Raw genomic sequence first — 57,671 nt, 5'->3', positions numbered from 1 at the left:
TATTAAGTGAGGATGAGAAAAAGAAGGGTATTTTCAGGAAAATTACTGAAATAAGCCGGCGCGCTGAAAAATTATATGAGTGCCTTAATGCTATCAGTGAGAGGTTTGATACCCCCGATTTAATATTATCTAACTTACATAAAACGGATCGCATTGTATCAAAAGTCAAAGGTATAGAAAAACTTAATGTCTGGTACTGTATACATGGTGTATTTTCTAAGTCCTACTTAGCTGACAAAAATATAATCTCCTGTTTAATAAAAAAAATAAAAATAAGAAGGGTTTATGAAGGTAAGAAAATTATTACTGTATCAGATGCGGTATTTGATGACTTAATTGGAAATGTTAAAGTTAATATATCAGAGCACCGAACCATCTATAATCCTTTTAATCTCCGGGAAATAAAGGATCTTTCAATGAAAGAGAATCCTTTTGAAGGGATGGATTATATAGTCCACATTGGAAGGTTTCATGATGTCAAAAGACATGACAGGCTCCTGGAGGCATATTCTTCAGCCAGCATCACCTCTAAATTAGTTATTGTTGGTCAGGGTGATAAGGAAAAAGAGTCAGATATACGAAATAAAATAAAAGAACTAAAATTAGAAGGCAGAGTATTACTTGCCGGTTTCCATAAAAATCCGCTACCGATTATAAAAGGAGCAAAGCTAACCGTTCTGAGTTCAGATAGCGAAGGCTTGCCAGGGGTAATTATCGAGTCCCTTATTTGCGGAACGCCAGTGGTTACTACACGTTGTCCCGGAGGTGTCCGGGAAATAATGTCCGGGGAATTATCAAAATTCACCACAGAGTTAAATTCTGTCAGTTTAGCCGCTATGATAGCTTCGGTGTATAAAAAACCCTATAAAATAAAAAAAGAAATGTATGAAAAATTTGATACTCAATTAATTATCGAAGATTATGAAAGGCTAATAGATTAGAGATATGGGAAGATGGTCACCTTCCCATATTGTATGTAAATCAATCAGAGGCCTGCTAGTTTTTTCTGGAAGCGCCATGAGTCTTTGAGCATATCTTCAAGAGAATATCTCGCACTCCAGTTTAGTACTTCTTTCGATTTATTAATTTCTGCCCAGCATTCCGCTATATCACCACTTCTTCGTGGATAAAACCTGAAAGGAATTTTAACAGAATTAACTTTTTCGAAAGTATGAATAATATCCAGAACGGAATATCCAACACCAGTACCCAGATTAAAAATGGACAGTTTTCCTAAGTTTCCGATTTCCGTTAATGCAACAAGATGGCCTTTGGCTAAATCCATAACGTGGATATAGTCACGAATTCCGGTACCATCGTGAGTTGGGTAGTCATTACCATACACTTTCAAATGGTCTATTTCTCCAGCTGCAACCTGATTGATATAAGGTATCAGATTGTTAGGTATCCCTTTGGGGTTTTCGCCTATTAGCCCTGATGGGTGTGCACCTACGGGATTAAAATATCGAAGTATAATAATAGAAAGATGAGGTAAAGATATGGCTGTATCCTGTAATATTTTTTCAGCGATGAGTTTTGATGTTCCATAAGGATTGGTTGTATTACCAATCGAAGATTCTTCATTAACAGGCATTATGTTTTTTGCATCATAGACTGTTGCAGAGGAACTAAAAATGAATTTCTTTACATCAAATTCTTTGATGATATCCAGGATGGATAAAAGGGACCCTATATTATTATCGTAATATTCTATAGGTGAATTTATAGATTCAGAAACTGACTTTAGTGCCGCAAAATGAATGACACTATCGATTTTATTATCAAGGAATATATTACGTAGGCTGCTCTTATCTCTTACATCAGAGTTATAGAATTTTATCTTCTTACGGGTTATAAGTTCAATTTTTTCTAATACATCTAAGGATGAGTTACTTAAGTTGTCAACAGCTATTATATCATTGCCTTCCTCCAGCAATGTAATAATAGTGTGTGAACCTATATATCCGATACCGCCAGTTACGAGAATGCTCATAATATCTCCATATGAGAATCTTTATTCGATTCCTGTAGTAATATATGAATGGCAATTAAAATACTAATTATGGTTGCAAATCTGTAGTCTATAAATAATGTATCTGTGAGTCCAAGTGTAATCACCGGAAGCGTGACGAAGAACAAAAGGGATAATTGTTTATATTTAATGCTTATAAAAATTAGCAGTCCAAAAAATATAATCAGTGCTATGCTACCACTTATCCCTTGTAAGGATGTGGACTCAATTATATCATTATGTAGATGATATTTTAAGCTGGATATAGCCTCCGGATTACCATGTTCGTATTTATTAATGTATGCTGTGTTCATTTGGTATCTGTTATAGGCGCTTGTACCAAATGGGCTTTGTTCAATTGTATTAATTCCTGCTTTCCACATGCTTATTCTCGCACCTATTGAAGTATTATTATACCCCGAGTTATAGCTATGGACTTCACTAAAAATACCGATGATTCTGTTTGTAGAGCTATGAGATGATAGTGTAATTAATACAATAGGAATGATGGCTATTAGCAATTTTTTTAAATCTATTTTACTCCGATCCCTTGATTGAAAGTAATAGAGTATTAATACTACAGGGTAGAGCAGTAAAGTAGATCTTGTTTCCGTTAATGATAATACAGAAGTGCTCATTATTATTATCAATAGGAAAAACAATTTTTTAATTTTGTCTGATAGTTCTAAGCTACTAAGGCATGACAAAGTAACAAGTGTTTGAAGCAGGTATATATAGGCAGACATTGTCGCTACAGTATTTATGGATAGCCGACCTTCAGGTTCTTTAAAAAACAGGTAAAAAGAAATCATACTTGAATAGAAAAAACCAATAATTATTATTTTTGACATGATATTTATTGTTTTTCTATTGGAGTATCTTAATAGAAAAGGTATTGAGAATATTAATAATGATCCTATGAAAAGCCTGTGGGAGGTTTCTTTGTATTGGATAAAGCTACCTGTGATGTTTGTTTCCGGAAATCTTAATAACCAAACAGACTGGCTGGCAGATATTAATAACAGACCTATAGCGATAAACTGATACGGAGAGAGTGTTTTTTTTTTATACGTAATCAGATATGCTATCAGAAGCACTGTTGTTGCTAAAAATAAGCTGTTTCGGCTCAGAGTTGTGTTTACTAAACTAACGCTTTCTGATAATGAAATAAGCGTCAAAATAAATAATGAGATATTCCCTTTTGTTATTTCCAATGGTTAAACCCTCCTTCAAGACTTAAAATATACTCGTTGAACTTTCCTGATTTTGAGTGTTCCGTACAAAAATCTATAGTGTTTTTTACCAGAGAATTTATTCTATTATCTTCTATTAATTTAGTTATCTCTTCAGCACATTTTTTTTCGTCTATTACTTTTGCTGTGGTTAGTCTGTCATAAGTCGGGTCATATATCTTATGAGGGAAGTTTATATCAATTCCTGTCTTTTCCTCATACTCTCTTTGCGTGACAGTCGGTATAATACCGACACCGGTAACCCCATTTTCAATCACTTCAGGTTGACCGTTCGTTATCGGATATATCACAGGGACATGATGCAGTATAGCATCCAGACAGGACAAACCAAAAGATTCCGCAACTGATGTGCTGATATATAGATCAATGTTTTTGTAAAATTTAGAAAGGTCATCTATAAATCCCAAAAATTTCACTTTTGAACTAATTCCTAGCCTGTCGGCTAATAAACGTAGGCCTGACTCCTCCGGTCCTTTACCTGCTATATAGAGTTCTGCATTTATCCCCCGTTCAATAAGCTGTTTCAGGGTTAACATTGAAACCCCTATTGCTTTTAAGGAGACTAACCTGGAAGCTGTACCTAAAATTATTTTTTTTTCTGAGAAGTCCCGGAAGGTTTTTTCGGGGTAAACCACTTTACCTTCCAGGTCGTTTTTTATGACTTTTATAGGACAAGAGAGATTAAACCTCAGTTCCATTATTCTCTTAGAGGCATAGCTTACTGCAATACACCCATCGACTTTTTCAAAGAACAGGTGAGTTTTTTTATTGTCAGGGAAACACCATGAGCACCCATGATCATAAAATATTATTTTTTTCGCCTTTGGTCTCTTCGGGAAATTGGCTACATAATCCCAGATTATTAATCTATCCGGAGATATTTTGTTTATTTTTCGCAGGAGAAGATTTTCCCTCATAAACTTGGGTGCTCTAATCTTTCCTTCATCGAATAGCGATGCAGAAGAGAGTACTTTCAGTCCCGGAAAGCTTTTTACTATCTCCGGGTCTGTCTTTTTTCCGATATTGATTATAATGTCAGTGCCTGATTCCTTAAACTTCAGGAAGTTAAGTAATATTTTTTCGGCTCCGCCTATATTAGTTAAATTAACTAAATGAACTCGTTTCATAGTAAAGATTCTAGTAATGAGAAAACATATTCAGGAGATAATGAATGCATAACATTGTCTGGTGATTTTAAGGCTATCTGGTTTTTTCCATAACCGCCAATTAACCCGGGGTCTGTCGGGCCATATAAAGTAATGTTAGGGCGGTCCAGTGCCGCGGCCAGGTGGCTAAGGCCCGTATCCACAGAAATAATGACTTTTGCACCGGCCAGCTCACGGGCAACTTCTGCCAGTGACAGTTTTGGCAAAACAGTGACCTGTTCTGAGCCGGTCGCCAGCCGTGCCGCACGCTGATATTCGGCCTCTGTGCCCCACGGCAGCTTGACGGTATAACCCTGCTGAGTAACGCGATGAATAAGCGCTTGCCAGTGTTCTTCCGGCCAGTGTTTATTATCACGAGTCGTGGAATGCAGAAAGACCATATATTTTCCGGCATCGTCCGGCAAATCATGAATAAAATGCCTGGCAATTGCGTAATCACCCTGCGTTACCGGCTTTTCATACCCCAGACTTTTGGCAAATAATTGCCGGGTACGTTCAACGGCATGCTGTTGCAGAGGTATGGAATGTCGTTTGTCATACCACCAGCAGGCGAATGGCTCGCGCACGCTACTTTTGTCGGCCCCGTGTTTGGTTCCGTGGGCCAGTCGGGTCACCAGCGCGGCGCTTTTGATAAGCCCCTGAGCATCAATAATCGCATCATACTCACGCAGTCGCAGACGTTGCTTGAAGCGAAAGCGTTCTTCCCGCTGTTGCGTTCCAAACCAGTGCTTACGCCAGCGTCTGATAGCGACCGGCAGTACCTGATCGACCGCAGGATGCCACCCCGGGATCTGGCTGAAATTTTCTTCGACGACCCAGTCAAAGCGGATGCCGGGAATAGCCTGCATGGCATCAGTTAATGCCGGGAGGGTATGGATCACATCTCCCATGGAAGATGTTTTAACAATCAGGACCTGCATTTATTCTCCTGCGGGGCTAAGTAATAAAGTCAGCTCATCCATAACACGTGCAGGTGTAATATCAATCAGACTCTGATGATAACCAAGGTCAGTGTCGCCTTTTCGGATTTTATGATAGCCAGTGATCAGACGGATCACCCGTGCTTTATCTGATAACGGAGGCGTAAAATCGGGGCTGCTGGGGCCATATAACGCGACCAGTGGCCGGTCAAGCGCCGCGGCAATGTGCATAAGCCCGGAATCATTACTGACAACCGCCGCGCATCTTGCCAGCAGAACCACCGCCTGTTCCAGGCTGGTTTTTCCGGCCAGATTATGGCAGCAGGCATTGTCATCGTCATCCAGACTGTGGCGGATATCTTCCCCGACATCGTGATCTTTTTCTGAACCGAACAGTACAACCCGGTAACCCCGGGCGATGAGTTTCTGAGCCAGCACAGCATAGTGATAATGTGGCCAGCGTTTCGCCGGGCCGAACTCAGCGCCGGGGCAAAAACCGACGACAGGCCGGTCACCCGGCAGGGAGAATAATCCAGCGGTCTCTGTTTTTTCTGATTCACTGACGGAAAGCTTTGGCCATAACAGCGGCTGAGGCAGGTCGGCGGCGGAGGCTATTGTCCCCGCGTCATACGCCAGTGCGACGTAGCGCTCTACCATCAGCGGAAAGTCCGTTTTATTCAGCGTTCTGGCATCGTTAAGTACGCCATAGCGCATTTCTCCGCGCCAACCGGTGCGTGTTTTTATCCCCGCAAAGAAAGGAACCAATGCAGATTTAAACGAGTTAGGTAATACATAGGCCTGGTCATAATGACTGCTACGTAGTGATCGGCCAATCTGTCTCCTTTCCCCTAATGCCAGAGCGCCATGCCCGAGGGGCATCGCCAGAGCCTCATTCACTTCGGGCATTCTCGACAATAAAGGGCGACACCAGGCCGGAGCCATCACATCAATGATAGCCTCCGGATAGCGTGTCTTCAGTGTACGATAGAGACTTTGTGACATCATCATATCGCCAACCCATGAAGGGCCGATCACCAGTATTTTCATCGCGATAAGCTCTCTTAAGCTTTATGATTCAGCCAAGCCATATACTCTGTCACACCTTCAGCCACGGTTTTGAAAGGCTTATCATAGCCAGTCGACCGCAGGTTAGTGAGATCCGCCTGAGTATATTCCTGATAACGTCCTTTCAGCTTTTCCGGGAAAGGAATGTATTCCACTTCACCCTCACCGTGCCAGGCAAGCACAGCATCGGCAACGGCCTGGAAAGACTCTGCCCGGCCGGTACCGCAGTTATAAATACCTGAAACGTGGTTTTCCCAGCACCACAGGTTGACGGCCGCAACATCCTGAACATAGATAAAGTCACGCTGGAAGTTTTCGCTGCCGGCGAACAGTTTCGGGTTTTCACCCTGATTAATTTGAGTATTCAGGTGGAAGGCGACGCTGGCCATGCTGCCTTTATGCCCTTCGCGCGGACCATATACATTGAAATAACGGAAACCACAGACCGGTGATTCGGCTTCCGGCAGAATGCTGCGCACATAATGATCGAACAGCATTTTTGAGTAACCGTACACATTGAGTGGTGCTTCGTACTGACGCTCTTCTATAAAATTATCATTCCGGCCGCCGTAAGTTGCTGCAGAAGAGGCATACAGGAACGGGATCTGGCGTTCAAGACAGAAATGCAGCAGCTCTTTTGAGTACTGATAGTTATTATCCATCATGTACTTACCGTCCCACTCCGTCGTTGAGGAGCAGGCACCCTGATGGAAAATAGCGTCGATAGGGCCAAAATCGTCACCCGCCATCAAACTGACAAGGAATTCTTCCTTATCCATATAATCGCTGATATTCAGATCAGCCAGATTGACAAATTTTGTACCATCTTTCAGGTTATCTACGACCAGAATGTCGGTATATCCACGGTCATTTAGCGCTTTAACAATATTGCTGCCGATCATGCCGGCGCCACCAGTTACGATAATCATAAGCGTGCCTTTCAGTAAGGACGTAGAGTCCGGAGAAACAGGTTGATATGGCTGAATGATACCATTTCACGCGGAGTAAAGGCAGAGGCCGTCATACCGCGTAACGTATCCCGGCGCACGGTAAAACATTTTTCAGAATTGATGAGACAGAGAAAGGTAAGGTCGATATCCGGGAGGATGATCTTCAGCAGTCGGCAGGAATTACGGCACCCTTACCGGTGGTTGATAAGGGTGCCTGTTACTGCTTAAAAGAGCGCGCGAAGATCCCGGATAAACTGGCTGTTCTTCAGGCTGTTATAGATTATTGCAACCCCCTGAGACGGTTGTAACGGGGCTGATTTATGCGCAGTACGGCACTGTTGTGTCATCTCTGATACCGCCGGAGCCTGTTTTTTAGCTCCGATGTGTGTTGTTTGTTTCAGAGCGGCTTCGCCCTGTGACGGTAACGGGTTTTCATTCAGTAACTGGCTGGGCCGGACCAGGGTGATATCCGGCGGAAGCGTTGCCAGCATCTGTTGTAAAACCCTTACTGTGGCCGGATGAGGGTGCCCGATAGCAATGGCCGAGCCATCGCGCCTGGCGAGTGCGACGGCACGTAAAAACTGTTTTCGGATATCTGCGTCGTTCTGTGTATCATCAAGGAAGACTTTCCGCTTCAGTACCCGGACATGAGTCCCTTTTGAGGCAGGGATCGACTGACTGTTACCGATAGTCATGCTGTCGAGAAAATAAAAGTTGTAGTGGTTGAGTACCTGCATCACTTTTATCATGCCAGGCAGGCTGGACGTCATTTTACTGCCCATATGGTTGTTCAGCCCGACGGCATAAGGAACGTTCTGTACAGCCCGCTTAATAATTTCGGCAATTTGGTCACTGCTCATGTCCGGAGTCAGGGTGTTTTTTTCCAGTGGCTGCTTGCTCAGAGGAGCCATGGGTAAATGGATCAGGACTTCATGTCCTGTCTGATGTGCTCTGATGGCCATTTGCCTGGCATGAGTGGCATCCGGCAACACGGCAACTGAGATGGCTGCCGGCATTTGTAATACTTGATTTTCTTCTTTAGGGCGATAGCCGAAGTCATCGATGACAATTGCCAGCTTACCGGCCAGCGCAGACTGACAAATCAGCATACCACCCAGAAAAGCGGCTATTTTCAGAGTCTGTGACACATTATTTCCCTAACCAGCTGAGAGGATTGACCGCCTGTCCCTGTCGACGTATTTCAAAATACAACGCAGAAACACCTTGCCCGCCACTGGTACCGACCAGCGCGATGGGTTGCCCTGCGCTGACTTGTTGACCGACATTCACCAGAGCGCTTTGGTTATAGCCATACAGCGTCATATCACCTTTACCATGTTCTATCACAATAACCAGCCCGTACCCCTGCAGCCAGTCAGCCATAATGACACGCCCGTCAGCAATTGCTCTGACATCGGAACCTTCAGGTGCGCCTATGACTAATCCTTTCCAGCGTAGTTCACCTTGTAATGTTTCACCAAACCGGTGTAACAGTTTGCCCCGTACCGGCCACGGATACTGGCCGGCAGGTCGTCCCAGTCCTCCCGTGCGGGCCATTAGCTCACGTTCACCGGTGGTCGGCTGGTAACTGGACCCGGACGCTTTGGCCTGAGCCTGACGCTGGCGAACCTGTTCTGCTTCCCGTGCCTCCTGCTCGGCGCGGGCTTTCGCTATCTGTTCTGCTCTGGCAATTTTTGCCTGCAGGCGGCTTTCGTTCTGGCGCATTTCCACCAGATCCGCCTGATCTTTTTCCAGCGAGGATTCCAGAATCGTCAGTGTGCGCTGACGCGCGCTTCTGGCCTGCTCCAGCCTGACCTGCTGGGCCTGATGTTGTCGGAGTAATTGTTGCTGTTGCTGCTGTTTCTGTTCCAGCACGCTTTTTTTCTCTGCCAGATCGGCCCGGGTCTGTTTCAGGTCAGTGATATTTTGCTGACGGGCCTGATTGAGATACGTGAAATACGTCAGAATACGGTCATCACGTTGTCCGGCCTCACCACTGAGCAGTAGTTCGAGACCGCTGTGCTGCCCCTGCCGGAATGCAGCGTCCAGCTGCTGAGCCAGCAGATCTTCTTCGCGGCTTTGCTTATCTTGTAACGTGGCAATATTGCGGGCCAGGTCGCCGATATCACGGTTGATCCCGTCGAGCGTCAGTTGGGTCTGCCGTAATTGCCGGCTCGCCTGAGCGATGACTTTTTCCTGGCTTTGCAGTTGATCCAGTAAATTACTGCGCTGAATTTTCTGAGTCCGGACATGTTTTTCCTTATCAGCAATATCCTGTCGGATAGAGTTCAGCTGTGCCTTACTATCGTCGGCCGTCTGGCCTGGAAAAGGAAAGCAAACGATGCCCGCATAAAGCAGGCTCATGACCAGCGGCAGCAGTTTCCGGGGCAACGTTTGTTGGCAGGATCCTGTTTCTGGCGAAATGCGGATTTCAGGCTTTTTTTTCGTCATAAGGAGACGATTATTTCACGATGCCTGACGCCTTACCAGCGTCGCCGGAGGGATTTAGTGTTTGTATCCGCTCATTAATGGCATAATCAGACAACAGGTAAGGGTTGAGCGCTGAATTGCAGGATTTATCGGCCAGGTCTCACATAAATTGAACCTTCGATGGTGTTAGTGTCTGTACATGGCAGGCTGCACAGGTATACTCAGAACCCTTATATTATCTAAATTTTGTCCGGTCTGGAGTTGTTACCCCTCATGCAAGATATTATGGAATTTGCACACAATCACCTGGTGCTTTGCCTCGCCTGGGTTGTCTTATTAGTCCTGGTGATTGTTACTACCTTTAAGGGGCTGTTTTCAAAAGTTAAAACCATCAGTCGTGGTGAAGCGACGCATCTTATCAATAAGGCCAATGCAGTGGTGGTTGATGTGCGTTCACGTGATGACTTCCGCAGAGGTCACATTTCCGGTGCGGTGAACCTGGCCGCGGCTGAGGTGAAAAAAGGCAATCTGACTGAAATCGAAAAATTTAAAGATCAGCCAGTGATTGTTGCCTGTGCTACCGGACAGTCTGCCGGTGAGGCCGCAGCGCAGTTGAGTGCTGCCGGTTTTACTCAGGTTTCGGTATTGAAAGAAGGGATCAGTGGCTGGAATGGTGAAAACCTGCCGCTTGTTCGTGGAAAATAATGTCGCAGAGGTACTGACAATGGCAATAATCGATATTTACACTAAGCAGACCTGCCCGTTCTGCCACCGTGCAAAAGCACTGTTAGAGAAGAAAGGGGCTGCATTTAATGAGATCCCTATTGATGGTGATGCCGAAAAACGCGCCGGAATGATCGAGCGCAGCGGGCGAACCACAGTACCTCAGATTTTCATTAACGGAACACATATTGGCGGTTGTGATGACCTGTATGCCCTTGAGGCTGAACAGGGTCTGGACCCTTTATTACAAGCCTGATTTCCGGGCGGGACTACTTTCAACTTAACAGGACCAAGTACCATGTCAGAACAAAATAACAGTGAAATGACTTTCCAGATCCAGCGTGTCTACACTAAAGACATCTCTTTCGAAGCGCCAAATGCACCGCAGGTTTTCCAGAAAGAGTGGGAACCTGAAGTTAAACTGGACCTGGATACAGCATCCTCACAACTGGCTGACGGTATTTTTGAAGTCGTATTACGCGTCACCGTGACGGCGACAGTGGGTGAAGAAACTGCTTTCCTGTGTGAAGTACAGCAGGCGGGTATTTTCACTATCTCCGGCATTGAAGGAACTCAGATGGCACATTGCCTGGGTGCCTATTGCCCGAACATCCTGTTCCCTTATGCGCGCGAGTGCATTTCAGGTCTGGTGTCCCGTGGTACGTTCCCACAGCTGAACCTGGCACCGGTAAACTTTGATGCATTATTCATGAACTACCTGCAGGAACAGGAAGGTAGCGCTCCGCAGGAAGCCTGATGAATAGTCGTAGTGATTCTGTCAGTGTTATCGGTGCCGGTTCCTACGGCACCGCTCTGGCCATTACGCTGGCGCGTAATGGCCATCCGGTCGTTTTGTGGGGGCATAACCCGCACCATCTTGAACGTCTGCAGGCCGACCGTTGTAATACGGAATTTCTGCCGGATGTGACTTTCCCCGACAATCTGCTGATTGAGCCTTCTCTGGAAAAAGCGGTGGCGGCCAGCCAGGACATTCTGGTTGTGGTTCCCAGCCATGTCTTCGGTCAGGTGCTGAAGCAGATCCAGCCTTTGCTGGAAGCCGATTCCCGTCTGGTCTGGGCAACAAAAGGGCTGGAAAGTGAAACCGGAAGATTACTGCAGGATGTGGCGCGAGATATTCTCGGCCCGGCGATCCCGCTGGCTGTCATTTCCGGACCGACCTTTGCCCGGGAACTTGCCGCGGGGATGCCGACGGCTATAGCTCTGGCGTCTGCCAGTCCGGAATTTTCTGAAGCGTTACAACAGAAGCTGCATTGCGGAAAAAGCTTTCGTGTGTACAGCAACCATGACCTGGTCGGTGTACAACTGGGCGGTGCCGTGAAAAATGTGATTGCTATCGGGGCCGGAATCTCTGATGGTATAGGCTTCGGGGCGAATGCCCGAACGGCCTTAATCACTCGCGGACTGGCCGAGATGAGCCGCTTAGGTGTGGCGCTCGGGGCAGACCCGACCACATTTATGGGAATGGCCGGACTGGGCGATTTGGTACTGACCTGTACGGACAATCAGTCGCGTAACCGGCGTTTTGGTATGTTACTGGGCCAGGGGAACAGCGTCGATGTGGCAGAGAAAAGTATCGGCCAGGTTGTCGAAGGTTACCGAAATACTAAAGAAGTCAGAATACTGGCAGCCCGTACGGGGGTTGAAATGCCCATTACCGAGCAAATCTATCAGGTGCTGTATTGCGGGAAATCTGCCAGAGAGGCAGCCCTGTCTTTATTAGGCCGTGAAAGAAAAGATGAGAAAGAGGCGCTCTGAGCAACGCGCTGAATAGTATTCCATCACTAAGTCTTTAAGCGCCTGTCCGGGCGCTTTTTTATCGGGAGTTTAACGATGTCGTCTGAAGAGTTAGCGCAAATCTGGGAAAGCATTATTACGGAAGCCAGGAGTCTGGCGGAAGGTGAACCTATGCTTGCCAGTTTTTTTCATGCGACACTGCTTAAACACGAAAATCTGGGCAGTGCCCTGAGCTATTTGCTGGCCAATAAACTGGCTAATCCTATTATGCCGGCCATTGCTGTCAGAGAAATTGTCGAAGAAGCTTACCGTAAAGACCCGTCAATGATCTTCTCTGCCGCCCGGGATGTCACCGCGGTTCGTCAGCGTGACCCGGCCGTGGATAAATACTCTACTCCGTTATTGTATCTGAAGGGGTTCCATGCGCTCCAGGCTTACCGTATCGGTAACTGGCTATGGAAAGAGGGACGTCGATCGCTGGCTGTTTATCTGCAGAATGAAATTTCCGTCTCATTCGGGGTGGATATTCATCCCGCAGCGACTATCGGGTGCGGTATCATGCTGGATCATGCCACCGGTATTGTGGTCGGGGAAACGGCGATTATCGAAAATGATGTTTCCATTCTGCAATCTGTCACTCTTGGCGGAACCGGAAAAACCTGTGGTGATCGTCACCCTAAAATCCGCGAAGGGGTGATGATTGGTGCAGGGGCAAAAGTTCTGGGTAACATCGACGTCGGGCGGGGGGCGAAAATCGGTGCAGGTTCAGTCGTTCTGCAACCGGTACCGCCTCATACGACGGTGGCCGGGGTGCCGGCAAGAATCGTTGGCAGGCCCGCCAGTGAAAAACCAGCCATGGATATGGATCAGCATTTCAATGGCACTATCCCGGGGTTTGAATTCGGGGATGGTATCTGAATCCGGCGCATGCGGCGCCGGCTTTATTTACGCTTTAACCAGCGCCCCGGCATAGTCCAGCTGTCGCCAGGCCTCATAAACCACAACAGCCACTGAGTTTGATAAATTCATACTCCGGCTTTGCGGTACCATCGGGATACGTATTTTCTGCATCGCAGGTATACTTTCCAGTATTTCCGCAGGTAAACCACGGCTTTCCGGGCCAAACATCAGATAGTCACCTGCCTGCCATGCCACAGCACTATGGGCCGGAGTGCCTTTGGTGGTAAGCGCGAACAAGCGGGCAGGGTGTTCACTGTCGAGAAAGGCCTGATAATTTGCATGACGGCGGATAGCCGTAAATTCATGGTAGTCCAGGCCGGCACGACGCAGGCGTTTATCATCCCAGGTAAATCCGAGGGGTTCAATTAAGTGCAATGAGAAACCGGTATTCGCACACAGACGAATGATATTACCGGTATTCGGTGGAATTTCTGGCTCAAATAAGACGATATTAATCATAAAGGGCTCCCGCTCACGAGAGCCGCAGAATAACAAATTATTCGCGTACAGAGTATAACGGTAGCCAGATAGTCAGACGTAATCCGCCTAACGGACTGTCATCCGCTTTAACCCAGCCGTTATGCTGCTGCAATGCAGTATCGACAATTGCCAGTCCCAGACCTGTACCTCCGGATTCCCGATCTCTGGCTTCATCCGTACGATAAAACGGCCTGAATATTTGTTCTCTGTCCTCAGGACTTACGCCTGGCCCGTCGTCGTCCACATGGATAGTGATACCGGAACGGTCAACAGAGAACTCCACACTGATGTGTGAATGCGAATAACGCAACGCATTACGGATAATATTTTCCAGCGCACTCTCCAGGGCGTGAGGGTTGCCGTACAACGGCCATGGTCCTGGCGGATAGGGGATATCCATCTTTTTCCCCATTTGTTCCGCTTCAAACTGAGCGTCTTCCAGCACCCCGTTCCATAGCTGACTGGCTTTCATCGCTTCGCTGACCAGTGCATTGTTGTGCTGGGTACGGGAAAGCACTAATAAATCATTGATCATACCGTCCAGACGCTGGGCTTCTGTTTCAATCCGGGCAAGTTCCTTGCTCTCACCCGACCGACGGCGCAGGAGTGCGGTGGCCAGTTGCAGGCGTGTCAGCGGCGTTCTCAGCTCATGGCTGATGTCCGACAGTAATCGCTGCTGGGCCGTCATCATACGTTCAAGTGCACTGATCATCTGGTTAAAACTGGCGCCTGCGGCCAGGAACTCCTGAGGCCCTGATTCCAGTTCCGGGTGTTGCCTCAGGTTGCCCATGGCGACTTCGTCTGCGGCATACTTTAGTTTTCGGGCGGGTTTCGCCAGGCTCCATGCCAGCCATAACAGAAGCGGTGCACTGATCAGCATGGTAACAATCAGCAGCAACAGAGGCCGGTCAAACAGAAGGTTAATAAAGTCCAGCTGAGAACTGGTGGCCGGGCGAACCATATAGAGCTGGTAATTATCTTCACCATCCTGGACCGAAAAAGGCCCCACCATTTCTATACGGCCATAGGTTTTCTTTTGCGGATGATCAGCATTATCGGACTGGCCTATAAAATTACGGATAATCTGCATTTCATTGTGGCGGGCACCAATAACCCGACCTTCAGAGGTGACCAGCAGAAGGTGCTGGCCCGGCGGGGCCCATTTATCGATAGCCCGATAGAGCCTGCGCCACCACATAAGATCATTGGGTGGGTCCTGTGCCAATTCTGCTTCCACATGCTGCTCAATCATCACTCCCTGGCGCTGTTCGCTTTCAAGGAGGGATGTCATTTGCCGTGAGTCGAGTTTCGGCAGCATAAGAACCAGCATCAACACTAATGCCAGTGTTAACCAGAATATAGCGAAGATGCGGGTAGTTAAGCTGCTGATCATGAAGCGGATACCATCAGGTAGCCTCTTCCGCGCAGGGTTTTAAACCACGGATGACCGTCCAGACGTTCCGGAAGCTTACGCCGCAGGTTCGAGATATGCATATCAATGGCCCGGTCAAAAGGCGTCAGGCGTTTACCCAGCACTTCCTGGCTCAGATGCTCCCTGGAGACTACCTGGCCCAGGTGCTGCGCCAGTAAGTAAAGCAGTGTGAATTCAGTCCCTGTCAGTTCCAGCACCTCTTCACCAAAGCTCGCTTCCTGACGGCCAGGATTGAGTTTCAGCTGATCGACCTGTAATGCCGGAGAGGCGTTATCGGTATGTTGCTGCTCACTCCAGTTTGAACGGCGTAAAATAGCGCGGATCCTGGCCACCAGTTCACGGTCATTAAACGGTTTCGGTAAATAGTCATCTGCCCCCAGCTCCAGGCCCAGAACTCTGTCCAGCTCGCTGCCGCGGGCTGTCAGCATAATCACCGGGGTCTGGTGCTGCTGGCGGAGTTCTTTTAAGGTATCAATACCATTTTTCCGTGGCATCATGACATCCAGTAACAGCAGGTCAATGGAGTTATCCAGCAGAGACAGAGCCTTCTCGCCGTCATCCGCCACTATGATTTCAAAGCCTTCCATCTCGAGCAGCTCTTTTAATAAAGACGTCAGCTCACGATCATCATCAACCAGCAAAATTTTATTCATTATGGTTTCCTCCGCAGGAAAAATACCGTGTTCCATGGATGTCAGGTTGTCACTTTACGTAGTTTTACACCCCCTGACGGATGTTTGCAGCCACTCGATTACACTGGCTCTCGTTGGGTTGAGAAACGCCAGTTCATCTCCGGAGTCAAGGATGCGCCAACTTATTTTCGCCGCACTTTCGTCACTGGTTATTGCAGGTTACGCATCTGCACAAGACGAGCTGAAGGATCCGGCACCGTTCATGACGATGACTGCTGAGAGTATGACTGCTGATAGTATGGCGCAGAATCTTCAAAATCATATGTTTGATGGTATCGAATTAACAGAACAGCAGCGTCAGCAAATGCGGGACTTAATGTTTCAGGCCCGCCAGATGCAGCCGGAACCGTTTCTCAGCGAGATGATTCAGCAGTACCGCTTAGTGACTGCGCCCTATTTTGATGAAGCCGCAGTGCGTACGCAGGCCGAAAAAATGGCACAGAGATACGTGAGCGAGCAGGTAGAAATGGCCCGGGTTCGCCACCAGATGTTTACTTTGCTGACCCGCGGGCAGCAGGCTACCGTGCAAAAGAATTTTGAGTTACGCATTGATGATATGCGTGACGCCAGCCAGTTACCGTAACCAGCCGCGCTGATTACCGTAAAGCAGTACCAACAGTATGCCATACCCTTTTCCTTGCCATAGACACCATCCCTGTCTTCCCCCTCAGTCATGAGGGGTTTTTTTTGTCAGGTACTTAGAAAAAATCCCTTATAAATCAGACCTCCTTGCAACAGCCATAAGCAGTTACAAGAAGGATATAGCGTTACGGGTGTAGACAAGATGTAGACAACGTCGCGGGGTCTTCAACAGGTGTTGTTCAGTTCAGGTATGGTGCTTTTTGTTGAGTCGGTGACGCATGTAAAATCCCCCGATCAGTGCGCCGGTTATAACAGTCAGGGGAGCACCTATAACGAATAATGCCGTATTCTGATTCATTTCATCATTACTGAGTACGGGGCCGTTAATTAACAGAGCGAGTCTGGGAAAACAGGCTACAAACGCCAGCAGGAACAGCATCCCTCCGATGAATGCTGATATGCTTATTTTTAACGCCTTCATCGCACTTTCCAAAACCAGATTTCTCTGGAGTTAAAAAAATCGCTGGCGACTCCTTCCATATGAAAACCCCACTGGATACGGAACCAGGTGAATCTTGCTGTCAGTCGTTCGCCGTTCCACAGGTCGATGTGATCGCCGGTGCGGTTAGCAAATGTCTCATTTCCACGCCTCCAGAAATCTTTAAAGAATATGATCCCTCTCTCATTTCTCAAAACAGACTCAAAATTTTTAACTGTCACTTTTACCAAAGGGGCCATGCCATTGAACGGACTAATCCGCAGGGCGTTAGCCAGTTCTTCAGCCCGTAATATATGTCCCTCTTTTTTGGGGGAATGCCAGCAGAACGCAGCTTTTAGTTTGGTAACATCGCAGCCACAACGGGCCAGTGACGTACCCAGGCGGATAGCGTATTGATCTTCGAAAGCTTTGAGGCCGTTAGGCAGGCGGCAAGGGTTTGCATCACCTTTAATTTCAGGATGGGCATTCCATAAAGATTCAAACGATAAAGCCATAACGCAACTCCTGTAACGTTAAGTGTTTAGAGATCACGTATTAGCACAAAGTTTAAGCAAAAGAAAATCCCCGGCGAACCGGGGATTTTTTCGAAGTGTAGTCAATATGTAGACGATTTATGGAACAAATCCATTTGGTTACATACTGGGTTTCTTCACCATCCCTGTCTTCCCCCTCAGTCATGAGGGTTTTTTTTGTCCGTAATTTACTGACGGCTGAAGAGACTTGCCCGACGCATGGCGTGATGTACAGAATACCTGATAAGAAATCATGAGATGAAAAAAACCGTTTTTTCATCTGCAACCCTTGTTACACTGATAAAAAGTGAGCAGCAACAGGGAGGTATCTCTGCTTTCTGTCAGCGGATTACCCCGGCAGAAGCCGTTGCAGCCATTTACACAGTTCACTGTTTCTTGATGTCCAAACGTTCAGGAAGGTTTATGGTGAGTTCTTATGCCAGACTGGTGACGTCGGCAGCTATTGCTGCGACGGTGCTTGCGTGTGTGCTTCTGGTGGTTAAAACGATAGCCTGGTGGTATACCGGCTCGGTCAGTGTATTAGCGGCACTGGTCGATTCGCTGGTGGATGTTGCCGCGTCATTAACCAGTTTATTAGTTGTGCGTTACTCCTTACAGCCGGCGGATGATGACCATGCTTTTGGTCATGGTAAGGCCGAGTCTCTGGCGGCGCTTGCTCAAAGTATGTTTATCAGCGGGTCGGCGTTATTTTTATTTCTGACCAGTATTCAGCATCTCATCACACCCGGTCAGCTCAGAGCTCCGGTGATCGGGGTTGTCGTCGCGGTCTGCGCGCTGGCCTCCACCCTGATGCTGGTGCTGTTTCAGCGCTGGGTGGTCAGTAAAACCCAAAGTCAGGCTATCCGCGCCGATATGCTGCATTACCAGTCCGATGTCATGATGAACGGAGCGATTGCTCTGGCGCTGATCCTTAGCTGGCATGGTTTTTCCTATGCTGATGCTCTGTTTGCTTTCGGGATCGGTATCTATATCCTGATCGCTGCGATACGGATGGGATATGAAGCCGTTCAGTCTTTACTGGACAGGGCTCTGCCTGAAGACGATCGCCAGCAGATTATCAGGATAGTGTCCCAATGGCCGGGAGTCTGTGGCGCACATGATTTCCGAAGCCGGCAGTCAGGTGCCACGAAATTTATTCAGCTTCACCTTGAGATGGCCGATGATTTGCCGTTGAGAGTTGCCCATGATAGGGCCGATGCGCTCGAAAAAGCCCTGAAAAACCTTTTCCCGGGGGCTGATGTAATCATCCATCAGGATCCATCATCTTCAGTGATTGATGAAAAACGAGGCAGGTTTATTATTTAGCATAAATATCAAAATGTTAAATTTTGCAGCGGCCCGGAGAAACGTTATTATTGTGACGTCATCGCGTTGAGTGACCTGAATCAATCCGGTTATAAATGTTTGGTATATGATAGAACGGAATGAATTCTAATTTTCGGCGCTGACACAGATAATGGTCGCGTTGAGTGAAAAGATTAACCCTTAGTTTCAGACTATCCAGAGGTTGTCATGATCAAAAAAATCGGTGTATTGACCAGTGGCGGGGATTCCCCTGGCATGAATGCAGCTATCCGCGGTGTGGTCCGCGCCGGATTAGGAGAAGGGCTGGAAGTTTTTGGGATCTATGATGGCTACCTCGGATTGTATGAAGACAGGATGGTCAGCCTTGATCGCTATAGTGTCTCAGATTTGATTAACCATGGCGGGACGTTTCTGGGATCAGCGCGTTTTCCTGAATTCCGTGAAGAAGCGACACGTCTGATCGCCATGGAAAATATGAAGAAACGCGGGCTGGACGCGCTGGTGGTGATCGGTGGTGATGGTTCTTACATGGGGGCTAAACGGCTGACCGAGATGGGCTTCCCCTGCATTGGCTTACCGGGCACTATCGATAACGATGTGGCAGGCACAGATTATACCATCGGTTATCATACGGCTCTCGAAACCGTGGTTGAAGCTATAGACCGTTTACGGGATACCTCTTCGTCGCATCAGCGCATTTCTATTGTTGAGGTCATGGGTCGGCATTGTGGTGATTTAACTCTGGCGGCTGCGATTGCCGGAGGCTGTGAATTTTTTGTGATGCCGGAAATCCCTTATACCCGTGAAGAATTAGTGGCTGAAATTAATGCCGGTATTGCGAAAGGTAAGAAACATGCCATCGTTGCCATCACTGAACTTATCTGTGATGTCGGTGAGCTGGCACGCTATATCGAAAAAGAGACCGGCCGGGAAACCCGTGCGACGGTGCTGGGCCATATTCAGCGTGGCGGATCCCCCTGTGCTTACGACAGGATTCTGGCTTCGCGTATGGGGACTTATGCGATCGATCTGCTATTGCAGGGCTATGGCGGCCGTTGCGTCGGTGTGCAGAACGAGAAAATGGTTCATCACGATATTATCGATGCCATTGAGAACATGAAGCGTCCTTTCCGCAAGGATGTGCTCGAAACCGCCAAGAGATTGTATTAATTCAATAAGCTGCCGGCAGTTTTCTGCCGGCACGCATCTTTTATTCATTTGAGATATAAAAACGACTTTTTAGTTCTTTAAGTTATTTTTCCGGTTATGCCACCCTGTATCTATATAACCAGGGGGGCTAAAAATGAAGAAGTGGCATATTGGTCTGGCATTACTGATGGTTTCCGGAAGTACGCTGGCAAAAGATTATCAGTTGCTTAATGTCTCTTATGATCCTACCAGAGAATTTTATGAGCAATATAACAAAGCGTTCAGTGCTCACTATAAGCAGGAAACTGGCGATAATGTGATTATTCGTCAGTCACATGGTGGTTCCGGCAAACAGGCTGTATCGGTGATTAATGGTATCAGAGCCGATGTGGTGACTCTGGCACTGCAATCAGATGTGGACGCCATCGCCAATAGCGGCCGTATTAATAAAAACTGGATTACACGCCTTCCTGACAACTCAGCACCTTACACCTCAACAATTGTTTTCCTTGTCCGCAAGGGGAATCCGAAGCATATCCATGACTGGAATGATTTGATTAAGCCTGGTATTGCCGTTATTACTCCGAACCCGAAAACGTCCGGGGGGGCGCGCTGGAACTACCTGGCCGCCTGGGGCTATGCACTTGATCATAATCACGGGGATCAGCAGAAAGCCCAGGCGTTCGTTAAAGCGTTATATAAAAATGTTCAGGTTCAGGATTCCGGTGCCCGTGGTGCGACCAATACCTTCGCAGAACGCGGAATAGGGGATGTCCTGATCGCCTGGGAAAATGAAGCTTACCTGGCAAAGAATAAGCTGAAAGACCAGGATTTTGAAATTATCACCCCGAGCGAATCTATTCTTGCAGAGCCGACTGTCGCTGTTGTCGACAAAGTGGTTGATGAGCGTGGTACCCGTAAAGTTGCGGAAGCTTATCTGAAATATCTGTACTCCAAAGAAGGGCAGACGATTGCTGCCGAAAATTATTATCGTCCGCGTGATCCTCAGGTAGCGAAAGAGTTCGCATCACAGTTCAAGCCGATTAAGCTCTTTACGGTCGATGATAAATTTGGTGGCTGGCAGCAGGCTCAGAAGACACACTTCAGTGATGGCGGGACTTATGACCAGATAATGAAACAGTAACTATCACGGTAAGTGACTTTCCCCCTGATTGACGTAACATAGAGGCTCGATTAATCAGGGGGATAATGGAGATGAGTGTTTTTACTGGCAGAAAAAAACAATGGCTGAGCATCGCTATTGTAACTTTATTGGTTTTACTGACGGCTCTCTTTTTCCTGCACCGCAGAGTTCAGGATCACTCCGGGGTGCTATGGAAATTTGTCAGCCAGCAGTGTGTCCCGGATATGGAAAAAAATAATAATCCGGCACCTTGTAAAAAGGTGGATATGGCCGGAGGGTATGTGCTGTTTAAGGATCTTGTCGGTCCATTGCAATATCTGCTGATGCCGGTTAACAGGATCACCGGTATCGAAAGCCCGCTGTTACTGAAACCAGAGACACCTCACTTCTTCCTCGCCGCCTGGCGGGAACGCCATCTGCTGTCAGAAACCTATCATGCGCCTATCCCTGACGATGACCTGGCAATGACCATTAACTCTGCCTCCGGAAGATCGCAGAATCAGTTACATATTCATATGTCCTGCCTGCGTCCGGATATTGCCGCACAGTTAGCGAAATCATCATCCGGTTTCGGCCCTGAATGGCAGAAAATTACTCTGCTGTCACACCCGTATCAGGTCCGGACACTGAGCCAACAGGAGCTGGAGCAGGAAAGCGTCTTTATTCGTGTAGCGCATGAAATTCCCGGAGCATCGGGGCATATGGGTGATTACGGGCTTGCGCTGACGGCGTTACCTGATGGTCGGTTAGTGTTACTGGCAGTGAAAGCAGCATTACTGAAAGGGAATACCGGGTCTGCTGAAGAGCTGCAGGATCATCAATGTTCGATACTGAAAACGGTTAGCGGTGCCTGAGGCACCGCTGTACTTTTCCGTTGCCGGACTAGCAGGCTTTTTTGGCTGCCGCAGCGGCATTGACGATCACGGCGAAAGCATCTGCTTTCAGTGACGCACCACCGACCAGCGCACCATCAATATCCGGCTGAGTGAAGAGCTCGGCCGCATTTTTATCGTTTACTGAACCGCCGTACTGAATGATGACTTGTTCCGCAATGGCTGCATCTTTCTTAGCGATATGCTGACGGATAAACTGGTGAATAGCCTGAGCCTGTGCAGGGGTTGCAGATTTACCGGTACCGATAGCCCAGATAGGCTCATAAGCAATGACCGCATCTTTAAACGCGTCAGCGCCCAGTGCATTCAGTACCGCATCGATCTGACGTGCGCACACTTCTTCTGTTTTACCGGCTTCATTCTCAGATTCAGTTTCGCCAATGCATAGCACCGGGATCAGTCCTGCTTCTTTTAATACAGCGAATTTTTTGGTGATGAACTCATCACTTTCTTTATGATAAGTACGGCGTTCTGAGTGACCAATAATGATATATTTTGCACCAATATCTTTTAACATCTCCGCAGAGATATCGCCGGTGAACGCGCCGGAAAGGTTAATGTCGACATTCTGTGCGCCGAGAGAAATATGGCTTCCTGAAAGGGCATGCTTCGCCTGATCGAGGTAGATCACGGGAGGGGCAATGGCAACATCGCAGCCATCAACACCCGATAATGCTTTACGCAGACCGTCGATCAACCCGGCAGTCATTTGTTTGTTACCATTCAGCTTCCAGTTACCCATAACTAATGGATGTCGCATCATATCCTCCGCATTTACGCGATTCATTAAATACTACTGCCGTCAGGCAATGGCGTCTGTGAAACAGTATAAAGCTCAAATTTCTTCACTGCTTTGTTTTTCGTCATAAATCAGTGACAGATCAGGAACCCGGTAAAATAAGCCTCACAGGCTCGATTGCCAGCGTCAGTTCCCTGTCCCCCTGGTACGAAACGACATACCGTAAAGCACCCTCGGCATCGATATATCTGCCTTTTTCTTTACCGTTTTTTAATAATGAATCCAGCTTTTGCTGGCTTTCTTTAAGGGATAACTCGGGTGAAAAAAAGTGGATCAAAGCCATCATATAACCGGTCGCCTGGTCAAATGAGTGCTTATCTGTGCCCTTGTCAGGAGCAAGCCAGGTCATCTGAATCGTTTTAATTTTACCGCAGCCGGGTTCCAGGGCGGTGGAGGAGTAAAGAGTTTCATCTATCCGGCTGGCGGCCAGGATAACGGTATTTCCGTCATCTCCGGTATCGACGGTACGGTATTCGGGGAGCGGCATTTGCGGATTGACAGTATTAAAATTTTCCCTGAATTGCGCGATGGTATGGCTGAAAACCGGGGCGCCCGGGAGGACATACGGAGCTACCGGAGGAAGATCCTTCGCAAGGATACCCCCGGAAAACAGACAGAAAACCAGGCCATAATACGACCCGCGATAGACTCTTTTTTGTAGTTTTCTGAGGATGTTTTTCATCACTGAAGATTAATCCACCTGGTTTGTCGTGACAAAAGAAATATCTTTCCACTGCCGGATATCTTCCTGATACGCCGGCGTCAGGTTACCAGTACAACTCACTGGTGATATGGCCCGGTTTACGTCGCAGATGCGTTAACATTTTACGGGTGGACTTCAGTAAATCACGCGTGTCTCTGACCATCTGTGGATTACCGCATAACATAACATGGCTGGTCTCAGCGGAGAGTGACAGGCCGGTGGCATTTTCCAGCGCACCGCTCTCAATCAGTGCCGGTATCCGTCCATGCAGACTCCCTTCGCTTTCTTCACGGCTGACAACGGTTTGTATCTGTAATTTACCGTTGTATTTTGCCTCCAGCGCCTGCATTAACGGCAGATAACTTAAGTCTGCGGCATAGCGGGCCGCATGTACCAGCACAATGCGCCGGAAACGGTCCAGACCTTCCCCCTGCTGCAGGATTGACAGATAAGGGCCGATAGCCGTTCCTGTTGCCAGCATCCACAAGGTATCACAGTCCGGTATTTCATCGCAGACGAAGAAACCGGCGGCTTCCGTTGTCACCATCAGCGAGTCACCGGGCGCCAGGCGGTGCAATGACGGGCTCAGTTTACCGTCAGGGACATTCACCAGATAAAACTCAGCCTGCGGATCATCCGGGGCATTCACATACGAGTAGGCCCGCTGGACCCGTTCGCCATCAATTTCCAGAGCCAGCTTTGCAAACTGTCCGGCAACAAAAGGTTTGACCGGTGCCTGTACGACCAGACTAAATAATGCCTCTGTCCAGTGTGTGACAGAAATGACTTTACCTTCACACCATTCGGCCATAGGTTGCTCCTCTGAGTTCAAGACAATAAATGACAGACCCATCATCCCTTTGATTGTGCCGGTTTTCCACCCTTAGCGCAGGCGAAAGCTCATATCGACAAACGCTGACCGCTGTCAGGGGGAATGCCGCATTTATGCCGGGGTTGTTAATACTCGTCTGCAGGCCGGTCAGCACAGAGATATTCCCGCAAGGATTAGGATAACGGTGGCAGATGAGCCCCCCGGGGAAGGACGTGCTCATCTGCCCCCGGCAGGATGCTACCGTTGAGGCTGGCGGTCGAGCCGGTGGATCGACTGAATACGACGAACAGTCCCGCTTTTCCCCCGGATGAGCAGGGTTTCGCTGGTGGCCATATTTCCTTTCCGGGTGATCCCCTTCAGCAGGTCACCATCGGTGATACCTGTCGCTACAAAGATCACATCATCGTCATGGACCATCTGCGATAGCGTCAGCTTCCGGTTTGCTTCAATGCCCATGCTGGCACAGCGTGATAATTCCTTTTCACCGGCCAGGCGGTTTTCTTCATTGTCTTCTTTGACATGATGACGGGGCAGTAATCGGGCCTGCATATCTCCGCCAAGTGCACTGATCACCGCAGCAGAAATGACACCTTCCGGAGCGCCGCCAATGCCATACATCACATCCACCGCCTGGTCCGGCATGCAGGTCAGGATAGAGGCAGCCACATCTCCGTCAGGGAAGGCATAGACCCGCAGGCCTGCCTGATGGAGTTCCCCGATCAGTTCCTGATGCCGTGGCTTGGCTAAGACGGCCACGGTCAGTTCGGATAAGGGTTTCTGTAATGCGTGCGCGATCCGGGCCAGGTTCACGTCGAGTGGCAGGTCGAGGTCAATACAGCCTTTAGCACCGGGCCCGGTGACCAGCTTTTCCATATACATGTCAGGTGCATGCAGAAAAGCCCCTTTATTCCCGATTGCCATGACAGTCAGTGCATTGGACTGTCCCATCGCGGTCATTCGGGTACCTTCGATAGGGTCTACGGCAATATCGACTTCATCACCGTGTCCGCTACCGACCTGCTCGCCTATATAGAGCATTGGCGCTTCATCGATCTCGCCTTCACCAATAACAATCTGACCACGAATATCCAGGGAGTTAAGCGTACTGCGCATGGCATTAACGGCTGCACCATCCGCAAGGTTTTTATCGCCACGTCCAAGCCAGTGATGGCCCGCCAGGGCCGCGGCTTCTGTAACGCGGGCGAATTCGAGGGCTAATTCTCGTTTCATTGTCGGTTTTATCTGCAGAAAAAGGTCAGGTAGTGTACCACAGGCAGGAGGTCGGAAATTTACAACTGATGGCCCGCAGTCCAGCGGCGGGCCATCAGTTAACGGGCTTTAGTCATTAAACTTCTTTTTCATCTTCCCAGCTACGGGCTCGGGAGACGGCTTTTTTCCAGCCGGCATAACGATAATTACGCTCGGTCGTTTCAATAGAAGGGCGGAACTCACGCTCAATAACAGATTTTTCACGCACTTCATCCAGGTCTTTCCAGAAGCCAACGGCCAGACCGGCCAGGTACGCTGCACCTAATGCGGTAACTTCCCGTACTTCCGGACGCTCTACCCTGGCACCAAGAATATCGGCCTGGAATTGCATCAGGAAGTTATTCGCGACAGCCCCTCCGTCAACACGTAATGACTTTAACTGCGTCCCGGCATCATTTTGCATCGCTTCCAGGACATCACGGGTCTGGAAAGCAATAGACTCAAGCGTTGCACGGATAATATGGTTAGCATTCGCACCGCGAGTCAGCCCGAAAATTGCACCACGGGCATAGGGATCCCAGTAGGGCGCGCCCAGTCCGGTAAATGCCGGGACCATGTAGACGCCGTTAGAATCTTTAACCTTGGTCGCAAAGTATTCCGAGTCCAGAGCATCGTTAAAGAGATTCAGCTCATCCCGCAGCCACTGGATAGATGCACCGCCGATAAATACCGCCCCTTCCAGAGCATAGTTCACTTCTCCGCCAGGACCACAGGCGATAGTTGTCAGTAATCCGTGTGTTGAGGTGACCGCTTCTTTACCGGTGTTCATCAGCATAAAGCAGCCCGTACCATAGGTATTTTTGGCCATGCCCGGCTGAACACATAACTGGCCGTAAAGCGCGGCCTGCTGATCCCCGGCGATACCTGCGATTGGAATACGGGTACCCCCTTTGCCCCCGATGTTTGTCTGGCCGTAAACCTCTGAGGAGGCTTTGACTTCAGGCAGCATCGCGCGTGGGATGTCCAGGATATCCAGCATTCTGTCATCCCACTGCAGTTTATGGATATCAAACATCATAGTTCTGGAAGCATTGGTATAGTCAGTGATATGTACCCGACCCTGGGTCATTTTCCATACCAGCCAGGTATCCACGGTACCAAACAGGAGTTCGCCCTGTTGCGCCCGCTCACGTGCCCCTTCTACATTATCCAGAATCCACTTCACTTTGGTGCCTGAGAAGTAAGGGTTAATCACCAGTCCGGTTGTCTCCCTGATGTAATCCTCAAGGCCCTCTTTTTTGAGTTTTGAACAATAATCAGCAGTTCGCGGATCCTGCCATACAATGGCGTTATACACGGGTTTACCGGTTTTTTTGTCCCAGACAATGGTGGTTTCACGCTGGTTAGTGATACCGATAGCCGCAATCTGATCAGAACGGATATCGGCATGAGCTAATACTTCCACCAGGGTTGAACTTTGTGATGCCCAGATATCCATCGGGTCATGTTCTACCCAGCCGGTTTTCGGATAAATTTGCGTAAATTCACGCTGTGAGACTGCAATGATATTGGCATTGTGGTCAAGAACGACAGCACGTGAGCTGGTGGTTCCCTGATCCAGTGCGACAATGTATTTATTCCCGGCGTTAGTCATAATTTTTTTCCTGATGAAATCACTGAGGTTTACGCTTTACGCTGTTCAGAGCGTGGCTGAGCTTCTTCTGATGTTGTCGTTGCCGAAAGCGGAGTATTCACGGGTAAATAACGACCGATAAAATTACGGTAGATAAAAGCCCCTAAACTTGCGCCGACCAGAGGCCCGAAAACAGGAACCAGGAAATAAGGGATAGATTGTCCGCCAGTGAATGCGACTTTCCCCCAACCTGCCAGCGCGGCAAACACTTTAGGACCGAAGTCACGGGCCGGGTTCAGGGCGAAGCCAGTCAGTGGTCCCATCGCGGCACCGATAATCGCTACCAGTAAGCCAATTAATAACGGCGCCAGTGGTCCGCGCGGTAATCCGTTGCCATCGTCAGTCAGTGCCATAATGACAGCCATTAATACAGCGGTGATAACCAGCTCGACGAAAAAGGCCTGAGCAACATTGATATGCGGGCTGGGATAAGTGGAAAAAATGCCCGCCAGATCCAGACTGGCCACACTGCCCCGTACCATCTGGTGGGTTTGTTCAAAATCGATAAACAAGCTGCGGTACATCGCATACACCAGGGCAGCGGCACAGAACGCCCCCGCGACTTGTGCGATAATATAAGGGATAACTTTACGACCTTCAAAGTTGCCAAACAGGCAAAGGGCAACGGTGACGGCGGGATTAAGGTGCGCGCCAGAGATACCCGCACTCACATAGACGCCCATAGAGACGGCCAGACCCCAGACAATACAGATTTCCCATTGTCCGAAGCTGGCACCTGCCAGTTTCAATGCAGCCACACATCCGGCACCAAAAAACAGAATCAAACCGGTGCCGATGAATTCGGCTATGCATTGCCCTGTCAGTGTGTTTGTTGTTTGACTCATGATGAGTTCCTTCAGTGAGATTAAATTTATCGGTGTTATGTGTCCGCTCCCTGAACCCTCCGACTTTTCTTGTAGGGCTGATGTAAACTTATCGTTAACGAGCAAAAACGATAAATACCGAACTTAAAATTTGTGTTCTGTGTCAAAAAAAATGAGCGAATGCGAGTATTTTGTTAACGTGATGGTCGCCGGGAGGGAAAGAGGTCTGGCCTTGCTGATGTTTTCCCGGTATGTTTTCCCGGAAATACCAATTATTTTCACCGAAAATTGTTACAGACTGCTCCGGAAATCACCAGGTAACTGGACTTGCTTAATCAGGCTTCATACAATCAGATGATTGTTGCCTGCTACAGGAATTTTACAGGGTTTGTAGGGTTGTGGCTGGCACATCAACGCCTTGCGATCTATAGGAGAGGTTATAAAAATGTCATTTGAAATGTTCGAAAAACTGGAAGCAAAAGTACAGCAGGCGATTGATACTATCACCCTGTTGCAGATGGAAATTGAAGAACTGAAAGAACAGAATAATACTTTAAAGCAGGAATCGTTGCAGGTTGCCGGCAACCATGACTCTTTAACTCGTGAAAACCAGCAGCTAAAAGAAGAACAACAGCAGTGGCAGGAGCGTCTGCGAGCTTTGTTGGGAAAAATGGATGAGGTTTAATTCTGTAATGGAATGAACCGTGAATCGGGTGCCGGGGCACCCGTTTTGCCAGACAGGTCAGACTTCTTCCGTTGCCCCTAACGGGTTCTCCGAAAGAATGATGCCGGTGTTATCTGCGTAGAGATAATCGCCTGAGAAAAAGGTTACTCCGCCAAAATTGACGCGAATATCGCTTTCTCCGATGCCTTCACCTGCGGCTCCTGCCGGGATAGCAGCCATCGCCTGGATACCGATATCGAGTTCTTCCAGCTCGTCAACCTGACGTACCGAGCCATAAACAACAATACCTTCCCATTCATTCTGCGTCGCAAGCTGAGCAAGTTGCGCATCAATTAATGCACGCCTGACAGAGCCTCCGCCATCGATTAACAGCACACGCCCCAGTCCATTCTCTTCGAGCAGATCATAGATCAGGCCATTGTCTTCGAAGCATTTGACGGTCGTGATCTGACCACCAAAAGAAGTGCGCCCGCCAAAGTTTGAAAACAAGGGTTCTACAACATTCACTTCTTCATGGTAAATATCACACAGTTCAGAGGTATCGTATTTCATAGCCGTATCATCTGGTTGCCAGAGGTAAGGAAAGTATATCGTGTTCTGTCCACGGATAGCAAAAAGCATCCAACGTTATTGACGGTGACAGCATAAAAGCAGGGCAGACTCGTCAACAGGGGACTGTATACAGCATAAGGAATTGCTGAAAGCAGGGGGGCTGGATATCACTCAGGGGGTAAAGATAACCCCCTGAGTGATAAAGACCTCTGCCTCCTGAGAGGCTGAGGTCTGAAGGCAGAACATATAAACTACAGGATGAAGCGGCTCAAATCCTCATCAGCCACCAGTTTATCCAGGTGTTCGCTGACATAGCTCGCATCAATGGTCACGGTATCGCCCGGACGTTCGCTGGCATCAAAGGAAATATCTTCCATCAGGCGTTCCAGCACGGTGTAAAGACGACGGGCACCAATGTTTTCTGTTGTTTCGTTAACCTGCCATGCGGCTTCTGCGATACGACGAATACCATCATCGGTGAACTCTATAGTCACCCCTTCGGTAGCCATTAACGCTTTATACTGAACAGTGACTGAAGCACTTGGTTCGGTCAGGATACGTTCAAAATCATTCACTGTCAGCGCCTGAAGTTCAACGCGGATAGGTAAACGCCCCTGCAGTTCAGGGATCAGATCCGACGGGCTGGCAACCTGAAATGCGCCGGAGGCAATAAACAGAATATGATCAGTTTTCACCATGCCATGCTTAGTCGATACCGTACAACCTTCGACCAGTGGCAGTAAATCACGCTGTACCCCTTCACGTGAAACATCCGGCCCTGAGGATTGTCCGCGCTTACAGATTTTATCGATTTCGTCGATAAATACGATGCCATGCTGTTCAACGGCATCGATAGCTTCCTGCTTCAGTTCTTCCGGGTTGATCAGACGGGCAGCTTCTTCTTCAATCAGCAGTTTCAATGCTTCTTTAATTTTCAGCTTACGGGACTTCTGTTTTTGTCCCCCCAGGTTCTGAAACATGGATTGCAGCTGGCTGGTCATCTCTTCCATGCCAGGAGGGGCCATGATTTCAACGTCCATCGGTGATGCAGCAAGATCAATTTCGATCTCTTTATCATCCAGCTGGCCTTCACGCAGTTTTTTGCGGAAAGACTGACGTGCTGCTGAAGGTTCACCCGATTGTTCAGGCTGCCCCCAGTTATTTTTGGCCGGTGGGATCAGCACATCCAGAATGCGCTCTTCCGCCTGTTCTTCGGCCCTGACTTTATTGCGTTCGATAGCCTGACTACGGACCATCTTGATCGCTGAGTCCGTCAGATCGCGGATAATCGAATCCACTTCTTTACCGACATAACCGACTTCGGTGAATTTTGTCGCTTCTACTTTGATAAATGGTGCGTTGGCCAGCTTGGCCAGGCGACGGGCGATTTCGGTTTTACCGACACCGGTCGGACCGATCATCAGAATATTTTTAGGTGTCACTTCATGGCGCAGCTCTGCTTCCAGCTGCATACGACGCCAGCGGTTACGCAGGGCGATGGAGACAGCGCGCTTAGCACCATCCTGACCAATGATGAACTTATTCAGCTCACTGACTATTTCGCGGGGAGTCATTTCAGACATATAAAAAATCCTTACGTCCTGGACGTCAGTTCTTCGATAGTGACGTTATGGTTGGTATAGATACAAATATCACCCGCAATTTCCAGCGCTTTCCCGGTAATATCTTTGGCACTGAGCTCTGTATTTTCCAGCAGAGCGCGGGCAGCTGCCTGTGCGTAAGGGCCACCGGAACCAATAGCAATCAGATCATTTTCGGGCTGGATAACATCACCGTTACCACTAATGATGAGCGATGCATTTTCGTCAGCCACCGCGAGGAGGGCTTCCAGACGGCGAAGCATACGGTCGGTACGCCAGTCTTTTGCAAGTTCTACGGCAGCTTTGACCAGGTGGCCCTGATGCATTTCCAGTTTACGTTCAAACAGCTCAAATAATGTGAAGGCATCGGCAGTGCCTCCGGCAAAACCAGCAATGACCTTATCGTTATACAGACGACGTACTTTTTTGACGTTGCCTTTCATTACGGTGTTGCCAAGCGTGGCCTGGCCGTCACCACCAATAACTACCTGGCCATTGCGTCGAACACTTACAATCGTTGTCACGGGCCACCCCTTTTAACAGTGAAAAAAAGACTCCGCGCAGTGCGCGGAGTGACTTAATGGGATATATGGGGGGGATGGAAATGTTTTCAACCCCTGAAAGGGAGAGTTATACAGTTTGCGTGCCCTGACCCACGGAGCTGTCTGACGATACTTTCTACTTTCGTATAGTCTGAATAAGGGCCTATCACGACCCGGTTCCAGCCCCCACCGATGGTAATCCGGCTTTCAAACCCTTCGAAGGCGAGAGAGGCCCGGGCAGATTCAGCCTGTGCTGTCCCCTTAAAGGAGCCACACTGTATCAGCCAGCGTTTTCCGGAAGCAGCAGCCGTCTGTTTTTCCTGCTCCCGTGGGGTCGCGGCCGGGGGAACGCTTTGTGAAGGTGTTGCCGCCGTTATGGGAGCCGCCGCCTGAGGCTGGCGCTCGGGACGTTGCTGACGCTCTGCCTGCTGCTGGCGTTCGAGACGTTGCTGGCGTTCCGCTTGCTGCTGTCGGGCTAACTGTTGTTGGCGCTCCAGTCGTTGCTGTCGTTCTGCACGTTGTGTCTGCTGCAGTTGCTGTTGTTGCTGATAATTTTGTTGTTGCTGGTAACTCTGTTGCTGCTGATAGCTCTGTTGCTGGCGTAAGGTCTGTTGTTGTTGTGCCGGCGTTTGCTGATTCCAGGGCACTTCGTTCAGCTGTGTCGGTTGCTGACGCATGTCTTCAGCCATTTGATCCAGCAGCTGACGTTGTTCATCGGTGAGTTGAGTCTGCGATCGGATTTCCCCGCCAGCGGTGGGTTCTGTCGGCACGGCCACAGTCGTCTGCTGATCTTCCAGCTCTTTTATGTATTTCCAGCGCTCTTCAGGTTTAGGCGGTAAGCCCGTACCGGCATTTTTATGCGGAACAACTTCCTGTAACTCTTCTTTTTTATGGTGAGCGATAAACCACAGCCCCCCGATAAAACTCACCAGTACGGCCACAGCGAGTACGATAATCAGTGGGGGAAATCCTGAGCTGGATGGTTTCTTTTTGCTCCGGGAGGTGTTTTTTTTGCGTTGCGTCCCTGTTGAACGCCCGCGGCCTACATAGTCTCTTTGTGCCACATTCGTTCCGATAAGTTGAAAAATCAGCCTGCCGGGCGAATCGCCCGAAGTATTATTCATTGGCAATAATGCCCCCATTTTACTCAAGGGGATGAACTTTGACCAGTAAACTCTGCATCAGGCGTTGACTGAAAATAAGCAGATATCGCTGTGAACTCCCGGCTATCTGGCGGGTGTTAATGTCGAGTCACGGACAGTCAGACTGGCTTCCAGCAACCGCGACCCGCTGTTGACCCGTTTTCCCTGAATAATTTCTATCAGTAATGTGGCTGCCTCACACCCGATGCGAAAACGCGGCTGGGTCACGGTGGTCAGAGGCGGGTGGCTGTACTGCGCTGCATCTATATCATCAAAACCAATGACTGAAAGTTGTTCAGGTACACGGACTCCCATCACGGAGGCCTGGTGTAACACGCCCAGTGCCATGAGGTCATTGTGGCAAAAAATAGCCTCAGGGGGATCAGGTAATTGCATCAGATAGGTCAGCGCATCGCAGCCGGACGAAAATGAGAGATTTCCGCGTGCCAGATAACGGGGCTCCACCGGAATATTACGGCGGTTTAATGCCTGAATATATCCCTGCCGCCGGTAACGGCAGTGCGACAGGGTGTCCGGGCCAGTGATACAGGCAATTTTCTTTAACCCTGCGTCGAGTAACCAGCTTACGGCATTAAAGGCGGCGGTCAGGTTATCAATATGGACCGTCGGGAACGCGAGGTCGGCAGAAAATTCATTGGCCATCACCAGGGGAGGTAATTGCTCGCGGCACGAGAGTTCGGATAACACCGGTACCTGAGACCCCAGTAAGAGCAATCCGTCTGTCTGGCGGCTCAGAATTTTGTCCGGAAAGCTGACTTCCTGTAAATTCTGGTGAGCGCAGTCAGCGGTCAGTACCAGATAGCCTTCTGCTGCCGCAGTAACCTCAATACCGCGGATAATTTCATGAAAGAAAGGATCACAGATATCCGGTACCAGAATTAACAGGGTTCCGGAGTCATTGTTTTTCTGATAACGGGGATTAACGGGGGAGGAATAACCCAGCTCATTCATCGCTTGCATGACTTTGCTTCGGGCAGAAGAAGAGACTTTATCCGGAGAGGTTAAGGTCCGTGAAACCGTGGCGGTAGAGACACCGGCTTTTTTTGCGACATCTTTCATGGTGGTACGGTATGAAGGCAGGTTATCTTCCACAGCTCAGGCTCCCGATATAACATTCATTATCGTTGGGGCAGCCAGTCCTGCCCGGTTCTATTGTTAGCAGAATATGGGCGAAGACTGTTATCTGATTTGTAATAAAAACGGGGGTTTGTTGATTATTCGCGTACGTGACCGCAAAGATATCCGCTCTGCTCAGCTTTCGGTCGGATCAATATCCAGGGTCCATTTGACCTTCCGCATTAACGGCAAGGTCAGCACTAAAGGCATTGAGTGTTGCAGTATCCGTTGTAACTGCTTACGGGAGGGGTGTTGTAATAATAGCTGCCATCTCCAGCGACCGTTACGTTTAGCCTGAAGTGCCGGTACCGGCCCCATGATCCAGAAGTTTTCATCCTTCAGCGGAGTGCTTTCTAGTAAATTTCTTAATTGTAATAGCGCATTCTCCGCCTGCTGAGGATCAAAATCCTCCGCGCGAAACACGGCATGGCTGGAAAACGGTGGCAGACTCAGTTGCTTACGCTCCTGCAACGTCTGGCGGGCAAACGAGAAATAGCCCTGATATAGCAAGGTATGCAGCAGCGGATGTTCCGGATGGTGGGTCTGTAAGACGACTTCCCCTTGCTTCCCGGCCCTGCCAGCCCGGCCGGCAACCTGGGTATATAACTGCGCGAAGCGTTCTGTCGCACGAAAATCCGCAGAGAAAAGAGCACTGTCGACATCCAGTAAAGCGACCAGTGTGACATCCGGGAAATGGTGGCCTTTCGCCAGCATTTGTGTTCCGGCCAGAATACGTGCACCGCCCTGATGGATATCATCTAGATGCTGCTCCAGGCTCCCTTTTCTGCTGGTAGTATCACGGTCGATTCGGGTGACCGGGATTTCCGGGAACAGGGCTTTCAGCTGTTCTTCCAGTTGTTCTGTTCCCATACCGACCGGCATCAGGTGCGTCGAGCCACATCCCGGGCACTGATGGGGGATGGGGCGCTGACTATCACAATGGTGGCAACGCAGCGTGCGATTTTTCTGGTGAAAGGTGTAGTAACGTTCACACCGCTGGCACTCTGCCAGCCATCCGCAATCGTGGCAGAGCAGGGCGGGAGCATATCCGCGGCGGTTAAGGAACAATAAGACCTGGTTATTGGCGCTCAGGTGCTGACGAACTTTATGGATCAGGGCCGGAGATAACCCGGATTGCAGGCGAACCGACTTCAAATCAATCAGTTGCTGCTGCGCCTGACGTGCATTTCCGGCACGCTGTGTCAGCGTTAGCTGATGATATTTACCTGTCGTGACATTATGCAGCGTTTCCAGCGCAGGCGTAGCGGAACCCAGAATAATGGGAATATTTTCCTGATGGGCGCGGAACACAGCCAAATCCCTGGCGTGATATCGCCATCCTTCCTGCTGCTTATAGGAACTGTCGTGCTCTTCATCAATGATGATCACCCCGGGCCTGGCCAGCGGGGTAAAAAGTGCGGAACGGGTGCCGATGACAATGGCCGACTCTCCCCGGCGGGCACGTAACCAGACATTTAAGCGTTCAGTATCGTTGAGGGCGGAATGGAGCACATCCACCGGCGCATGGAAACGTTCGCGAAAGCGGGATATGGTCTGAGGTGTCAGTGCGATTTCCGGCACCAGCACCAGGGCCTGTTTTCCCTCAGCCAGAATATTTTCAATCACACTGAGGTACACTTCTGTTTTACCCGAACCGGTGATACCGGCCAGTAACCAGGCGGAATACCCGCTATCCTGGCTACGGATAGCGCCGACAGCCGTTGCCTGCTCAGTGTTCAGACGCAGTCGCTCACCGTTGAGCCGGTATGACTGCCGCCAGTCTGTCAGTTCTGCAGCCCGTTCAGTCAGTTCACAAAGCCCTTTTTTACGCAGTGCCTGTAATACCGGGTCACTCAGGTCATGCTGGCCGAGTTCATGACGTGCGATGGGACCATTCCGCAACAGGGCGAGTGCCTGCTGTTGCTTCACCGCACGTTTCAGGCTCTCCGGGACGGTGGCTTTACCCTGTTCGGTGATCCGCCATTGCCAGACTGCGGGCAATGCGGCCTCGCGACCCTGGCGCAGTAATACCGGTAATGCATGAAAGAAAACCTCGCCGATCGGATAATGGTAATAACCGGCTGCCCAGTTCAGTAAACACCACATCGTATCGGTAAAAAGCGAGCTCTCATCGATCACGGCATCAATGGATTTCAGTTGCTCTTCAGGCAGATCACTTTTATCCCTGATTGCATGCACAATCCCGGTCATTTTCCGGTGCCCGAACGTTACTTTCACCCTGCTGCCGACAACAGCAGTACGCTCAGCCAGGGGGCGGTAATCAAACAGCCGTGGCAGAGGAACAGGTAATGCAACCTTAAGGACGGGCATTCAGGCACTCCGGCAGATCAGTGGATAAAAAGGGTAGTGTACACGGTGGGGGCTTTCCCTGGTATGGGGTTTTATTTGCATAGTTCCGGCGAACTTCTGTATAATATAGCGCCTCTGTTGCCTGAAAGGTGGCAGGGAACTAAAAAAACATTCTTTTTTAACCGCGTGTGGTGCTGTGCAGGTTCGCCTGGCACGGAGAGCGACACGGCCTTCTACTGAGGTTCTCCCATGAAAAAAGGTATTCACCCGGAATATAATGCTGTAACCATTACCTGCTCTTGCGGTAACGTTATCAACACTCATTCTACTGTTAACCACGATGTAAACCTGGACGTTTGTGGTAAATGCCACCCGTTCTATACTGGTAAGCAGCGTGTTGTTGATACCGGTGGTCGTGTTGAGCGTTTCAACAAGCGTTTCAGCATTCCTGGTTCAAAATAAGTTTCTGACAGACGAGTCTGAAGATTCGGATGTTAAAAAACCCGGCATTGCCGGGTTTTTTTTAACCTTTTTTTCGTGGCGAAGCGCCTGCTGCGGGTGATTTCCCCGGATCAGTATTCCCATTTGTCCGGGTCGATGCCCATTTCACGCATAATGACTTTTGCCACTTCCGGGATCTCATCACTGCGTTCTTTCCGTAAATCATTGTCATCCGGTAACGGTTGGCCGGTAAATGCATGCAAAAAAGCCTCACACAACAGTTCACTGTTGGTGGCATGGCGCAGGTTATTTACCTGACGACGGGTCCGCTCATCAGTCAAAATCTTAAGCACTTTCAGAGGGATAGAGACGGTAATTTTTTTTACCTGCTCGCTTTTTTTGCCATGCTCAGCATAAGGGCTGATATATTCGGCATTCCATTCAGCCATGGGGTACCTTAATTAATAAAAAGTTAACTTGCCGGGATTCTGCTAATTATGCCAGATATCTCGTTTATTTTTGTCTTTGCGGGAAAATACTCACCCGGAATGTGACAATTGTAGCGGAATCTGGCCGACCAGTATAATTTTAGCGTTTCCGGGACCGTAGCTCAATCTACACCCATAGACATTTGGAAGTCTAGATGTATTGACGTCTAATTTGCAGGTGGTATTCTGTGCACACATTCTCTCTTTCAGTGAAAATACGCCATGACGACACCTAAGCAAGCGACCATTGCCGTACGCAGCGGATTAAATGATGATGAGCAATATGGTTGTGTAGTACCCCCTATCCACCTTTCCACGACTTATAACTTTACTGACTTTAATCAGCCAAGAACTCATGACTATTCCCGTCGTGGTAATCCGTCGCGTGATGTCGTCCAGAATGCGCTTGCCGAACTGGAAGGAGGTGCCGGGGCCGTCATGACGAATACCGGGATGTCTGCTATTTTACTGGTAACCACGGTGTTTCTGAAACCCGGTGATTTGCTGGTGGCTCCCCATGATTGTTATGGCGGCAGCTACCGCCTGTTAGAAAGCCTGCATAAACGCGGTGCATTCCGGGTGAAATTCATTGATCAGGGAGATGAACAGGCACTGGCCGCGGCGATGGCCGAAGGTCCGAAACTGGTCCTGATTGAGACGCCGAGCAACCCGCTATTGAGAGTCGTGGATATCGAGGCCATCAGCCGTGCAGCAAAAGCGGCAGGAGCCATTACAGTCGCCGATAATACTTTTATGAGCCCGGTATTGCAGAGTCCGCTTGAGCTTGGTGTGGACGTCGTTCTGCATTCCTGTACCAAATATCTGAACGGGCATTCGGATGTGGTTGCAGGCACCGTTATTGCAAAAGATCCTGACCTGGTCACGGAGCTGGCATGGTGGGCCAATAATATCGGCGTGACCGGCTCAGCATTTGACAGCTATTTACTGTTACGCGGATTAAGGACCCTCGGTCCCCGTATGGCAGCCGCGCAGCGTAATGCGCTGGCGATTGTCGAGGCATTAAAAAAACAGCCTCTGGTCAAAAAACTTTATCATCCTTCCTTACCGGAAAATGCCGGTCATGACATCGCGAAACGTCAGCAACGTGGATTTGGTGCGATGCTTAGCTTTGAGCTGGAGGGGGATGAACAGACGGTACGTACTTTTCTGAAAGCACTGAAACTCTTTACTCTCGCAGAGTCTCTCGGAGGCGTGGAAAGCCTGATTTCTCATACGGCCACCATGACACATGCAGGGATGTCTGCAGAAGCGAGAGCAGCGGCAGGAATTTCTGATACATTATTGCGTGTATCTGTAGGTATTGAAGACCATGAAGATTTAGTCGCTGATCTGGAAAATGCATTCCGGGTGGCAGGCAGGGGGTAAGAATGACAATTTCATCAGACTGTGTGGCGTCCGAAGTGAGGCAACTGCATAAATTCGGAGGCAGCAGCCTGGCGGATGTAAAATGCTATCAGCGTGCTGCTGATATTATGGCGGAATACAGCAAGCCCGGTGATTTGATGGTGGTGTCTGCTGCAGGCAGTACGACCAATCAGCTGATCAGCTGGCTGCAGCTCAGCCAGACCGATCGTCTGTCAGCACACCAGGTACAGCAGAATTTGCGCCGTTTCCAGACAGGGCTGATGAACAATCTCTTACCCGCAGCGGTGGCCGGCGCGTTGGTTCAGGAATTTATTCGAGATCTTGAACGACTGGCCGTACTACTGGATGGGCCGATCACTGAAGCTGTGTACGCCGAGGTGGTTGGCCACGGTGAAATCTGGTCAGCACGGCTGATGTCAGCGGTACTAACACAGCAGGATCTTCAGTCAGGCTGGCTGGATGCGCGCGAATTTTTATTGGCTGAACGTTCTGCTCAGCCGGAAGTGAAGGAAAGCGAATCACGGCAGTTACTGTTACAGCAACTGGCCGGGTATCACGGACAACGGGTGGTGATCACCGGTTTTATTGCCCGCAACCAGGCCGGTGAAACGGTTCTGCTGGGGCGTAATGGCTCTGACTACTCGGCGACACAAATCGGTGCGCTGGCAGGGGTCAGTAAAGTCACCATCTGGAGTGATGTTGCCGGGGTATACAGTGCCGACCCGCGTAAGGTTTCTGATGCCTGTCTGTTACCGTTACTGAGGCTTGATGAAGCCAGTGAACTGGCCAGACTGGCCGCCCCGGTATTACATACCCGTACCTTGCAGCCGGTTTCCGGCAGTGATATTGAACTGGAGTTGCGCTGCAGTTATCAGCCAGACCTGGGGTCGACGCGCATTGAACGCGTGCTGGCATCCGGAACCGGTGCCAGGATCGTGACCAGCCATGACGATGTCTGTCTGATTGAAATTGAAATCCCTAAACAACATGACTTTGCGGCCTTAAAGAAGGACGTCGAAGTACAACTCGCGCGGGCTCAGCTACGTCCGCTGGCCTCCGGGGTGCATCCGGACCGTTATTTACTGCAACTCTGTTATACCGCCGAAGTGGTCGACAGTGCGCTGGCATTGCTGCAGGGAAGTGGTTTGCCGGTAGGTGTACGTTTACGCGATGGGCTGGCCCTGGTGGCGATGGTGGGTGCCGGCGTCACGCGTAACCCGCTACACGCGCACCGGTTCTGGCAACAGATCAAAGACCAGCCGGTAGAGTTTGTCTGGCAATCCGAACAGAATATCAGCCTGGTGGCCGTATTGCGCTCCGGGCCGACGCAGCTCGTGATCCAGGGGCTGCATCAGTCGCTGTTCCGCGCTGAAAAACGGATTGGACTGATTTTATTAGGTAAAGGAAATATCGGGTCTCGCTGGCTGGAATTATTCGCGAGGGAGCAGGAGAATCTCTCTGATCGTAGTGGGTTCGAGTTTGTGCTGGCGGGCGTGGCGGATAGCCGGAAAAGTCTGCTGAACTATGAAGGGCTGGATGCCAGCCACGTACTGACCGTGTTCGATGACGAAGCGGAATATCGTGATCAGGAATCACTGTTTTTATGGATGCGTGACCATCCGTTTGATGATCTGGTCGTGCTGGATGTCACCGCCGAGGGTAGCATTGCCGATCAGTACCTGGATTTTGCCAGCTATGGTTTTCATATTATCAGTGCGAACAAAGTGGCAGGTTCATCAGACAGTGCCCACTGGCGTCAGCTCAGGGATGCGTTCAGCCGTACCGGACGTCACTGGCTTTATAACGCGACAGTCGGGGCCGGCTTACCGATTAACTACACCGTCCGCGATTTACGGGAGAGCGGAGATTCTATTCTCTCTATCAGCGGTATTTTCTCTGGCACATTGTCATGGTTATTCCTGCAATATGATGGCTCTGTCCCCTTTACCGAACTGGTGGATCAGGCATGGCAGCAGGGGCTGACCGAGCCTGATCCCCGCGTTGACCTCTCGGGTCTGGATGTGATGCGTAAACTGGTGATCCTGGCACGTGAAGCGGGCTACGATATAGAACCTCACCAGGTCCGTGTTGAATCGCTGGTTCCGGAAAATTGTACCGATGAATCGGTGGACCATTTCTTTGATAATGCGGATGCGCTGAATGATCAGATGTTACAGCGCTATGAAGCCGCGAACGAGGCGGGTCTGGTTCTGCGTTATGTGGCACGCTTTGATGCGAGTGGTAAGGCCAGGGTGGGTGTAGAGGCTGTCAGGCCGGAACATCCACTGGCGTCTCTGCTACCCTGCGATAATGTCTTTGCGATAGAAAGCCGCTGGTACCGGGATAATCCGCTGATTATCCGCGGGCCCGGCGCCGGGCGGGATGTGACCGCGGGGGCAATTCAGTCGGATCTCAATCGCCTCGCACAATTACTGTAGTTTCTTCTCAGGCAGAGTTTTCTCTGCCTTTTTTCTGTCTGTCTCATTTCCTCCATTGCCCTGTAAGCTGCACCCGGTCTGTTGTATGAATTTTTATCACAGTGACATGCTGATAATTCAGTTGACCCTTTCGTCGTAATTCGTCATTTTGAACATCTGGACGTCTAAACGTGTAGACGTTTAATAAATCATAACAGATGCGATCGACGAGGTAACAGGATGAGTTTCTTTCATGCCAATCAGCACGAGGCGCTTAATCAGAGCCTTTCAGAGTTAAACGGGCGTATTAATGTTTCTTTTGAATTTTTCCCGCCGCGTACTCAGGACATGGAAGACATTCTGTGGAGCTCTATTGATCGTTTAAGCAGTCTGAAACCGAAATTCGTTTCTGTGACTTACGGGGCGAATTCAGGGGAACGTGACCGTACCCATAGCATTATCAAAGGCATTAAAGAGCGTACCGGGCTTGAAGCCGCGCCTCATCTGACCTGTATTGATGCTAACCGCGATGAGCTTCGCAGTATTGCTCAGGATTACTGGGACAACGGGATCCGCCATATTGTGGCGCTGCGGGGTGACTTCCCGAATGGTGTCGGTAAACCGGATATGTACGCTTCTGATCTGGTGACATTACTGAAAGACGTCGGTGATTTTGATATTTCGGTGGCCGCTTATCCCGAAGTGCATCCTGAAGCGAAAAGTGCTCAGGCCGATTTATTAAGTCTGAAACGTAAAGTGGATGCGGGCGCAGACCGTGCGATCACCCAGTTCTTTTTTGATGTCGAGAGCTACTTACGCTTCCGTGACCGTTGCGCGGCAACCGGGATTGATGTGGAAATTGTTCCGGGCATTCTGCCTGTCAGTAACTTTAAGCAGCTACAACGCTTTGCCACACTGACCAATGTGCGCGTACCGAACTGGATGAATACCATGTTTGACGGGCTGGATAATGACCCGGAGACCCGTAAGCTGGTCGGGGCAAATATTGCCATGGATATGGTGAAAATTCTCTCCCGGGAAGGCGTGAAGGATTTCCATTTCTATACACTGAACCGTGCAGAAATGAGTTATGCCATTTGTCACACCCTGGGGGTTCGCCCGCAGCTTGCTGCGGTGTAATGGCAACGATAAGTCCGTGAACGCGGTAATATCAGAAAAAGCACCCGTCACCGGGTGCTTTTTCTATTGCTCTCTTCTGAAGGAGGCTGCGGGTCGGTCAACACAGGTCATCTGGCCATCCTTTGCGATAAAAAAGGCCACCCGGGGTGGCCTTTCAGGGATCCCGCAGGACATCACGGTTTAGCCGGTATTGCGCATACCGGCGGCGATACCGGCAATCGTGACCATCAGTGCCTGTTCGACTTCCGGTGCCGTCACTTCTCCGGCGGCCTCACAGGCCCGGGAACGGGAAAGCAATTCGGCCTGTAAGACGTTAAGCGGGTCAGTGTAGACATTCCGCAGTGCGATAGACTCTGCAATCCAGGGCTGGTCGGCCATCAGATGGGCGTCATTAGAGATCGCCAGCACGGTTTTAATGTCGTCTGCCAGTTGAGCTCGCAACTGTTCACCCAGACCCCAGAGTGAAGGGTCGACCAGACGCTGGTCATAATATTCCGCTAACCAGAGGTCAGCTTTCGCGAAGACCATTTCCAGCATGCCGATACGGGTCGAGAAGAATGGCCAGTCATGGCACATCGTTTCCAACTCTTTCTGTTTCCCTGCAGAGACTGTTTTTTGCAGTGCTGCCCCGGCCCCCAGCCAGGCAGGCAACATTAACCGGTTCTGGGTCCAGGCAAAAATCCACGGGATGGCACGTAAAGATTCCACGCCCCCGGCAGGACGGCGTTTTGCCGGACGGGATCCCAGAGGCAATTTACCCAGCTCCTGTTCCGGCGTCGCAGAACGGAAATACGGAACGAAATCAGCATGTTCACGAACATAGCCGCGGTACATATTGCAGGAGTCCGCGGAGAGTTGATCCATAATCGCTTGCCATTCCGGTTTGGGCTCTGGCGGCGGCAGCAGGTTGGCCTCCAGGATCGCCCCGGTATACAGCGACAGGCTGGCAATGGTCACTTCCGGCAGGCCAAACTTAAAGCGGATCATTTCGCCCTGTTCAGTGACGCGTAACCCGCCCTTCAGGCTGCCCGGGGGCTGTGACAGCAGCGCAGCATGGGCCGGTGCGCCGCCACGTCCAATCGAACCGCCACGTCCGTGGAACAGTGTTAAGGCAACTCCGGCCTTTTCACAGGTCTTGATCAGCGCATCCTGAGCCTGATATTGCGCCCAGCTTGCAGCCATAACGCCGGCATCTTTGGCGGAGTCTGAATAGCCGATCATCACCATCTGTTTGCCTTCAATAAAGCCGCGATACCAGTCAATATTCAGCAACTGTGTCATGACATCATTGGCATTATTCAGGTCATCAAGGGTTTCAAATAGCGGGGCAACCGGCATGGCATAACGGATCCCGGCTTCCTTCAGTAACAGGTGCACTGCCAGGACGTCGGACGGTGTTTTTGCCATAGAAATCACATAGGCCGCGATAGATCCTTGCGGGACTTCGGCAACCACACGGCAGGTCTCCAGGACTTCACGGGTTTCCGGTCCCGGCTCCCATTGCTGTGGCAGAAGCGGACGTTTAGAGTTCAGCTCGCGGATCAGGAAAGCCTGCTTATCGGCCTCTGACCAGCTTTCATAATCGCCCAGCCCCAGATAGCGGGTAATCTCTGCCAGGGCCTCGGTATGGCGGGTACTCTCCTGGCGCACATCAATACGCACCAGCGGGACGCCAAAGCATTTAATCCGGCGCAGGGTATCCAGCAACTGGCCATTGGCAATAATCCCCATACCGCATTGTTTTAAGGACTGATAAATGGCGAATAACGGATCCCATAACTGCTCATTGGCAATCAGCAGGTCGGCGGGACGGGATGGACGTTCGCCTTTCAGGCGTCTTTCCAGGTAAGTCTGGGTATTGGTCAGTTGGGTACGAAGACGTTTCAGAATAACGCGGTACGGTTCCAGAGCCTCCGGGTCACCGCATAATTCGCGGACGTCATCGGTACAGACAGACATGGAAAGCTCAGAGATAAGCACACCGATATCCCGCAGGAATAAATCGGTGGCTTTCCAGCGACTCAGCTGGATAACATGACGGGTTACCGGTGCGGTGACATTCGGGTTACCGTCACGATCTCCTCCCATCCAGGAGGTAAATTTTACCGGCACAAAATCGACCGGCAGGGTAATACCGAAGGTTTCTTCGGCCTGCTCATTCAGTTCGCGCAAAAACGCGGGAACGCCTTCCCACAGACTGTTTTCAACGACCGCAAAACCCCACTTAGCTTCATCCACTGGTGTGGGTCTGATCTTGCGAATTTCATCGGTATGCCAGGCTTGTGCCACTAACTGACGTAAGCGCCGCATGATGGTATTACGTTCGTAGTCAGTCAGGTCACTGTGGTCGAGTTGTTTCAGGCAGCTATTTACTTCAACCAGTTTATGGATAAGCGTCCGACGGGTGATCTCTGTCGGATGTGCCGTAAGTACCAGTTCTATCGAAAGCGACTCGATGGCTTTCAGAATATCGTCGCGGGTCAGGGAGTTATTTTGTTTTAACCGTTCGAATTCCTGTTTCAGAAGTTCGGGGTTGTTGGCGCCCTGGGCCTGCAGAGAGATGGTCTGGTACTGTTCAGCAACGTTCGTCAGATTAAGGAACTGGCTGAAGGCTCTGGCGACCGGTAATAATTCTTCATTGGATAAGTTTTGCAGGGTGGAAAGCAGTTCCTGACGATCAGTCTCATTACCTGCACGGGATGATTTGGAGAGTTTACGTATGGTTTCTACGCGCTCAAGAATATTTTCCCCTAAGGCATCCTTGACGGTATCCCCGAGAAGTTTACCGAGCATACTGACATTACTTCGCATTGCGGAATATTGTTCGTTCATGTGACCCTGAAACCCTCTGTCATATTTATCTGATTTTGTTATCAGTCCGGCATAACCCTGTCTTTTATCTAGCCATGTTACTGAGGATTCGTCAAATGGCTTCCATAGGGAAAGGTATAATGTAACTTACTGAATTTAATAAAATTTGATAGAGGGGGTCTTTGATAAGTTATTCTTATTAAAGAGAAAAGGGGACCGGGGATTTAATCAAAATCCCCGGTAATCACATTAATGACAGAAATGCTGAACAACACGCTCGAGTAATTCGCGGGTCGGATTAATGAAGGATGTATCGAGATATTCATCAGGCTGATGCGCCTGTTCGATGGATCCGGGACCGAGCACCAGTGTCGGACAGAGCTCCTGAATAAAAGGCGCTTCGGTACAGTAGTTAACGATTTCAGTTTCGCGGCCCAGCAGCTTTTCAATCACTTTTACCAGCCCATGGTGGCGAGGGCATTCATACCCCGGGATGGGCGGGTGCAGGTCACTGACGGTCAGCCGGCCTGGCCAGCGTTCACTCACCGGTGTTAGCGCTTCCATGAGTAATTCGTGCAGGTCATTCAGAGCGAGTCCGGGCAGTGGGCGGATATCCATATGCAGTTCACAGCAGGCACAGATGCGGTTCGGGGCATCACCGCCGTTGATTGAACCGAAATTCATGGTCGGATAGGGAATGACGAAACCGTCATGGTGATAACGTTCTTTCAGCGTATTACGCAGGCCGGTCAGATGTGTAATGGCATCATGCATCAGTTCAATCGCATTCACGCCCCGGGCAGGATCGCTTGAATGGCCGGACTGCCCCTGAATACGGATAGCTTTTGAAAGATGTCCCTTATGTGCACGTACCGGTTTCAGTGAAGTTGGCTCACCAATAATGGCGCAATCGGGACGCAGGTCGGTGGTGCGGGCAAAATAGCTGGCACCGGCCATCGTGGTTTCTTCATCTGCCGTTGCCAGAATATAAAGCGGCTTTTTCAGTCGGGTAATATCAATATCCCGTAACGTGTCCAGAATAAAGGCAAAAAAGCCTTTCATATCTGCCGTCCCCAGGCCATAGAGTTTGTTGTCACGCTCTGTCAGTGTAAAGGGGTCCTGGGTCCAGCGACCGTCATCGAACGGCACCGTATCGGTATGCCCTGCCAGCATCAGCCCGCCGGTGCCACTGCCAGCCCTGGCCAGCAGGTTAAATTTATTCCGTGTTTCCGGGACCGGCTGGACTTCGGTATGAAATCCCAGGTCACGGAACCATCCCGCCAGTAAGTTGATTAGCCCTTCATTACTCTGGTCTAAGGCACTTTCTGTCGCGCTGACAGAGGGCATCGCGATTAACTGACGATAAAGCTCAATAAAAGGAGGTAATTTTGTCTTCACTGTTGACGGTCCTTGCGTTAGGATGTATCAATATTCATGCAGTAATTGTGAATAAAAATACATTATAGCCTGAAGCATGTGAACTTTTTTTGCTTACGAAGGCAACCCGGGGAGCGGGGCATACCCTGTCCTGAATCATAGACTTTACGTAAAAGGTGCACAGCCTGATGTTGAAGACGCTGATTGTTGGTGCCAGTGGTTATGCTGGTGTTGAACTGGTCACTTACCTGAATCGCCATCCACACATAAACATAACCGGAATTGCGGTATCAGCGCAAAGTCCGGATGCGGGAAAATTGTTGTCCGACATTTATCCGCAACTGAAAGGTCGTGTGGATCTCCGGCTGCAGCCGCTCACCGATGTTGCCGCAGTGGCAAAAGACGCTGATGTTGTTTTCCTGGCAACCGCCCATGAAGTCAGCCACGATTTAGCGCCACAGTTTTTAGAGCATGGCTGTGTTGTCCTTGATCTCTCAGGGGCCTGGCGGGTGAATAGTGCAGAGTTTTATACCCGCTATTACGGGTTTACTCATCAGTATCCTGAACTGCTGGAACAGGCGGCTTATGGTATGGCGGAATGGCAGGCAGAGCGGATTCAGCAAGCGAACCTGATTGCCGTCCCGGGTTGCTACCCGACAGCCTCTCAGTTGGCGATTAAACCGTTGCTGGCGGCAGGATTACTGAATACTGAGCAGTGGCCTGTCATCAATGCAACCAGCGGTGTCAGCGGCTCCGGACGGAAAGCCTCGCTGAATACCAGTTTCTGTGAAGTCAGCCTGCAACCCTATGGCCTGTTTACGCACCGCCATCAACCGGAAATTGCTGCCCATCTTGGGACGCCGGTGGTCTTTACGCCGCAGTTGGGCAACTTCCCTCGCGGCATTCTGGCTACCAGCACCTGTCGCCTGAAGCCCGGAGTGACCGCAGAGCAGGTGGCGAAGGCCTTCAACGATGCCTATGATGATAAACCGCTGGTTCGTCTTTATGACTCCGGCGTACCGGCCCTGAAATCCGTTATCGGCCTGCCTTTCTGCGATATCGGTTTTGCAGTCGATGGCGAGCATGTCATTGTCGTGAGTGCGGAAGATAACCTGCTGAAAGGGGCTTCGTCTCACGCAGTGCAGTGTATGAATATTCGTTTCGGTTATCCTGAAACGCTTTCTTTGCTTTAAATGCAGGTGTTTTCCATGACAAATCCATTAATTATTAAACTGGGCGGCGTACTGCTGGATAGCGAAGAAGCGCTGGGAAGATTATTTGATGCATTACTGGCATATCGTCAGAAGCATCAGCGTCCTCTGGTGATTGTCCATGGCGGGGGCTGTCTGGTTGACGACCTGATGAAGAAACTGGCACTGCCGGTCAGCAAAAAAAACGGACTGCGGGTTACCCCGGCAGATCAGATAGACATCATTACCGGTGCTCTGGCGGGTACGGCCAATAAAACGTTACTGGCCTGGGCCAGAAAATACGGCATTAATGCGGTCGGCCTGTCACTGGGTGACGGCGGCATCGCGAATGTCGCGCAGTTTGATGAGGAACTGGGTCATGTCGGTAAAGCGACACCCGGTAACCCGGCATTGGTGAATACATTAACCGGCAGCGGTTATTTGCCGATCATCAGTTCTATCGGGATCACCGATGACGGACTGTTGATGAATGTGAATGCTGACCAGGCCGCCACTGCGCTGGCTTCCACCTTAGGCGCCGACCTGGTACTGCTGTCAGATGTGAGCGGTATTCTCGACGGTAAAGGACAGCGTATTGAAGAAATGACCGCTGAGAAGGCTGAAGCCTTAATCGCTCAGGGCATTATTACTGACGGTATGATTGTAAAAGTCCATGCGGCGCTGGATGCTGCAAAAACGCTGGGCCGGCCGGTGGATATTGCCAGCTGGCGGCATGCAGAGCAGTTACCTGACTTATTTAACGGTGTGTCCATTGGCACCCGGATTTTGGCTTAACGACAAAGACTGATTCAAGGATTAAACGATGCAAACTCAAGGTATTAAAAAAATCGTTCTGGCGTACTCCGGCGGACTGGACACTTCGGCGATCATTCCCTGGCTGAAAGAGAACTACGGCTGTGAAGTTGTCGCTTTTGTCGCTAACGTGGGTCAGGATCCGGAAGATCTGGTCGGCGTTGAAGGGAAAGCCCTGCAGTCAGGCGCCTCAGAATGTCATGTCGTTGACCTGCGTGAAGAGTTCATCAGTGATTATGTTTATCCGGTGCTGCAAACCGGCGCACTGTATGAAGGTACCTATCTGCTGGGGACCTCCATGGCACGTCCTATCATTGCTAAAGCTCAGGTTGAGCTGGCTCTGAAAGTGGGCGCAGATGCGGTATGTCACGGCGCTACCGGTAAAGGGAATGATCAGGTACGTTTCGAAAGCACCTATGCTGCGCTGGCACCTCAGCTGAAAGTCGTTGCGCCATGGCGTGAATGGGACCTGCGTTCGCGTGAAGCCCTGCTGGCCTACCTGAAAGAGCGTAATATTCCGACCACGGCGACGCTGGAAAAAATCTACAGCCGTGATGAGAATGCATGGCATATCTCGACAGAAGGCGGTGTGCTGGAAAGCCCGTGGAATGCTTCAAACAAAGACTGCTGGGTCTGGACGACCGATCCTCTGGAAGCGCCGGATCAGCCGGAACAGGTGACCGTGAAAGTTGAAAAAGGTCAGGTGGTTGCGGTTAACGGTGAAGCTCTGACGCCTTTCGGATGCCTGGAAAAACTGAACGTGCTGGGAGCGAAACACGGTGTTGGCCGTATCGATATTGTCGAAAACCGTCTGGTTGGCATGAAATCCCGTGGTTGCTATGAAACTCCTGGCGGCACCATTATGGTGAATGCGTTACGTGCTGTTGAACAGCTGGTACTGGATCGCGACAGCTACAAATGGCGTGAGCAGCTGGGCCTTGAAATGTCCTATGTCGTGTATGACGGACGCTGGTTTACGCCACTGCGTAAGTCTTTACAGGCTTCTGCAGAATCGCTGGCGGAAGAGGTTAATGGTGAAGTCGTGCTGCAGTTATACAAAGGCCAGGTCAGCGCAATTCAGAAGAAATCAGAAAACAGCCTGTATTCAGAAGAGTTCGCCACCTTCGGCGAAGATGAAGTTTATGATCACAGCCATGCCGGTGGCTTCATTCGTTTGTACTCTCTGTCTTCACGTATCCGTGCATTGAAAGAACAGAAATAAGATTCCGGTCAGATAATCCGGAGCAGGGTAGCGGTGAGGCTACCCTGCAGTTCAGAATAACCCATTATAGGGAGCATCATTATGGCACTGTGGGGCGGACGTTTTACTCAGGCAGCAGACCAGCGGTTTAAACAATTTAACGACTCTCTGCGTTTTGACTACCGACTGGCAGAACAGGACATCACCGGCTCAGTGGCCTGGTCTAAAGCACTGGTTACGGTCGGGGTGTTGAGTCAGGAAGAACAGCAACAGCTGGAACAGGCACTGCATGCCCTGCTGAGTGAAGTTCGTGCTAACCCTGAGCAGGTACTGCAAAGCGATGCCGAAGATATCCATAGCTGGGTCGAAGGTAAGCTTATCGACAAAGTCGGCGCGCTGGGTAAAAAACTGCATACCGGTCGCAGCCGTAACGACCAGGTGGCGACGGATCTGAAACTGTGGTGTAAACAACAGGTCAGTGAACTTCTGAACGCGACCCGTGAGTTACAGCAGGCGCTGGTGGCTACCGCTGAAGCGAATCAGGATGCAGTCATGCCGGGGTATACCCACCTGCAACGTGCCCAGCCGGTCACCTTTGCCCACTGGTGTCTGGCCTATACAGAAATGCTGGCACGGGATGAAAGCCGGCTGCAGGATGCATTAAAGCGTCTGGATGTCAGTCCGCTGGGATGCGGTGCGCTGGCCGGAACTGCCTATGAGATCGATCGTGAACAACTGGCCGGTTGGTTAGGTTTTGCCTCAGCGACACGCAATAGCCTGGACTCTGTTTCTGATCGCGACCATGTGCTGGAATTACTCTCCGATGCCTCCATCGGTATGGTGCACTTGTCCCGCTTTGCGGAAGACCTGATTTTCTTCAACTCCGGTGAAGCCGGCTTTGTTGAACTGTCCGATAAAGTGACTTCTGGCTCCTCCCTGATGCCACAGAAAAAGAACCCGGATGCGCTGGAACTGATCCGCGGCAAATGTGGCCGTGTGCAGGGTGCACTGACCGGAATGATGATGACCCTGAAAGGGCTACCGCTGGCCTATAATAAAGACATGCAGGAAGATAAAGAAGGGCTGTTTGATGCCCTGGATACCTGGCTGGATTGTCTGCATATGGCCGGGTTAGTGCTGGAAGGCATTCAGGTGAAGCGTCCGCGCTGTCAGGAAGCGGCAGAGCAGGGATATGCCAACTCGACAGAGCTGGCTGATTATCTGGTGGCTAAAGGCGTCCCTTTCCGTGAAGCTCACCATATTGTGGGCGAGGCTGTGGTTGCGGCGATCCATAAAGGGGTGGCGCTGGAAGCCTTATCCCTGGAGGAGCTTAAAACCTTCAGTCCGGTGATTGACCAGGATGTTTACCCGATCCTGTCATTACAGTCCTGTCTGGACAAACGTAATGCACAGGGGGGCGTGGCTCCGGCACAGGTTGCATTGGCCATCAGTGACGCTAAAAAGCGCCTGGGTTAAGCGGCGGATAAAATAAAAACAGCGGACCCGGGTCCGCTGTTTTTTTATGTTTACGGGGGAGCGACCGTCAGGCAGCGATTATCCCCGCAGGAAGTACTGCTCCAGGTCATCGCTGCCACCGATATGGCGGCCACCGATAAAGACCTGAGGCACCGTTGCGCGCCCGGTAACGGCACGGAGGCTCACGGTGGTAGCATCCTGGCCTAAAATAATCTCTTCATACTGGATCCCGCGTTCCTGCAGCATCTGTTTTGCTTTTGCACAGAACTGGCAGCCCGGTTTGGTAAACAGAGAGACGGATTCCTGCAGTTTTACATCCGGTGCCAGATATTGCAGCATGGTATCAGCATCAGAGACTTCAAACGGGTCACCCGGTTTGTTAGGTTCAACAAACATTTTCTCAACTTTGCCGTCGCGAACCAGCATAGAGTAACGCCATGAACGTGCACCGAAGCCCAGGTCTTCTTTTTCGACCAGCATATCCATGCCCCGGGTAAAGTCACCATTACCGTCCGGAATAAAGGTAATATTTTCCGCATGCTGATCGGCTTTCCATGCATTCATCACGAAGGTATCGTTGACGGAAATACACAGAATATCGTCAACGCCATGCTGTGAGAAAACATTGTACAGCTCGTTATAGCGCGGCAGATGGCTGGATGAACATGTCGGGGTAAATGCACCCGGCAGTGAGAAGACGATGACCGTTTTGTTTTTGAACAAATCATCGGTGGTCACATTGACCCATTTGTCACCCTGACGGGTGTGAAAGGTCACCTGGGGTACTGAACGGCCTTCATAAGTCTCTGACATACTTTCTCCTGTCTGGTGTAGGAACACACTCAATCATCGGTAATTTGAATCTGATAGCAATTATTATGACCTCTCTGTCTTGATAGGGCTAATCGTTGATTGCTATGCTATCTATCGCCATGAACTATCATGCGCCGGAGGAAATTAATGAATATTCGTGACCTTGAGTATCTGGTTTCACTGGCAGAACATCGCCATTTTCGTCGGGCTGCGGATGCCTGTCATGTCAGCCAGCCAACGCTGAGCGGTCAAATCCGTAAACTGGAAGATGAGCTGGGCGTTATGCTGTTGGAGCGTACCAGTCGTAAGGTGCTCTTCACTCAGGCCGGTTTACTACTGGTGGATCAGGCCCGTACTGTTCTGCGGGAAGTAAAAGTACTTAAGGAAATGGCTAGCCAGCAAGGCGAAACCATGTCCGGCCCGTTGCATATCGGCCTCATTCCGACGGTCGGTCCGTATTTGTTACCTCAGATAGTCCCTATGTTGCATCAGACATTCCCGAAACTGGAAATGTATCTGCATGAAGCCCAGACACAACAGTTACTGGCTCAACTGGATAGCGGACAGCTCGATTGCGCCATTATGGCACTGGTCAAAGAAACCGAAGCGTTTATCGAAGTGCCATTATTTGATGAACCGATGAAGCTGGCAGTTTATTCCGATCATCCCTGGCATCAACGGGAAAGAGTCCCGATGTCAGAACTGGCGGGTGAGAAGCTGCTGATGTTGCAGGACGGACACTGTCTGAGAGATCAGGCGATGGGCTTCTGTTTTTCCGCCGGCGCAGATGAAGACACTCATTTCCGTGCCACCAGTCTGGAGACCTTACGTAATATGGTCGCCGCAGGCAGCGGGATTACGTTGATGCCTTCGCTGGCTATCCCGAATGAAAGGGAGCGGGATGGCGTATGTTACATCCCTTGTGACAAGCCGGTTCCCCAACGCACCATTGCACTGATCTACCGCCCCGGGTCGCCTCTGCGCAGCCGTTATGAACAACTGGCAGAGACTATTAGCGCGCATATGCGTGACTCAGGGAACCTGTCAAAATAAACGATTAAGGCCATTGAGCGCAGCAACGCGATACGCTTCGGCCATCGTCGGGTAGTTAAAGGTGGTATTTACAAAGTATTCCAGCGTATTACCACCATTTTTCTGTTCCATAATGGCCTGACCGATATGAATGATTTCTGCCGCCCGCTCACCGAAGCAGTGAATACCCAGAATTTCTTTGGTATCGCGGTGGAAGAGTATTTTCAGGCTGCCGATGTTCATCCCGACAATCTGAGCCCGGGCAAGGTGTTTAAACTGTGCCCGGCCGACTTCGTAAGGGATTTTCATTGCGGTTAACTGTTGTTCTGTTTTTCCGACAGAACTGATTTCCGGAATGGTATAAATCCCTGTCGGTATATCTTCAATCAGATGGGCTGTAGCTTCACCTTTTATAATCGCTTGCGCCGCTATCCTGCCCTGATCATAAGCTGCAGAGGCCAGACTCGGATAACCAATGACGTCCCCGACGGCATAAATATGAGGCTGTGCTGTCTGATACATCCCGTTGACCTTCAGCAATCCGCGGCTATCGGCTTCCAGCCCGGCATTTTCCAGCGTCAGTGAATCTGTGTTACCTGTGCGCCCGTTAGCATAGAGCAGACAATCCGCTTTCATCCGTTTGCCGGACTTCAGCGAGACAATGACTCCCTCGTCATTGGCTTCCACTTTTTCAAATTCTTCGTTGTGGCGAATAACCACGCCGCTGTTCCAGAAATGATAAGAGAGTGAATCTGACATTTCCTGATCCAGGAAGGCCAGCAAGCGATCACGGGTATTAATCAAATCCACTTTCACACCGAGACCGCGGAAAATAGACGCATACTCACAACCGATAACCCCGGCACCATAAATGATGACATGGGAAGGCTCATGATGAAGATCAAGGATGGAATCAGAATCGTAAATGCGTGGATGAGAGAAGTCTACGCTATCCGGATGATAAGGACGTGAGCCGCAAGCGATAACAAACTTCCCGGCCGTGAGTCTCTCACTGGAACCGTCAGGAAGCACCACTTCCAGGGTGTGGTCATCAATAAAATGAGCATCCCCCTGATAGAGCTCACAGTGATTACGTTCATAGAACCCCTGCCGCATATTGGTTTGCTGCTGAATAACATTTTCCGTGTGTTTCAGAATGTCTGCAAATGAAGAGCGCAGCAGGCGGGTGTGATCGCTGTATAACGGGTTCTGGTTAAATTCAATAATTCTGCTGACCGCATGACGCAGTGCTTTTGACGGGATTGTGCCCCAATGGGTACATCCCCCCCCGATATTGTGAAAGCGCTCGATAACGGCAACTTTTGCCCCTTGCTTTACCAGTCCCATGGCCGCACCTTCACCGCCGGGGCCGGAACCAATCACAATCGCATCATAATCGTAAGACTTTTGCATATTCACACGTCCTATGTCCTAAAACATTATTACAACGTAAATATAACATTTCGTTCAAAACACCTGAACGCCAATCGTGTTATTTCTTATTTCAGGCTCTGATTGATAAGTTAACAGGCGTTCACAAAGTTTGCGCCACTGTACGCTGATAATTTTGATATAGTGCCGAAATGAAGTGTAAAAAGGCAGAGATGATGGGCGTCAGAGCACAGCAAAAAGAACGTACAAGACGTACTCTTATTGAAGCAGCGTTCAGTCAGTTAAGTGCGGAACGCAGCTTTGCCAGTTTGAGTCTCCGTGAAGTCGCCCGTGAAGCCGGTATTGCACCGACTTCCTTTTACCGGCATTTTAAAGATGTGGACGAGCTTGGACTGACAATGGTCGATGAGAGCGGGCTTATGTTACGTCAGCTGATGCGCCAGGCCCGTCAGCGCATTGCCAAGGGTGGCAGTATCATCAAGACCTCTGTCTCTACCTTTATGGAATTTATCGGCAATAACCCGAATGCGTTTCGTTTATTATTGCGTGAGCGTTCCGGAACCTCAGCCGCATTTCGTGCCGCCGTTGCGCGGGAAATTCAGCATTTTATTGCTGAACTGGCCGATTATCTTGAATTAGAAAACCATATGCCTCGCAGCTTTACAGAAGCGCAGGCAGAAGCGATGGTAACGATTGTTTTCAGTGCCGGTGCTGAAGCGGTAGATGTGGATATTGAGCAGCGACGCAAACTCGAAGAGCGTCTGGTCCTTCAGTTAAGAATGATCTCGAAAGGTGCCTATTATTGGTATCGTCGTGAACAGGAAAGATTGGCTTCAGCCACAGATAAATCAGAAGAGTAAACAAACAGGTAATATTATGACTGAGCAAAATCCTCGTGATAAAGGAACACTGATCTTAGCTTTTATCACCGGTTTATCCATCCACGGTACCTTTACCACCCTTTTTAACAGCTATGTTCCGTTTTCATTTTTTCCCTTAATTTCGCTGGGGCTGGCGGTCTGGTACCTGCATAAACGGTATCTGAATCGCAGTATGCCGGAAGGTATGCCTTCACTGGCTACAGGGTTCTTCTTTCTGGGGATCTTTTTGTACAGTGCTATCATTCGTGCACAGTACCCGGAAATGGGTTCTAATTTCTTTCCGACACTGGTGATGGTTTGTCTGGTGTTCTGGATGTTCAGCCGGTTTCGCGGCCGTTAAACTAAAAACCCCGCCAGCGGCGGGGTTGTTGTCAGTCTTTGCGACGCAACAGCACTCCACACTCCATATGATGGGTGTAAGGAAACTGGTCGAACAGCGCCAGACGTTCTACCTGATGTGTTTCGGTTAATGTCCGCAGGTTATCGCACAGAGTTTCCGGATTACAGGAAATATACAGAATCGCCGGGTAGGCCTGAACCATCTTCAGTGTTTCCTGATCCAGCCCGCTGCGTGGCGGGTCGACAAAGATGGTCTCGCACTCATAGCTGCTCAGATCTATCCCTTCCAGGCGATTAAATTCCCGCACACCGTTCATTGCCTGAGTAAACTCCTCAGCAGACATGCGTACCACCTGAACATTGTCTATCTTATTCGCGGCAATATTATATTTTGCGGATTCCACCGAAGGTTTAGCGATCTCTGTGGCCAGTACCCGCCGGAAGTTCCTGGCCAGCGCCAGAGAGAAGTTACCATTCCCGCAATACAGTTCCAGCAGGTCACCTGACGACTGGCGAGTGACATCCAATGCCCATTCGAGCATCTGCACATTAATGGCGGCATTGGGCTGGGTGAAACTATTTTCTACCTGACGGTAGATCATCTCTTTTCCGTCGATGGTCAGCACTTCATCGATAGCGTCCTGGTCCAGGCAAATTTTGGTTTTTGTCGCACGGCCAATAAAGTGTACTTCGATGCCCTGCGCACGGAACTGATCCCGTAAGCGGGACATTTCAGTCTGCCAGATATCATCTAATTTACGGTGGTAGAGTAAAGAGATAATAATTTTCCCGCTGCAGGTTGAGAGATAATCAATCTGGAACAGCTTATGGCGCAGGACCTTATTATCGCGCAGTGCCTCGATCATCAGCGGCATCATGGTGTTGATAAGTTCGCTGGCGGCAGGGAAGGTCTCTACTTTTATTCTTTGTCGGGTCTGCTGATCAAAAATGATGTGGTACAGATCATCTTCCTGATGCCAGATACGGAATTCAGCGCGCATACGGTAATGGCTGACCGGAGAACGAAAGACTTGCGCCTCAGGTGCATTGAAGGGCGTCATCATCGTTGTCAGGCGATTTACCTTTTCCGCCAGCTGGTCGTCATAGTGTTCTACAGGAAGATGTTCCGGGGTCATGATTAATCCTGGTTATTGGTCAGTAGCCGGCGATTGTAGGGATTCCGCCAGTGATGTCCAGCCCGGGGTGCGCCTCATCGGGCTGTCCGGCACCGGTTTTCCGTCACGTGACTATTCCCCGGGGCCATTAAGAGCACCCCTCCTGCCGCCGGGGATCGTGATAGAATAGAGGCTCCTGTTGGCTGATAACGTTGAGACAGTATATGCCCAGAGATGTTCAGGAAGAGTTAGCACCGTCACTTGCGGCCAACGGCCAGGGCGGGCGACCGACGATATTAGTTTTCGACTCCGGCGTCGGGGGACTCTCCGTTTATGATGAGATCAGGCAGTTATTGCCTGAGGCACATTATATCTATGTATTCGATAACGCCGGTTTTCCTTACGGAGAAAAAACGGAGCAGTTTATTGTGCAGCGGATCATCGCCATCACAGCAGCGGTGACCCGCCAGTATCCGGTTTCTATAGCGGTCGTTGCCTGTAATACTGCAAGTACTGTCTCTTTACCCGCGTTGCGGGAGACGTTTGACTTTCCTGTCGTGGGAGTCGTGCCTGCGATTAAACCTGCAGCCCGACTGACCCGTAACGGTGTCGTCGGGGTACTGGCGACCCGGGGGACCGTTAAACGTAGTTATACGCAGCAATTAGTACAGCAGTTTGCTAAAGAGTGTCAGATAGAAATGCTGGGGTCGTCTGAGCTGGTATTACTGGCGGAAAGGAAGCTGCAAGGCGAGCAGATCCCTTTGCATGACATGAAGGGCATTGTTCAGCCATGGCTTGCTCTGCCAGAACCTCCGGACACTGTCGTTCTGGGATGCACGCATTTTCCTTTACTAAAAGCTGAGTTACAGGCCGTACTCCCGGAAGGTACCCGGCTGGTGGATTCGGGGGCTGCCATCGCCAGAAGAACGGTCTGGTTACTGGAAAACGGATCAGCCGTTAGCGATACGGGCTTACCGGATATCGCGTATTGTACGGATATGACTCCTCGCGCTGAGCAATTATTGCCCGTTTTACAGCGTTATGGGTTCATTTCGCTTGAAAAAGTCGCACTTTGACTGTTTCCTGAATAAAAAAGCGACACTCAGAAATTAATTTGAAATAAACCCTTGTCAGAAAAAATTATCTCCCTATAATGCGCTCCCACTGACACGGCAAAGCGCGATGCGCAGCGACGTGACAGGGACTGAAGCGATTCGGTCCGGGAGAAAAAATCACGAAATAGTGGTTGACTCCTGAGGTGAAAAGCGTAATATACGCCACCTCGCAACAACAACCTAAACGGTTGAGTTGCAACGCTCTTTAACAATTTATCAGACAATCTGTGTGGGCACTCGCAGGATTGATATCAACGTCTCCGGACGTAAAAC

Annotated in this window: 54 protein-coding genes (1 of these 54 running past the window's edge); 24 read left to right on the top strand and 30 right to left on the bottom strand. The window is 49.9% G+C overall.

Annotated elements, in window-relative coordinates:
* Window positions 1-941: the 3' portion of a glycosyltransferase gene (locus CG67_RS07925; RefSeq protein ID WP_025902412.1), read on the top strand. It extends 163 nt beyond the left edge of the window; 941 of the gene's 1,104 nt are visible here — the last part of the coding sequence; its start codon lies beyond the left edge, outside the window; it ends in the stop codon at window positions 939-941.
* 44 nt (window positions 942-985) lie between these two features.
* Here CG67_RS07925 and galE read toward each other — a convergent pair whose 3' ends face one another.
* From galE to envC, 8 genes are all read right to left on the bottom strand, one after another.
* Complete coding sequence (gene galE, locus CG67_RS07920) at window positions 986-1,993, bottom strand: UDP-glucose 4-epimerase GalE (protein ID WP_038024745.1); 1,008 nt, start codon at window positions 1,991-1,993, stop codon at window positions 986-988.
* Window positions 1,990-3,225 (bottom strand): O-antigen ligase, encoded by a 1,236-nt coding sequence (locus tag CG67_RS07915; RefSeq protein ID WP_025902411.1) that lies wholly within the window; start codon window positions 3,223-3,225, stop codon window positions 1,990-1,992. Before CG67_RS07915 ends, galE begins: the two co-directional genes overlap by 4 nt.
* Complete coding sequence (locus CG67_RS07910) at window positions 3,216-4,391, bottom strand: glycosyltransferase (protein WP_025902410.1); 1,176 nt, start codon at window positions 4,389-4,391, stop codon at window positions 3,216-3,218. Before CG67_RS07910 ends, CG67_RS07915 begins: the two co-directional genes overlap by 10 nt.
* Window positions 4,388-5,350, bottom strand: a complete 963-nt coding sequence (rfaC, locus tag CG67_RS07905) for a lipopolysaccharide heptosyltransferase RfaC (RefSeq protein ID WP_025902409.1) — start codon at window positions 5,348-5,350, stop codon at window positions 4,388-4,390. The genes CG67_RS07910 and rfaC overlap by 4 nt, the downstream gene beginning before the upstream one ends.
* Window positions 5,351-6,397: an ADP-heptose--LPS heptosyltransferase RfaF gene (gene rfaF / locus CG67_RS07900; protein ID WP_025902408.1), complete on the bottom strand. Its 1,047-nt coding sequence runs from the start codon at window positions 6,395-6,397 to the stop codon at window positions 5,351-5,353.
* Between the two features lie 14 nt (window positions 6,398-6,411).
* Window positions 6,412-7,344: an ADP-glyceromanno-heptose 6-epimerase gene (rfaD, locus tag CG67_RS07895; RefSeq protein WP_025902407.1), complete on the bottom strand. Its 933-nt coding sequence runs from the start codon at window positions 7,342-7,344 to the stop codon at window positions 6,412-6,414.
* 245 nt (window positions 7,345-7,589) lie between these two features.
* Entirely contained in the window at window positions 7,590-8,474 is an 885-nt protein-coding gene (locus CG67_RS07890) for a divergent polysaccharide deacetylase family protein (RefSeq protein ID WP_235501117.1), read from the bottom strand.
* A gap of 40 nt (window positions 8,475-8,514) precedes the next feature.
* Complete coding sequence (gene envC, locus CG67_RS07885) at window positions 8,515-9,816, bottom strand: murein hydrolase activator EnvC (RefSeq protein WP_025902405.1); 1,302 nt, start codon at window positions 9,814-9,816, stop codon at window positions 8,515-8,517.
* A 252-nt stretch (window positions 9,817-10,068) separates the two neighbouring features.
* Between envC and CG67_RS07880 the strand changes: the two genes are divergently transcribed.
* The 5 genes from CG67_RS07880 to cysE all read left to right on the top strand — a co-directional run bounded on the left by CG67_RS07880 (window position 10,069) and on the right by cysE (window position 13,191).
* Complete coding sequence (locus CG67_RS07880; RefSeq protein WP_025902404.1) at window positions 10,069-10,500, top strand: rhodanese-like domain-containing protein; 432 nt, start codon at window positions 10,069-10,071, stop codon at window positions 10,498-10,500.
* Between the two features lie 19 nt (window positions 10,501-10,519).
* On the top strand, window positions 10,520-10,774 hold the full coding sequence (grxC, locus tag CG67_RS07875; protein WP_025902403.1) for a glutaredoxin 3: 255 nt from the start codon (window positions 10,520-10,522) through the stop codon (window positions 10,772-10,774).
* Window positions 10,775-10,816: 42 nt separating this feature from the next.
* Window positions 10,817-11,275 (top strand): protein-export chaperone SecB, encoded by a 459-nt coding sequence (gene secB / locus CG67_RS07870; RefSeq protein WP_025902402.1) that lies wholly within the window; start codon window positions 10,817-10,819, stop codon window positions 11,273-11,275.
* Window positions 11,275-12,294: an NAD(P)H-dependent glycerol-3-phosphate dehydrogenase gene (gene gpsA / locus CG67_RS07865; protein WP_025902401.1), complete on the top strand. Its 1,020-nt coding sequence runs from the start codon at window positions 11,275-11,277 to the stop codon at window positions 12,292-12,294. The genes secB and gpsA overlap by 1 nt, the downstream gene beginning before the upstream one ends.
* Window positions 12,295-12,369: 75 nt before the next feature.
* Window positions 12,370-13,191, top strand: coding sequence for a serine O-acetyltransferase (gene cysE / locus CG67_RS07860; protein ID WP_025902400.1), 822 nt, complete (start codon window positions 12,370-12,372; stop codon window positions 13,189-13,191).
* 27 nt (window positions 13,192-13,218) lie between these two features.
* On the opposite strand, the gene trmL is transcribed toward cysE, so the two are convergent.
* The 3 genes from trmL to cpxR are packed head-to-tail and all read right to left on the bottom strand — an operon-like array spanning window position 13,219 to window position 15,798.
* Window positions 13,219-13,692 carry a tRNA (uridine(34)/cytosine(34)/5-carboxymethylaminomethyluridine(34)-2'-O)-methyltransferase TrmL gene (gene trmL, locus CG67_RS07855; RefSeq protein WP_025902399.1) on the bottom strand — a complete coding sequence of 158 codons (474 nt, stop codon included), beginning with the start codon at window positions 13,690-13,692 and terminating at the stop codon, window positions 13,219-13,221.
* 37 nt (window positions 13,693-13,729) lie between these two features.
* Window positions 13,730-15,106, bottom strand: coding sequence for an envelope stress sensor histidine kinase CpxA (gene cpxA / locus CG67_RS07850; RefSeq protein ID WP_025902398.1), 1,377 nt, complete (start codon window positions 15,104-15,106; stop codon window positions 13,730-13,732).
* Complete coding sequence (cpxR, locus tag CG67_RS07845; protein WP_025902397.1) at window positions 15,103-15,798, bottom strand: envelope stress response regulator transcription factor CpxR; 696 nt, start codon at window positions 15,796-15,798, stop codon at window positions 15,103-15,105. Before cpxR ends, cpxA begins: the two co-directional genes overlap by 4 nt.
* A gap of 151 nt (window positions 15,799-15,949) precedes the next feature.
* Here cpxR and CG67_RS07840 point away from each other — a divergent pair, with 151 nt between their 5' ends.
* A complete protein-coding gene (locus CG67_RS07840) occupies window positions 15,950-16,420 on the top strand; it encodes a Spy/CpxP family protein refolding chaperone (protein ID WP_038024744.1) in 471 nt (156 codons plus the stop codon).
* 476 nt (window positions 16,421-16,896) lie between these two features.
* Here the strand turns inward: CG67_RS07840 and CG67_RS07830 are convergent, their stop codons facing one another.
* Window positions 16,897-17,412: a T6SS effector amidase Tae4 family protein gene (locus CG67_RS07830; protein ID WP_025902395.1), complete on the bottom strand. Its 516-nt coding sequence runs from the start codon at window positions 17,410-17,412 to the stop codon at window positions 16,897-16,899.
* Window positions 17,413-17,853: 441 nt separating this feature from the next.
* On the opposite strand from CG67_RS07830, the gene fieF reads away from it, so the two are divergent.
* The 4 genes from fieF (at window position 17,854) to CG67_RS07805 (ending at window position 21,903) form a co-directional block, all read left to right on the top strand.
* Complete coding sequence (gene fieF / locus CG67_RS07820) at window positions 17,854-18,756, top strand: CDF family cation-efflux transporter FieF (RefSeq protein ID WP_025902393.1); 903 nt, start codon at window positions 17,854-17,856, stop codon at window positions 18,754-18,756.
* A gap of 207 nt (window positions 18,757-18,963) precedes the next feature.
* A complete protein-coding gene (pfkA, locus tag CG67_RS07815) occupies window positions 18,964-19,926 on the top strand; it encodes a 6-phosphofructokinase (protein ID WP_025902392.1) in 963 nt (320 codons plus the stop codon).
* A gap of 133 nt (window positions 19,927-20,059) precedes the next feature.
* Window positions 20,060-21,049, top strand: a complete 990-nt coding sequence (locus CG67_RS07810; protein WP_025902391.1) for a sulfate ABC transporter substrate-binding protein — start codon at window positions 20,060-20,062, stop codon at window positions 21,047-21,049.
* 71 nt (window positions 21,050-21,120) lie between these two features.
* Window positions 21,121-21,903 carry a CDP-diacylglycerol diphosphatase gene (locus tag CG67_RS07805; RefSeq protein ID WP_051546371.1) on the top strand — a complete coding sequence of 261 codons (783 nt, stop codon included), beginning with the start codon at window positions 21,121-21,123 and terminating at the stop codon, window positions 21,901-21,903.
* A 28-nt stretch (window positions 21,904-21,931) separates the two neighbouring features.
* Here the strand turns inward: CG67_RS07805 and tpiA are convergent, their stop codons facing one another.
* The 6 genes from tpiA to CG67_RS07775 form a co-directional block, all read right to left on the bottom strand.
* Window positions 21,932-22,702 carry a triose-phosphate isomerase gene (tpiA, locus tag CG67_RS07800; protein ID WP_025902389.1) on the bottom strand — a complete coding sequence of 257 codons (771 nt, stop codon included), beginning with the start codon at window positions 22,700-22,702 and terminating at the stop codon, window positions 21,932-21,934.
* A gap of 121 nt (window positions 22,703-22,823) precedes the next feature.
* The gene (locus tag CG67_RS07795; RefSeq protein WP_025902388.1) at window positions 22,824-23,423 is read right to left on the bottom strand and encodes a DUF1454 family protein; all 600 of its coding nucleotides are present in this window, start codon (window positions 23,421-23,423) and stop codon (window positions 22,824-22,826) included.
* An 85-nt stretch (window positions 23,424-23,508) separates the two neighbouring features.
* The gene (gene fpr, locus CG67_RS07790) at window positions 23,509-24,255 is read right to left on the bottom strand and encodes a ferredoxin--NADP(+) reductase (RefSeq protein ID WP_025902387.1); all 747 of its coding nucleotides are present in this window, start codon (window positions 24,253-24,255) and stop codon (window positions 23,509-23,511) included.
* 258 nt (window positions 24,256-24,513) lie between these two features.
* Window positions 24,514-25,506, bottom strand: a complete 993-nt coding sequence (gene glpX / locus CG67_RS07785; protein WP_025902386.1) for a class II fructose-bisphosphatase — start codon at window positions 25,504-25,506, stop codon at window positions 24,514-24,516.
* Between the two features lie 115 nt (window positions 25,507-25,621).
* Window positions 25,622-27,139 carry a glycerol kinase GlpK gene (gene glpK / locus CG67_RS07780; RefSeq protein WP_025902385.1) on the bottom strand — a complete coding sequence of 506 codons (1,518 nt, stop codon included), beginning with the start codon at window positions 27,137-27,139 and terminating at the stop codon, window positions 25,622-25,624.
* 29 nt (window positions 27,140-27,168) lie between these two features.
* Window positions 27,169-28,023: an MIP/aquaporin family protein gene (locus tag CG67_RS07775; protein ID WP_025902384.1), complete on the bottom strand. Its 855-nt coding sequence runs from the start codon at window positions 28,021-28,023 to the stop codon at window positions 27,169-27,171.
* 424 nt (window positions 28,024-28,447) lie between these two features.
* On the opposite strand from CG67_RS07775, the gene zapB reads away from it, so the two are divergent.
* Window positions 28,448-28,687, top strand: a complete 240-nt coding sequence (zapB, locus tag CG67_RS07770) for a cell division protein ZapB (protein WP_025902383.1) — start codon at window positions 28,448-28,450, stop codon at window positions 28,685-28,687.
* Between the two features lie 57 nt (window positions 28,688-28,744).
* Here the strand turns inward: zapB and rraA are convergent, their stop codons facing one another.
* The 6 genes from rraA to priA form a co-directional block, all read right to left on the bottom strand.
* Window positions 28,745-29,239, bottom strand: a complete 495-nt coding sequence (rraA, locus tag CG67_RS07765; RefSeq protein WP_025902382.1) for a ribonuclease E activity regulator RraA — start codon at window positions 29,237-29,239, stop codon at window positions 28,745-28,747.
* A 251-nt stretch (window positions 29,240-29,490) separates the two neighbouring features.
* On the bottom strand, window positions 29,491-30,822 hold the full coding sequence (gene hslU / locus CG67_RS07760) for an HslU--HslV peptidase ATPase subunit (protein WP_025902381.1): 1,332 nt from the start codon (window positions 30,820-30,822) through the stop codon (window positions 29,491-29,493).
* 11 nt (window positions 30,823-30,833) lie between these two features.
* Entirely contained in the window at window positions 30,834-31,364 is a 531-nt protein-coding gene (gene hslV, locus CG67_RS07755) for an ATP-dependent protease subunit HslV (protein WP_025902380.1), read from the bottom strand.
* Between the two features lie 86 nt (window positions 31,365-31,450).
* On the bottom strand, window positions 31,451-32,446 hold the full coding sequence (ftsN, locus tag CG67_RS07750) for a cell division protein FtsN (RefSeq protein WP_025902379.1): 996 nt from the start codon (window positions 32,444-32,446) through the stop codon (window positions 31,451-31,453).
* Window positions 32,447-32,608: 162 nt separating this feature from the next.
* Window positions 32,609-33,637 (bottom strand): DNA-binding transcriptional regulator CytR, encoded by a 1,029-nt coding sequence (cytR, locus tag CG67_RS07745; protein ID WP_025902378.1) that lies wholly within the window; start codon window positions 33,635-33,637, stop codon window positions 32,609-32,611.
* Window positions 33,638-33,796: 159 nt separating this feature from the next.
* Window positions 33,797-35,992 (bottom strand): primosomal protein N', encoded by a 2,196-nt coding sequence (gene priA / locus CG67_RS07740; RefSeq protein WP_025902377.1) that lies wholly within the window; start codon window positions 35,990-35,992, stop codon window positions 33,797-33,799.
* Window positions 35,993-36,220: 228 nt separating this feature from the next.
* On the opposite strand from priA, the gene rpmE reads away from it, so the two are divergent.
* Window positions 36,221-36,433 (top strand): 50S ribosomal protein L31, encoded by a 213-nt coding sequence (gene rpmE, locus CG67_RS07735; RefSeq protein ID WP_025902376.1) that lies wholly within the window; start codon window positions 36,221-36,223, stop codon window positions 36,431-36,433.
* Window positions 36,434-36,543: 110 nt separating this feature from the next.
* Here the strand turns inward: rpmE and metJ are convergent, their stop codons facing one another.
* A complete protein-coding gene (gene metJ / locus CG67_RS07730; protein ID WP_025902375.1) occupies window positions 36,544-36,861 on the bottom strand; it encodes a met regulon transcriptional regulator MetJ in 318 nt (105 codons plus the stop codon).
* Between the two features lie 261 nt (window positions 36,862-37,122).
* Between metJ and metB the strand changes: the two genes are divergently transcribed.
* The 3 genes from metB (at window position 37,123) to metF (ending at window position 41,843) form a co-directional block, all read left to right on the top strand.
* Window positions 37,123-38,286: a cystathionine gamma-synthase gene (gene metB, locus CG67_RS07725; RefSeq protein ID WP_025902374.1), complete on the top strand. Its 1,164-nt coding sequence runs from the start codon at window positions 37,123-37,125 to the stop codon at window positions 38,284-38,286.
* 2 nt (window positions 38,287-38,288) lie between these two features.
* A complete protein-coding gene (locus tag CG67_RS07720) occupies window positions 38,289-40,724 on the top strand; it encodes a bifunctional aspartate kinase/homoserine dehydrogenase II (RefSeq protein ID WP_025902373.1) in 2,436 nt (811 codons plus the stop codon).
* A 219-nt stretch (window positions 40,725-40,943) separates the two neighbouring features.
* Window positions 40,944-41,843, top strand: coding sequence for a methylenetetrahydrofolate reductase (metF, locus tag CG67_RS07715; protein WP_025902372.1), 900 nt, complete (start codon window positions 40,944-40,946; stop codon window positions 41,841-41,843).
* Window positions 41,844-42,023: 180 nt separating this feature from the next.
* Here metF and ppc read toward each other — a convergent pair whose 3' ends face one another.
* Together ppc and argE are read right to left on the bottom strand one after the other, a co-directional pair.
* Window positions 42,024-44,675: a phosphoenolpyruvate carboxylase gene (gene ppc, locus CG67_RS07710; protein WP_025902371.1), complete on the bottom strand. Its 2,652-nt coding sequence runs from the start codon at window positions 44,673-44,675 to the stop codon at window positions 42,024-42,026.
* 228 nt (window positions 44,676-44,903) lie between these two features.
* Window positions 44,904-46,052, bottom strand: a complete 1,149-nt coding sequence (gene argE / locus CG67_RS07705) for an acetylornithine deacetylase (RefSeq protein ID WP_025902370.1) — start codon at window positions 46,050-46,052, stop codon at window positions 44,904-44,906.
* Between the two features lie 167 nt (window positions 46,053-46,219).
* Here argE and argC point away from each other — a divergent pair, with 167 nt between their 5' ends.
* The 4 genes from argC (at window position 46,220) to argH (ending at window position 50,711) form a co-directional block, all read left to right on the top strand.
* Entirely contained in the window at window positions 46,220-47,224 is a 1,005-nt protein-coding gene (argC, locus tag CG67_RS07700) for an N-acetyl-gamma-glutamyl-phosphate reductase (protein ID WP_025902369.1), read from the top strand.
* 15 nt (window positions 47,225-47,239) lie between these two features.
* Window positions 47,240-48,016, top strand: a complete 777-nt coding sequence (argB, locus tag CG67_RS07695) for an acetylglutamate kinase (protein WP_025902368.1) — start codon at window positions 47,240-47,242, stop codon at window positions 48,014-48,016.
* A gap of 28 nt (window positions 48,017-48,044) precedes the next feature.
* Window positions 48,045-49,256 carry an argininosuccinate synthase gene (locus tag CG67_RS07690; protein ID WP_025902367.1) on the top strand — a complete coding sequence of 404 codons (1,212 nt, stop codon included), beginning with the start codon at window positions 48,045-48,047 and terminating at the stop codon, window positions 49,254-49,256.
* A gap of 81 nt (window positions 49,257-49,337) precedes the next feature.
* Window positions 49,338-50,711 carry an argininosuccinate lyase gene (gene argH, locus CG67_RS07685; RefSeq protein ID WP_025902366.1) on the top strand — a complete coding sequence of 458 codons (1,374 nt, stop codon included), beginning with the start codon at window positions 49,338-49,340 and terminating at the stop codon, window positions 50,709-50,711.
* Window positions 50,712-50,789: 78 nt separating this feature from the next.
* Here argH and CG67_RS07680 read toward each other — a convergent pair whose 3' ends face one another.
* On the bottom strand, window positions 50,790-51,524 hold the full coding sequence (locus tag CG67_RS07680; protein ID WP_025902365.1) for a redoxin family protein: 735 nt from the start codon (window positions 51,522-51,524) through the stop codon (window positions 50,790-50,792).
* A 147-nt stretch (window positions 51,525-51,671) separates the two neighbouring features.
* Between CG67_RS07680 and oxyR the strand changes: the two genes are divergently transcribed.
* Window positions 51,672-52,577 (top strand): DNA-binding transcriptional regulator OxyR, encoded by a 906-nt coding sequence (oxyR, locus tag CG67_RS07675; RefSeq protein ID WP_025902364.1) that lies wholly within the window; start codon window positions 51,672-51,674, stop codon window positions 52,575-52,577.
* On the opposite strand, the gene sthA is transcribed toward oxyR, so the two are convergent.
* Complete coding sequence (gene sthA / locus CG67_RS07670; protein WP_025902363.1) at window positions 52,569-53,969, bottom strand: Si-specific NAD(P)(+) transhydrogenase; 1,401 nt, start codon at window positions 53,967-53,969, stop codon at window positions 52,569-52,571. The two genes, oxyR and sthA, sit on opposite strands and share 9 nt — an antisense overlap.
* 194 nt (window positions 53,970-54,163) lie before the next feature.
* Between sthA and fabR the strand changes: the two genes are divergently transcribed.
* Together fabR and CG67_RS07660 are read left to right on the top strand one after the other, a co-directional pair.
* Complete coding sequence (gene fabR, locus CG67_RS07665; protein ID WP_025902362.1) at window positions 54,164-54,808, top strand: HTH-type transcriptional repressor FabR; 645 nt, start codon at window positions 54,164-54,166, stop codon at window positions 54,806-54,808.
* 16 nt (window positions 54,809-54,824) lie between these two features.
* On the top strand, window positions 54,825-55,169 hold the full coding sequence (locus CG67_RS07660; protein ID WP_029991697.1) for a YijD family membrane protein: 345 nt from the start codon (window positions 54,825-54,827) through the stop codon (window positions 55,167-55,169).
* A 31-nt stretch (window positions 55,170-55,200) separates the two neighbouring features.
* Here the strand turns inward: CG67_RS07660 and trmA are convergent, their stop codons facing one another.
* Entirely contained in the window at window positions 55,201-56,304 is a 1,104-nt protein-coding gene (gene trmA, locus CG67_RS07655; RefSeq protein ID WP_025902361.1) for a tRNA (uridine(54)-C5)-methyltransferase TrmA, read from the bottom strand.
* A gap of 203 nt (window positions 56,305-56,507) precedes the next feature.
* On the opposite strand from trmA, the gene murI reads away from it, so the two are divergent.
* Complete coding sequence (murI, locus tag CG67_RS07650; RefSeq protein WP_025902360.1) at window positions 56,508-57,359, top strand: glutamate racemase; 852 nt, start codon at window positions 56,508-56,510, stop codon at window positions 57,357-57,359.
* Window positions 57,360-57,671 lie beyond the last annotated feature (312 nt).

It is taken from the genome of Tatumella sp. UCD-D_suzukii, from assembly GCF_000611875.2.
Lineage (GTDB): Bacteria > Pseudomonadota > Gammaproteobacteria > Enterobacterales > Enterobacteriaceae > Tatumella > Tatumella ptyseos.
The sequence above is the reverse complement of the archived record's forward strand: the minus strand, read 5'-3'. Positions and strand labels throughout refer to the sequence as shown.

Bases quoted from the DNA above. Each gene is read 5' to 3' on its own strand.
- galE (WP_038024745.1), bottom strand. From the start codon at position 1,993: ATGAGCATTCTCGTAACTGGCGGTATCGGATATATAGGTTCACACACT.
- CG67_RS07910 (WP_025902410.1), bottom strand. From the start codon at position 4,391: ATGAAACGAGTTCATTTAGTTAATTTAACTAATATAGGCGGAGCCGAA.
- rfaC (WP_025902409.1), bottom strand. From the start codon at position 5,350: ATGCAGGTCCTGATTGTTAAAACATCTTCCATGGGAGATGTGATCCAT.
- rfaF (WP_025902408.1), bottom strand. From the start codon at position 6,397: ATGAAAATACTGGTGATCGGCCCTTCATGGGTTGGCGATATGATGATG.
- rfaD (WP_025902407.1), bottom strand. From the start codon at position 7,344: ATGATTATCGTAACTGGTGGCGCCGGCATGATCGGCAGCAATATTGTT.
- CG67_RS07890 (WP_235501117.1), bottom strand. From the start codon at position 8,474: ATGCTGATTTGTCAGTCTGCGCTGGCCGGTAAGCTGGCAATTGTCATC.
- envC (WP_025902405.1), bottom strand. From the start codon at position 9,816: ATGACGAAAAAAAAGCCTGAAATCCGCATTTCGCCAGAAACAGGATCC.
- CG67_RS07880 (WP_025902404.1), top strand. From the start codon at position 10,069: ATGCAAGATATTATGGAATTTGCACACAATCACCTGGTGCTTTGCCTC.
- grxC (WP_025902403.1), top strand. From the start codon at position 10,520: ATGGCAATAATCGATATTTACACTAAGCAGACCTGCCCGTTCTGCCAC.
- secB (WP_025902402.1), top strand. From the start codon at position 10,817: ATGTCAGAACAAAATAACAGTGAAATGACTTTCCAGATCCAGCGTGTC.
- gpsA (WP_025902401.1), top strand. From the start codon at position 11,275: ATGAATAGTCGTAGTGATTCTGTCAGTGTTATCGGTGCCGGTTCCTAC.
- cysE (WP_025902400.1), top strand. From the start codon at position 12,370: ATGTCGTCTGAAGAGTTAGCGCAAATCTGGGAAAGCATTATTACGGAA.
- trmL (WP_025902399.1), bottom strand. From the start codon at position 13,692: ATGATTAATATCGTCTTATTTGAGCCAGAAATTCCACCGAATACCGGT.
- cpxA (WP_025902398.1), bottom strand. From the start codon at position 15,106: ATGATCAGCAGCTTAACTACCCGCATCTTCGCTATATTCTGGTTAACA.
- cpxR (WP_025902397.1), bottom strand. From the start codon at position 15,798: ATGAATAAAATTTTGCTGGTTGATGATGATCGTGAGCTGACGTCTTTA.
- CG67_RS07840 (WP_038024744.1), top strand. From the start codon at position 15,950: ATGCGCCAACTTATTTTCGCCGCACTTTCGTCACTGGTTATTGCAGGT.
- CG67_RS07830 (WP_025902395.1), bottom strand. From the start codon at position 17,412: ATGGCTTTATCGTTTGAATCTTTATGGAATGCCCATCCTGAAATTAAA.
- fieF (WP_025902393.1), top strand. From the start codon at position 17,854: ATGGTGAGTTCTTATGCCAGACTGGTGACGTCGGCAGCTATTGCTGCG.
- pfkA (WP_025902392.1), top strand. From the start codon at position 18,964: ATGATCAAAAAAATCGGTGTATTGACCAGTGGCGGGGATTCCCCTGGC.
- CG67_RS07810 (WP_025902391.1), top strand. From the start codon at position 20,060: ATGAAGAAGTGGCATATTGGTCTGGCATTACTGATGGTTTCCGGAAGT.
- CG67_RS07805 (WP_051546371.1), top strand. From the start codon at position 21,121: ATGAGTGTTTTTACTGGCAGAAAAAAACAATGGCTGAGCATCGCTATT.
- tpiA (WP_025902389.1), bottom strand. From the start codon at position 22,702: ATGCGACATCCATTAGTTATGGGTAACTGGAAGCTGAATGGTAACAAA.
- CG67_RS07795 (WP_025902388.1), bottom strand. From the start codon at position 23,423: ATGAAAAACATCCTCAGAAAACTACAAAAAAGAGTCTATCGCGGGTCG.
- fpr (WP_025902387.1), bottom strand. From the start codon at position 24,255: ATGGCCGAATGGTGTGAAGGTAAAGTCATTTCTGTCACACACTGGACA.
- glpX (WP_025902386.1), bottom strand. From the start codon at position 25,506: ATGAAACGAGAATTAGCCCTCGAATTCGCCCGCGTTACAGAAGCCGCG.
- glpK (WP_025902385.1), bottom strand. From the start codon at position 27,139: ATGACTAACGCCGGGAATAAATACATTGTCGCACTGGATCAGGGAACC.
- CG67_RS07775 (WP_025902384.1), bottom strand. From the start codon at position 28,023: ATGAGTCAAACAACAAACACACTGACAGGGCAATGCATAGCCGAATTC.
- zapB (WP_025902383.1), top strand. From the start codon at position 28,448: ATGTCATTTGAAATGTTCGAAAAACTGGAAGCAAAAGTACAGCAGGCG.
- rraA (WP_025902382.1), bottom strand. From the start codon at position 29,239: ATGAAATACGATACCTCTGAACTGTGTGATATTTACCATGAAGAAGTG.
- hslU (WP_025902381.1), bottom strand. From the start codon at position 30,822: ATGTCTGAAATGACTCCCCGCGAAATAGTCAGTGAGCTGAATAAGTTC.
- priA (WP_025902377.1), bottom strand. From the start codon at position 35,992: ATGCCCGTCCTTAAGGTTGCATTACCTGTTCCTCTGCCACGGCTGTTT.
- rpmE (WP_025902376.1), top strand. From the start codon at position 36,221: ATGAAAAAAGGTATTCACCCGGAATATAATGCTGTAACCATTACCTGC.
- metJ (WP_025902375.1), bottom strand. From the start codon at position 36,861: ATGGCTGAATGGAATGCCGAATATATCAGCCCTTATGCTGAGCATGGC.
- metB (WP_025902374.1), top strand. From the start codon at position 37,123: ATGACGACACCTAAGCAAGCGACCATTGCCGTACGCAGCGGATTAAAT.
- CG67_RS07720 (WP_025902373.1), top strand. From the start codon at position 38,289: ATGACAATTTCATCAGACTGTGTGGCGTCCGAAGTGAGGCAACTGCAT.
- metF (WP_025902372.1), top strand. From the start codon at position 40,944: ATGAGTTTCTTTCATGCCAATCAGCACGAGGCGCTTAATCAGAGCCTT.
- ppc (WP_025902371.1), bottom strand. From the start codon at position 44,675: ATGAACGAACAATATTCCGCAATGCGAAGTAATGTCAGTATGCTCGGT.
- argC (WP_025902369.1), top strand. From the start codon at position 46,220: ATGTTGAAGACGCTGATTGTTGGTGCCAGTGGTTATGCTGGTGTTGAA.
- argB (WP_025902368.1), top strand. From the start codon at position 47,240: ATGACAAATCCATTAATTATTAAACTGGGCGGCGTACTGCTGGATAGC.
- CG67_RS07690 (WP_025902367.1), top strand. From the start codon at position 48,045: ATGCAAACTCAAGGTATTAAAAAAATCGTTCTGGCGTACTCCGGCGGA.
- argH (WP_025902366.1), top strand. From the start codon at position 49,338: ATGGCACTGTGGGGCGGACGTTTTACTCAGGCAGCAGACCAGCGGTTT.
- CG67_RS07680 (WP_025902365.1), bottom strand. From the start codon at position 51,524: ATGTCAGAGACTTATGAAGGCCGTTCAGTACCCCAGGTGACCTTTCAC.
- oxyR (WP_025902364.1), top strand. From the start codon at position 51,672: ATGAATATTCGTGACCTTGAGTATCTGGTTTCACTGGCAGAACATCGC.
- sthA (WP_025902363.1), bottom strand. From the start codon at position 53,969: ATGCAAAAGTCTTACGATTATGATGCGATTGTGATTGGTTCCGGCCCC.
- fabR (WP_025902362.1), top strand. From the start codon at position 54,164: ATGGGCGTCAGAGCACAGCAAAAAGAACGTACAAGACGTACTCTTATT.
- CG67_RS07660 (WP_029991697.1), top strand. From the start codon at position 54,825: ATGACTGAGCAAAATCCTCGTGATAAAGGAACACTGATCTTAGCTTTT.
- trmA (WP_025902361.1), bottom strand. From the start codon at position 56,304: ATGACCCCGGAACATCTTCCTGTAGAACACTATGACGACCAGCTGGCG.
- murI (WP_025902360.1), top strand. From the start codon at position 56,508: ATGCCCAGAGATGTTCAGGAAGAGTTAGCACCGTCACTTGCGGCCAAC.